The sequence below is a fragment of the Methanobacteriaceae archaeon genome (assembly GCA_029219465.1).
GTDB lineage: Archaea > Methanobacteriota > Methanobacteria > Methanobacteriales > Methanobacteriaceae > Methanocatella.
Map to the genome: position 1 here is coordinate 1 of JAQXTL010000019.1, position 45,709 is coordinate 45,709.

Sequence of the window (45,709 nt, forward strand, 5' to 3'; positions counted from 1 at the left end):
GAATATTCAATGGAACCAATAGAAGCAGAAGTCTACAACTATCCAATAAAGAAACAAAACTCAAAAACACAATTTACAACATTTACAGAACAACACAAATTCAAGAAAAATAAGGATTTCTACAAAGCCTTTTTTTAAAAAAAATTTATTTAAATCTGTCATCAGACTTTTGAGATTTTGCTTTTTGATGATTAGTCTCAAACCAGCCGATTTTTAACTCATCAATTGTATCTTCATATAATTGAGGAACGTAAGGTTTAATGTCTAATAATGGTGTTTCATCAAGAATATCAACATTTTCAATAAATACAGTATTTCCTTCAACTTTATTTACTTTAACAACACTCATACCAATACGGTTTGGTCTTTTAGGGGATCTTGTTGCAAAAACACCATGAGTTTTAGTATCCATAAACGGTTTTACTTCAAGTTTGTATCTTTCAACTTTATGAAGCAAATAGATTAAATGGATGTGTGAAAAACCATCTAAATCTTTTAATCCATCAACGTATTTGTCTTTAATAACAATTGTTCCTTTAACGCCTTTTGCTCCTGTAGGTTGAATGGGCATTCCTTCAATTTCTTTAAATTCTGTATGGATTGTTCCAATGGATTCTAACTCGATATTCATAGATATGCATTTCTAGTTTATATCTTAAATATTTTGTTTTAATGATGGATGGTGGTTTAAAAAATAAGTAGTGGATTTAAAATCCGATGAATTTTAATAATAGTAGAATTATAAAAACAGTCACTCCTATTTTTAAAAGTGTTTTTAGACTTTTTAAAAGAGCATAGATAATTATAAACAATACTAATAATCTTAAAATAAAAAATAGGGTGGACAAAATTATCCTCCTGCAAGAATAATTTTAGTTCCTTCTTCTGAAATTTCTTCTTTTTTGAATTCAACGTCAAATTTAACACTTTCAATTACTTCTTTAAGTGCATCATAACTTTCATCTCTATGATAACCTAAAACTGCAACTAAAAACAATAAATCTCCTGTGTTGAATTCTCCAATGTAGTGTACAACTGAAATTTCAGGAACATTGTATTTAATTTTAGCGTTTTCAACAATTTTTTCGATTTCAGCTTTTGTTTTTTCTTTATCAGGAGTGCTTAATACTAACTTTTTCAAGTTCATATTTTCTTCTTTTCCACGGACAAATCCTTCAAAAGTAAACATAGCTCCACAGTAATCGACTTTTGAATTTTGTTTTAATTCTTCAATTAAATCTGCAGTTGTTACTATTTTTTCACCAGATTCAATAACTCTTACAACCATTTTTTCATCTCCATTTAAATTTCACTAATTTCTTTAATTGAGAGATTTTTTAATCTTTTATCTCCATTAATTTCATTAATAAGTTTTACTGTTGCATCAGGAACTAATTCCTGCCAATTTTTATCTTCAATAATTCTATTTCTTACTTCAGTTCCAGATAAATTTAATCTGTCATAAAGTGGAGGCTGTTTAACCTCATAACCTTCTTCGGCAAATAACTGTTTAACCAATGGGTTTCCAGAATAGACAACTGAAAACGGAGGGGTTAACATTTTTACATGAGAAACCCAAAGTGCATTAAAATTAATGTCCTGCATTGGTATAATGTAATATCTGGATGAATCAACACCAATATCTGCTAGTGCCTGATTCATCATAACAACACGTTCTCCTGCTGTAAATGGATCTTTTAGACTATGGCTTAGCTGTGCACTACCTATACCAATTATAATTTCATCTACTTCATCTAGAATGCTTTCAATAACCTGAATATGTCCATTATGGACAGGTTGCATTCTTCCAATTAATATTCCACGTAATTTTTTCATTATAATCACTTAAGGTTCTAAACTATCTAAACATCTAATTAAATTCTCAGCAGTTTGTTGTTTTTCAGGTAGGGAACTTGTAGTTGCAATCTCTATGAGTAATGTATTAATTCCCATATCAGCAATTGGTTTTGTAACTTTTTCGGGACTTGTTCCCATATCAAAGTCATAATCAACTAAATTAACTGCATTTGTAATATTTTTAATATATGAGTTAATTTTAGGGGTTCTATCAGATAAACTGAATACAAAATTTGAATATTCATAATCAGGGTTTATTTCATGAACATCAACTACTAAAAACGGTTTGTCTTTAGCAATATTTGGAACAATAAGCTGATTAGCTAATTGTTCTCCAGCAGGTCGTGTATCATCCCTGGAAGTTAAATTATCTTTTGTTTTAACATAATAAACCACATATTTCTTTGTAAGATTGTGATCTCCATTTCCAGCTGTTATATTATAGATAGTTTCATTAATAGCCTCGTGGATTTGATGCTCTCTTGGATGAACTCCTATAATAATACCAATTGTTTTATCAGATGATAAATTTCCAGCTTCAATTTTATAAACAGTACCGTTATCATTATGACCAACGGTTGTAACATTATATGTGTTATCTGCAGATATCATGGAACTAAAAATAATTGCTAAATTAAATATTACTATTGCTACCAAAACAATAAGTAATAATTGATATTGCATTTTTTTATTCATAATATATACCTAATTTTGTTTAATAGTATATAGATATCTAACTAAACTTATATTAAAGACTTTTTACTTATATTCAATTAATCCGAATTTAAGGAGTTTTATTATGGAAGATAAAAACAAAATAATTATTCTTGCAGCAATTGTTGCAGTTATTGCAATTATTGGTGTTTTATTATTCACAGGATCTTTAGGATCTAATGGAAATAAGAATATGGAAACTACTCCATTTGAAATGGATTTCATGACTGGTAAATTTACCGGTAATGTTAAACTCGTAAATGATAAGGAAAAATTCATGCATTCCTATGAAGATAAACAAAATAGCATTACATATAATATATCTACTGTAGATAATTCTACAGCATTAATGGAAATCTATGAACTTCAAGGAATTACAAATCCTGATGTAAGAACATTTAACGGAAATGACTGGAATATCTATTTCACACAGGCAGTTCCAACAAACAATACAACAAATACAGATAAACCAATGAATATTATTGTTTGTGAGTCTCAAGGTCAAAAACAAGGTTATTTAATCTACATGATTATTGACGGTAATTCTAAACTCAATGCTACTGGTAAAATGTACAGTGAAGCTTATAAAGACTATGTTGAACCTTTACTTAACAGTATTACATTAAAAGAAAGTAAAAACGTACCTCATGTTTATGAGGAATTTGGACTTTCCCAAGATGAATTCAATCAACAAATGGATCTTGTTCGTCAATATAAAGCTGGAAATACATCTGTTCTTGAAGGAGCTCAATAATTATGAGAATTACAGTTTTTCATGCAGATGAATGTGACAGGAAGAAATGTACTTCCATCAAAATGGATAAAATGGGTAAGTGCAGGTTAGTTTATGATATAAATAAAATTCCTGGTGGGGCTATTGTTTTAAATCCATATGCTGAGAAAGCTGTATCATATGAAGATTATAGGTATGTTCAAAGAAGAGGGATTGTAGGTTTGGATTGTTCCTGGAATGAGGTATCCAAATCTAAAAAATTTTTTGATTTATCCAAATATCATAGATCCCTTCCTTTCTTAATTGCAACCAATCCTGTAAATTATGGAAAACCGTGCATTTTATCAACTGTTGAAGCTATTGCAGCTACACTATATATTACTCGTTTTAAGGACGAAGCACGTGAAATGATGGATGGTTTTAAATGGGGACACACATTTTTAGAACTCAATCATGATTTGCTTGAAGCATATAGTGAAGTTGACACAAGTGCTGAAGTTGTCCGTGTTCAAAATGAATTTTTAGACAATTCTCAAAATGAGGAAGATGATTTGGATTAGGGATTTTTTATTTAATCTCTTTTCTAAATAATTTTAATAAATGGCATATTTTCCTTATTTTAGGTTAAAATAACTAAACATTTAAATACTATTAAGTTTAAACAATTAATTAATAGTTATGATTAACCATAACGGTTTATTATTATTAATTTTCACGATTATAAGGAGGAGTTTTTAATGGCAAGATTTGAAGAAGCAGAAAATAGAATGTTCAATATCAAAATCTGCTTAAAATGTAACGCTCGTAACCCTGCTGGTGCTACTACTTGTAGAAAATGTGGTTACAAAGGTTTAAGATACAAAGCTAAAGAACCAAGAGGATAGACATATTCTCTTATCTTTTATTATTTTTTAAAAAAACTTATTTTTAACTAATTTTTATTTCTAAACAATTAATTTAATATATCATTTTTAATAAATCTTATTTTAGGTATTCATATGAAAGATGTTGAAAATTATATTAGAGATATATTAAAAAGTAGAAAAATACATTTTACTTTAATTGACCCTGATGAACAAACACCTGAAGAAGCATTAGAAATAGCTACTCAGGCTATTGAAGGTGGAACTGATGGTATTATGATTGGTGGATCAACTGTTAATGGTGATGATGTAGATAATACCTGTAAAATATTATCTGAAAACATTGCAGTTCCAATTATTATTTTCCCAGGAAATACTAGTAGTGTAAGTAAATATGCAGATGCTATTTTTTATATGAGTTATGTTAACGCAAGAAACCCATATTGGATCAATGGTGCTCAGGCATTAGCTGCACCTGCTGTTAAATCATCTGGAATGGAAATTTTATCAATGCATTATATGGTTGTAGCTCCAGGTGGAACCGTTGGTTGGGTTGGAGATGCAAATTTAGTACCAAGAAGCAAACCTAAAATACCTGCAGTTTATGCAATGTCTGCAGAATTATTCGGAATTAAATTCTTCTATCTTGAAGCAGGTTCTGGTGCAGAAGAACCAGTACCACCAGAAATGGTTGGATATTCTAAAAAAGCTGCTCCAAATAACATCCTTGTTGTTGGTGGAGGAATCCGTGATGCTAAAGCAGCTTACATGGCTGCAAAAGCAGGTGGAGACATCATCGTAACTGGTACTGTTGTAGAAGAAGTTGATGATGTAAAATCCAAAATTCAAGAATTAACAGGAGCTATTAAAAAAGCTTCAATGGAGTAGTTTTCAACTGCTCTTACTATACTTTTTTTATTTATTATTAGCATAATTATTTTATAGTGATATTATGTTAAATTCATTATATGAGAAAGCCATCGCTAAAAGAGGATTTATTCATGATATTGATTCAAAAACCGATGTTGAATCCCAATTAGAATACAAATGGTTTGATAGAGAGATTCTAGAGAGTAATTGTGATTATTCAATTGCTGCAGGGGATGGAAGTTTTAATAAAAAGAAATTTTTAACTACTAATTTTTGTGCAGTTGGAGCAGAATCTATAATTTATGATGGTAAAATTAAAAAAATAGATGATTCAGATATATTCGATATTTCACATATTTCTTTTTTAGATGAATTATTAAGCAATTATATGTCTATTTATGAATTAAAATGTGCACTTAGAGCTATTAAAGATTATGATGTTGATTATTACATGATAGATGGATCTATTCTAGGGGATTTGCAAAATGCATTTCCAAGAGGTGCTAAATTACCTGCAAAACTTAAAAATAACTTAGATGATATATTGCTCAGTGAATTTGAAAGAAGACTATCAATAAGAAAATATGGATTGGTATTTCCTGAAATCAGGGATACATTAAATCTTGTTGAATTTCCAAAACACGAAAATTCAAATAAATTCGAGGAATATAATCTCCATCTTGCAAATGTTGAGAAATTAATTCTCTTAAAGGAAATTTTACAATACAGAAAAAGAATAATTGCAATTTCAAAAACATCATCTGATAATGAGTTATTCGGTTGGAATATTCCAGATATTGCTTTTTTAGACAAATTTACAAAAAAACAGGGTATGTCTTTAATAAAACACAGGCAAGTTCATGAAAATGCTGCATTTCCGTATTTCAATGACTTTTTTAAAAGCATTACATTTACAGTATTTTACATACGTCTACAGGACAATAAAAATGTTTTGAAGGTTGAACTTCCGTATAAAGCATCAAAAGAAGAAGTATTTGAATTAATTAAAAAGATTAACGACTTATCAGTTCAGGGTTATCCTTATTTGCTTAATAAGGCACATAATGATGTTGTAATTACAGATAAGAATATTAAGGAATTATTAAAAATAGCTAAGATTTATGAAACAACAAACAGGGAAGTGATGTCATGGTAATAGGAATTTGTATTGGTGAAACTTCACTTACACATGTAACATTCATATCAGATAAAATGCCTAATGTCGGTGAATATGTTACAATGGAATATAATGGGAAAAAAGTTTTAGGAATGATTGAAAACTTAATAATGGGAAATGACTCATTAAACGTTGATATTAACGATTTTAAAGCAATTCAAAAGATTTCAAGAATTGGTGCTGAAGAAAATTACATCAAAGGAAAAGTTAAGATTCTTGGAGATGTAAATGACAATTTAAAATTACCTAGAACACCTGTGCTTCCCGGAACTGAAATCAAATTGGCAGACAATGAAGTATTGGATGAAATATTCAAAGTAAAAAACCCTATTAAATTAGGTTGTCTTGTAAATCAAAGTGATGTCGAGGTTAATGTTGAAGCAAATCCAATTTTATCAAGACATTTAGCTATTCTTGCTATGACTGGTGCAGGTAAATCAAATACTGTTTCTGTATTGATTGATCAGTTTTTAAGATATAATCTTCCAATATTTGTTTTTGATATGCATGGAGAATATAAGGATGCGGTTTTCCCTAATGGTGAAGTTAATGTAATCAGGCCTAAAATTAATCCTCACTACATGAGTTTTCATGAAATTAAAAAATTAGTAAATATCGGAGCAAACAGCTATATCCAAGAAAGACACTTTAGAAGAGCATTCCATGAAGCTAAAGAATCTCTTAAAAATGGTGTTGCACAAACAAACAACTTTTTACAAGTAATGTATGATATTTTAGAAAATAAATCTCTAGAAGAAGGCTCTGATAAACAAATCGTAGATGTTATGAATAAAATTGACGATGCAATGATTAAATATTCTAACATATTTGATAAAAACATTGGAAATATTTTATCTAGTATTAAAAAAGGTCATGCAAACGTTTTAGATTTAAGCCAAGTTGATGAATCTGTAGCTAGTGTTTTAGTAAGTCACATTCTTAGAAATGCACTTCAAAGAAGTAAAGATGCAGCAAGTAAAGGTGAAAACTTAATTGAAAACTCTGTATTTTTCATTTTGGAAGAAGCACATATTCTCGCTCCTAAAAAACGTGAAACTGACTCTAAAAAATGGATTCAAAGAGTTGCAAGAGAAGGTCGTAAATTTGGTTTAGGATTATGTTTAGTAAGCCAGTCTCCTAAAACTGTTGATCATGATGCATTATCTCAAATGAACAACATGATAATTTTAAGACTTGTTGAACCGGAAGACCAAAGACATGTCCAATCAGCAAGTGAAAGTCTATCAAAAGATTTAGTTGACCAATTACCATCCCTAAATGTTGGTGAGGCTATTGTTCTCGGATTAATGAGTAAAGTACCAACTCTTGTTAAAATTGATAGATTTAAAGGTCGCCGTCATGGTGATGATATGGACATAATATCTCACTTTAAAAATTCTATCCAAAAAGAAAAAGAAGAGATAGAAAATGCACAACAAGAAACTTTAGATATGGGATATGACTACTAATTTAATATCTCATAATTAATTTTTCGAGTTTATTTTAATTTTAATTTCTTTTTAATACGTAGTTTAAAAACTATTAAATATTGAAAATCATAAATGTAATATTTACTTAAATACTTTATAAAGTGTTTAAATTGATTATATACAAAATTTTTAAAAGGTAATATAATGAAATTTGCACATTTAGCAGACACTCATTTAGGTTATCGCCAATTTGGATTAATTGAGCGTGAAAAGGACTTCTATGAAGTGTTTGAAAAGGTTATAGATAAAATAATTGAAGAAAAAGTAGATTTTGTAATACATAGTGGAGATCTATTTGAAACCGCAAAACCATCTCCCAATGCACTTTTAGCCTTCCAAAAAGGTTTACTCAAATTAAAAGGTGCAGGAATTACTATGTATGCAATTGCAGGAAATCATGATTCAGTAATGCGTAAAGGAGCAATTCCTCCTCAAGTAATATTTAAAAAATTAGGTCTAAAAGTTATTAGTCCTATTAATCCGTTTTATGTTCACGGAGATTTATTTATTGCAGGATTGCCTTTTTATCCAGCATCACAAAGTAAATTATTGAAATCAAAATTAGCAGAATTATCTAAAAAAGCAGCTAATTACGAAAAATCAGTCTTAGTATTGCATCAAGGTATTGATAAGTACTTTGGATATCAATATGAATTGGAACTTGGTGATGTGCCAGATAATTTCAGCTATTATGCACTAGGTCACGTTCACAAATATGTCAATGATAGTTTTGGTAATGGAAGATTAGTTTATCCTGGTTCTACTGAAATTTGGAAGACTGATGAGCTTGAAGATTATAAAAATAATGGTAAAGGCTGTGTGATTGTTGATTTTGATGGTCCAAAACCAGTTATTAAAAGACTCAGTATTGATGCAGGTCGTGAATTTATTATAAGGACAATTGATTATAATAAATTAGAAAGCAATGTTGCGGGTATTAAAGAAATCATCAAAGACTTCGATAAAAAACCTATCTTGGATTTAACAATTAAAAATGTTGATGGAAATACCAAAGACATTTATGAAATTATCAATAATGAATTAGGTGATTTAGCTTTAATGATTAGACCTAAATTTGAAATTATTGATGAAAATAGAACTGGTGATCCACCTTTCCCTGGTTCTGTTGGTCCTAAAGAATTAATTGTTGAACAATTAGAAAAATACAACGATAAAAATGTTGAGCAATTTGCTTTAGAATTATATGACTTTTTATCCAAGGATAAAAATGGTGAGTCTAAGGAATTAGTTCATCAGTTTTTCAACGACCATTATTCTAAAAATCCTAAATATTGTAATGTTGAAGAAGTAGAAGAAATTGAAGTTCCTAAAAAAGAATCTGGGGATATTCAAGTAACATTTAACGAGGTTTTAAAATGATTTTCACAAAATTAAGATTAAGAAATTTTAAATCTCATGAAGACACTATCATTCGCTTTAAGAAGGGAATTAGTGTAATTGTTGGTGAAAACGGTGCAGGAAAATCAACAATTTTAGAAGGAATTAGCTTTGCTTTATTTAAACAACACACTGCTAAAAAGATTGATGATTTAGTTAGAAACAATGCACAGACTATGACTATTGAATTAGAATTTATTTCTAATGGAAAACAATACAAAATAATTCGTGAGAAAAAATCAAATTTAAAATCTTCAATTTATAAAAGAACTTCAACTGATGGGGACTTTGTCCATATCTGTACAGGAGATAAAGAAGTAGCAAGTGAAATCCAACAAATCTTGGATATTGATTCTGATTTGTTCTTAAATGCAATTTACATCAGACAAGGAGAAATTGCAGAGCTTGTTGATAAAACTCCTGCTGAGAAAAAACAGTTAATTGCTAAGTTACTTGGAATTGATTCATTAGAAAAGTCATGGAAAAACTTATTGCCATTTATTAATGATTATGAAAATCAGTTAGCTGAACTTAAAGGTAAACTTTACAATTCAGATAAATTAGCTGAAGAATTAGATCAAAAACGTGCTGAATTATCTTCATTAAGAAAAAGAGGTCTTGAACTTGAGAATCATATTAGTGAAGTAAAAGAATTACTCCAAGACATATCTGCTGGTAAAAGAGATATGGAAAGAGAAAAAGAAATATATGAAACTCAAATCAATAACCTCAAAAATGAAGAAAAAACATTATCTAAACTTGAAAATGATAAACATACAATTCATGAAAACTTAGATAAAATCAGAGAAGCTGAAGAACAAATTGTTCGTTTAGAGAAATTTGTTTCTAAATTGGATGTTTATTTGGACTTTGAAAAATCAGTACTCAGTATCCAAAACTTAAAAGAAAACGAAGCTGAAATATATGATAAATTAGATTCAATATCTGAACAAAAACAACTTATTGCCGATAATAAGGAAAATTACAGTAAGTTTTTAGCATTTGAAGAGGAAATTGAGAAATATAACAATCAAAAACTCAGTTTCGAAAAAGAACTAGCTACAATGACTAAGCTTGATAAGGATAAAAAAGACTTATTTAGTGAAATTGAATCTGAACGTAATGATATCAACAAGTTCTTTGTTAGAGCTAAAGAGAAATTAGAATACAATGGATTAGACCAGGATGTATTGGCTAAAGTTGATGATTTCAATGTTATTGAAGAAGCTACTAATGACTTTTTAGATGAAATTAATAGCAAAATTAAAACTTTATCTGAAGATATTGCGTCTAAAAAAGAAGAGATTGTAGTATTTAAACAAAATATTAAATCTAGTGAAAAATCATTAAATGAGTTAAATGATGCTTCAGATAATAAATGTCCTGTTTGTCAATCTGATATTGATGATGCTAAAAAAGCAGATTTAGTAAAACAATATCAGGATATTATTGATGAGAATTCTCATTCAATATCTGATTATGAAGAAGCTGTTGAATTACTTAGCAAAAATAAATCAAGTTTTGAAGTAAAACATGAAAGAATTACTGAGTTATCAAAAAATATTGATTTGTATAAACACAGATTTGACCATTTAAACAATCATATGGCTGATAAATTAAAGAAACTTGATTCAGAACTCGAATCCAAAGATTTCATCAGCGGTAAACTTGGTGAATTATTACTTGTTATTTCTAATAAGAAAATTGAAAGAGAATCTTATCAGGAATCTTATGATACATATATCCAAGCAAAAGGTGCATTAGAAGTTTTAGGTAATGAAACTGATATTCAATTCAAATTAAAACAGGTTCAAAATGAAATTGATAATCATGTTACCAATATTAAGAATGCAATTAAATTAGATCCTCATTTAACTGGTGATATTACTGCTTCAGAACTTCAAAGCCGTATTGCTGATTTAAAACAGAAAAATGAAGAATACAATCAACTTAAAGGATTTATTAAAAACAAACAGTCATATTTAACTCAGCTTGATTCTGTAAAAGAAGATATTGGGTTGTCAATTAATCAAATTGATATTATTAAAAACAAAATCCAAGCATGTTCTTATGATGTAGATAAATATGAACACATTATTTATCGCTCTGAGGTATATGAAAGAAAATACAACACATTCAATGATGAACTTAATACAATCAAAGGTCAAGCACGTGAAACAATTGCTTATGTAAATGATTTAAGTTCAAGAGTTGAATCAATTAATAAATTCCAGCAAGAATATGATAATGTTTCTGATTATATTAACTTATTAAGCCATATTAGAAACATATACAGTAAAAATGGTATCCAAAGAGATTTAAGAAATATTTCAAGACCATTAATCCAAAAATACACAAAAGAATTCTTCAATGAATTCAATTTCAACTATTCTGACTTAACTCTTGATGATGAATATGATGTAACTGTTTATGGTCCTGAAGGTGAATCATCAATGACTATGGTTAGTGGTGGTGAAAAAATAGCTATTGCTCTAGCTTTAAGACTTGGAATCACTCAAGCTATGTCTAATGGTGAATTAGATACTATTTTACTCGATGAACCTACTATTCATTTAGATTCTTCAAGAAGACATGAGTTAATTAATTTATTAAAAGAAATATCTTCATTACCACAAATGATTATTGTAACTCATGAGCCTCAGCTTGAAAATGCAGCTGATAATTTAATAAAAGTAGAAAAAGTGAATGGTATATCAAAAGTAATAATTTAAATTACATTATTTCTTTTTTATTTTTTTTACATGGTTTCTGGTGCATCTTTAATTGAATCAATTATACAATTTGCATTCCATCCGACAATGGTTGCAGCTTTTTCTTCTAATTCTAATGGTACTGCTTCACTGCCTAATGGTCTAACTAAGACAATTGGTATTTCATATTGTTCACTAGCAGCTAATAATTCTTCAAAAAGCTCTTTATTATCATTATAAAGTCCTGCTAATAAGATAATTCTATCAACTTTTTTATAAAACTCTTCTCCAGCAGTAGCATAAGATCCAGACATTGATTCTTTCCATAAGAAATTTGCTTTTGAATATAATTTTTCAGTAAACATACCATATTCTTTGTTTTTGTCAAATCCGCTTGTAATAATTAAATTGTAAATCTTATCGTCTCTTTCATCTTCAAACATTTTCTCACCTTGCTTTTATTTTAAAATATTATAATATAAAAATATTTATTAATTTCAAAAAAGAAATATTAGTTAGTAACGATTATTTTAAGGAATTATTTTATATGAAAGCAGCAGTAATAGGTTTAGGCGTAGAAGGAAAAAAGGCAGTTAATTCTCTTTTAAAACATGATTGGGAAGTTTATGCTACTGATTTGAATATTAATGTAGATTTAGATGGATTAGATTTACCAAATTTATCATTAAATGTTATTGATGATAATCAAACAGTTTCAATTGTTGGAGATAGAATAAATATGGATTTGGGTTTTACAAATCCTAATGCGATTGAACAGTGTGATGCAGTAGCAATTAGTCCTAGTATGTTTGGAGGAGAATTTGCAACTAAATTGTTAAAAAATTCAAAATTATTAAGCGATATTGTAGATAAACATAAAGACATTTTCACAATTGGTATTACTGGAACAAACGGTAAAACAACCACTGTTCATATGATAAAAGAGATTTTAGAAAATGCCGGTAAAAAAGTTTTAGTCGGTGGTAATGGTGGTGGAGGCTTTTCAGGATATTATGATTTGATTCTTGAAGCTAATGAGGATGAATATGATGTTTTACTTGTAGAAGTATGTGATATGACTCTTGATTTTTGTAAGTATTGCTTTGATTTTGACATGATTGGTCTTACTAACATTGGTAATGACCATATGAATGTTCATAAAACCATTGCTAATTATAAAGATTCTCTAGTTAGATTTTTTGAAGCAAAAACCGTATTTACTGCATTTGATCAGGATTTCAATGCTGATTTCAAACAATCCAGTGATAAACACATAAACTATTTCGAATATCAGGATGAATTGAAACTATTTGGTAAGTTTAATTTGCTTAATGCAGGTCTTGCAACAGCAATTGCAAAAGAACTTAAAATTCCTAAAGATGTTATTAAATCAACACTTTCACAGTTTAGTGCAGTTGAAGGAAGATTAGATGTTTATAAAATCAACAGTGCTTCTGTATATGTTGGAAAAACTGATAATTCTGATGCATTAGAGTCCATTTTATCTGAAAGAGATTTTTATGCTGTATTTATAGGAACTCCTCGCCACAATGAAACTCACAGATTAGATATTTTAGATGTTGCTGTTAAATATGATCCTGAAGTCATTGTTTTATTCCCAGGATTAGATGATACATTGGATATGGCGATTTATAGGCTTAATTCTCTTGGATATATGGGAAATATCATTACAGTAAATTCTCTTGATGAAATTATAGCATTGGTTGCAGAGTATTCACATGAAGATGCAATTTTAATTGGTGGTAATGGTCAAGAAAATATTATAAATATTCAAGAGAGAATTAAATTGATTTCTGAAAAATTATAGGTGTTTAATAAGTTTTTTATATTATATTAAACATAATGAATATATGTTATTTTAATTATTATTGGTGTTATATAGATTAAGGTGTATTAAATGAGTAGAAGTTGGAGAAAAATTTCACTTACAATAATTTTATCATTGGCAATTTTAAGTATAGTATTTGCTGCATTGGGAGCAGCATCTAATGTTTCTTATAATGCTCATGGTATTGCTGAAGAATATAAACTTCCTATTGGTCAATCAATGTTTGAAAATCAATCTATTTTAGGTCAAAGAGAACCAATTACTGTTCCATTTATATCTAATGTTGGATTTTTAGCTCATCAAATTCAAGCATTAGATATTCAAGGGATAATATTAACATTAAATACTGGTATGGTTCCATTTGATTTTTCAACTATCTCTGGTGAGGGTATTGATTCATACGGTAATGTAGTTAATGTTAAAGGACCTGGATTTTTAACCTATGAAGGTGACAAGTTAGTTGTAAAATCACCTGATCATTATGTATGGGGTTACAGTGCTCCTTATAAATGGTTGGTTAAAACAGAAACTGGAGTAGATGTTGTAGAAAATGGTACTGTAATAAAATCTGTACCTGCAGAAGAAATTAAAAACTTAGAATATAAAAATGACTATTATAATGCAAGTACTATTGCATCATGGTATAATCATGATTCAGCTGTAGATGCTACATTTACTTTAGAAAAAGGAATGAGTGGATTTTCTGATGGAAGAAACAATATCAGTGCTTCTGATGTACCAAAAATATTTGGTCAGGATGTTGTAGATTATGCTTCTGAATATCCAACTGGTTCTCCAATTTTATTATACTCTGGAAATTATACTGAAGAAGCTGGTGAAGCATATTCAACTTACCTTGGTTCTCACCCAGAATATGGTGATGGAATTAGAGAAATAAACGCAAGACAATTTGTTTTTGCATGGAACGGAACTGTAATCCCACCTAACTCAACTTCAAGCGGTAAAGACTATGTTTACTTTGAATCTGCTAGTGATTCAAATGCACCTGGTGGAAGTGCATCCCATGGTGTATGTCCTCCTGCTAGAACATTAAGAGCAGCTGTTACTGCTGAAGGTTTCGATTTACCTGTTGGTATGTGCTGGGATGAAGATGCAGTTTTATTCGGATATAACCCTGCACAAGGAATCTATGTAACAAATAACCATGATTATCCAGTAAAAATCAACATGTGGACTGAAGGTGAAGGTACTGGAATGGCAATTTACTGTCAAATTGTAAGATATGTTCCAACTTAAGGAGCTTATCTTTATTTTTTCTTTTTTTATGTCAATTTCAACTATTATTACTGCAGCTGGAAAGAATTCCAGAATGAGAAAAGATTTAATTTCTCGTAACTTAGAATTAAAAAATAAACTTGTTTTACCATTTGAAGATAAAACTGTTATAGAGACAACTATTGATAATGCATTATCTGCAAATGTAGATGAATGTATTGTTGTACTTGGTCACTATGCATCCGAAATAAAAGAAGCTATTTTTGATAATTATGATGGTTTAGTTAAATTTATCACTAATGATCCAGTTGATGTAGGTTTATCAGTATCACTTTACAATGGTTTATCAAATATCGATTCTGATTTTGCATTATGTATAACTGCAGACCAACCTACTGTGTCAAGTGAAACATTCAATAAATTAATTGAAGTAAGTCAGGATGCACAAGATCCATTTCACACAATTTCTATTTTAAGAAGAAGAAAAACAGGCTTATTGGATACAGCTGAAGGATTAGGTATGCCTTTTATTGCTCCACGCTTAAATTTAATGAAATACTTAGAAAACGAAAATGATAACCTAAATCCTATCTTAAGAAAAATATTTGCTGATGGTTATACATTTTATGGAATAAAAGAAAAAAATGAAAAAGAGTTACTAAATATCAATCATTACGATGATTATTTAGCATTATTAGATTGATTCTAAACCAGAAATGACTTCTTCGATTTTAGCTTTACTAATACCAACGGTCATTTCATTATCTTTAATGTTTGCTGCTTTTCTAGAACCGTCACAGCCTAAAGTGAAATTAACATCTTCATTAATGTATGGATTTGAAAATGCATCTCCGCATAATGACTGAATTCCTGCAAATGAAGGTTTAATTTTCTCACCAGTTTTATAAACAATACTTTGAGCAAGTTTCATTCCACCAACAGGTTCACAGATAACTTGAATTACATCTGCTTCAAAATCAGCTTCATCTAAAGGAGCATAAACGATTGCCCAGTGAATATCTTTGATAATTGAAAGATCTGCAGTTAATTTTTTTGCAGTTTCTAAATCTTGGAATCTTCCTAAAGAGAAATATTTCTCACCGTTAGCTAATTTTTCAGGCATATCTCTTAGTCCAATAGCTCCTGCTCCACCTAAACATAACTGTTGTTCAAGTGTAGAGTAAAAAGAGTCTCCAAGTGATGCTTTTCTAACCATTTCGCAGTGTCTAATTTTTTCATCAATTAATTCAATGCCTTCAGGTAAATCCTCTTCACTTTTAATTAACTTAATTGCAACAGGTTTTGCATCAAGGTCAATTTTACTTTCAATTACTTCACAATATTTTTTGTTTGTATCTAAATTAGTCATAATAATCCCTTATATTATCGTTTGTATTATGGAATTTTAAAGTTTTTTGTATTAACAGTGTTATTTTTACAGAATGTTTTAAAATCACAAGCAGAACAGGTTCTTTCGTCTGAATCACCTTTCCAAGCGTCCTGAATTTTAGATCCTTTCATTTCTTTAATCATTGATTCTTCAATATCTGCAACAACACTATCAAATTTTAATAAAGCTTCATTTCTTGCATCTTCATTAACATTTATAATTCTAATAGATCTGTTCTGTTTAAAGCCATTGCTTAATTCTGGTGCTTTTTCATCTTCCTGCCAGTTATTAATTAAATCAATGTCTTTATCATATTCATATCCAACGTCTGTCAAACCAGTATTCAATTCTTCTTTAATTAAAACTAAATCCTCTTTTGACGGAACTAATTCATTTAAATAAAATATAATTCCAGCAATTATTGGCTTTGAAGATTCCTGTTGTGATCTAAGCCATGAATAAGTTAAAATCTGCTGTTTATGTGTTTCCCAGCTATTTTCAACTTTAGAATTATTAACTTCAACTGGGGGTCTTTTCATTCCTTTATAATCAATAATTATTTCATATTCATCTTCATCATCAAATTCAGCAAGTTTTTTTTGAAATTCTTTGTCTTTTTTAAGATATTGGAGAATTTTATTATCAAAATTGTCCAGATTGCTTTGTTCAACTGTTTTATTGATTTTAAGAGAAGTTAATACATCAACTACACCATTAATACCATAATAGTTTGAACGGCTATGATTTTCATCATAATTAGGCATTTTTCTTATACCTTTAATCAAATGTTCTGATGAATCAATTAACGGAAATAAATCCTTTCCCCAAATGTTAATAGCTTTTTCTGCTCTTGCACTTGCTAATTTCTTATGGTCATGTTCATTTAAATCATCAATAGTCCATTCTTCATCTGGCTGATTGTGAATACTGAAAAATAAATCTTCATCGTGGGAATATAATCCTCTAACCTGCAGTCTTAAATCAATTAAGTCTTCAATTGGTCTTATGTCCTTTTTCCAGTCCCAAGGGAATTGTGTGTTATTTTCATTCCATTGAATATATGCTTCTTCAATTACACCGTGAATAAATTCACCAAACCATCTTTGAACTGGCTTTGAAGGAGGTAGTGTTCCTTTATTTTGATATCTGTATTGTAAATTACATGTTAAATAAGATAATAAATCTCCAGTTACACTATATTCTGGAATCATGTATGATTTTGATCTTGATGGTAGTTTCATGCTAATACCTCCTAAATTAAGTAAATCTCTTTAAATCCAATATAGTTTTCATCTCTGCTCCATCCAAGAGCAACATTTGGAATTTTAAAGTAGTCATTTTTTTGTACATATCCCTCAATAGCTGAATTTAAACCAATTAAAATCAATACTTTCTCTGCTCTTGAAAATGCAACAAAATAACGTCTTGTTAAATCATCAAAGGATTTATCTTTTTCACTACGTTTGCTTTGACCTAATTCACTATATTTTCTAATTCTCTCTTCAAGGGTAAGTTCATTTTTAACTAATTTCGGGAATCTCAAATTCTGGGTTTTAATATTATTTTTATTAAATTTAGATCCCACATCTACAATTACCAATGGAAACTCCAATCCTTTTGACTGGTGAATGGATAATACGTTGATTCTATTATCTGGTAGTGTTTCAAGTAGTGTTTCATCAATTTTAACTCCTCCTGAAGAAATTGGTATGAAAATATTCCAAATAGCTTCAAGAATTGATTCATTTTCCTGTTTTTTATTTTTAAATGAAATATTTGAGTGATATTCATTAAAAAATCCAGTTTGAGTAATTGACTGAGTAATAGCTTCTAAATATACAATACCTTCAACATCTTCTTGTAATTCTTCAATCCATGTTGTTATTTTATATGCAAGTTCCATTAAACTGGCACTTTTAGGCCACATGTCTTGTCCTTTTGGTTGTCTAAGCTGCCAATGCATTACAAAATCAGATAATGTAATTGGTTCGTGAGGTTCAGGATTTAATTTAATGAAATCTCTGGCTTTCACTCTCCACCTATTCATATTAACATTTGCCATTTTTGGTATTGTTTTATCTGAGTTTTGCACTTCTCCAGCAGGATCAATACACTCAAGCATTAAACCGCAAAAAATACTTACAACATGTATATCTTGAAGTTCAATTCCTCTTGGATTAAATACTTCAATAGGATTTCTTAATTTCTTGAGATTTTTTCTTAAAAAACTTAAAAATGTTGGTTGACCATGTGTTGTTTCTTTTGGGGAAAATGATAAAATTGCAATATCTGATGCTGAACCGTATTCTCCATCAAGTTTAAGTCTTATCTCATCAACCTCTTTTCCTGCTTTAATATTTTCTTCATTTATTTGCTGAAACTTTGCAATATCCAAAGGTTCATTCACCTTTTTGAAAAATTCTTCATTTAAAATCTTAAGAACTTTTAATTTTGCTTCTCCTTTATTTACAAGCTGGTCAATTAATTTAGCTACATCTTTTGCAAGCATTTTAGGATTATTTCTAAACATTCCTAAAATAGGCATTTTATCGTTCTCAAAATCAGGTGCAATAATTTTAGGCTTGTTTTCAACTCTTGCATTTTGATATTCCTTGTCAAGTTCTGCAAACTGATTACAATGGTCAATAATATTTTCTGTTGAACGGTAATTTGTTCTTAAATTGATTTCTTCAACATCTATACCTAGTTTTTCATGAATACGCTTTTGATAATTAGTAAATAAGTCAACTGTTGCTCCTCTAAATCTGTAAAGGGACTGATCATCATCACCTACAACAGTTATGTTACCATTATTTTCCAATGCAGATTTTGCAATTGTAAAGTAGATTTCTTCCTGGAGAAGGTTAGTGTCTTGATATTCATCAATTAATACAATTTTTATTTCGTCTAAAAAAGTTTCTAAGTCTTTATTTTTTAATTTGGCGAGAAACTCAGATTCTAGCATTGTAAAATCAATAGTATTTCTTGTTTGTAGGGTGTTTTCATATTCTTTAATACAATCAAGTGCAATGCGAGCCCCACTTCCATCTTCTGTTTTATTATATAATTCATTGAAGTCTACTTTATCATAATAAATTCTATTTTTAATTTCAAGCAGTACTTCACTTATTTTAGATGGTTCTGTGAGTTTTTCACTGCCACTTACTTCTTTTAAGTATTCAACAAGCTTTTTGTTTCGATACTTTTCGTCTTCAATGAGGATTTTAATCATTGCAGATGTTGCTACAAAACCTTCAATAACAACGGACTGATTTTCACCAGGTTTTTTATACTCTCTGAGTAATTCTTCTGCAATACTGTCAGTTGTACCAATTTTAATCTGATTAAAATCAATTTTTATAATTTTTGTGATGGTATTAAAATCATCTGTTGTATCCAGAATATGATTTTTTATGGTATCTCCCCAACCTAAAATCCTGGAATACAATTCATCAGCCGCTTTTCTTGTAAATGTTGTTGCTAAAATTCTATTTGGTTCAATATCATCTACAAAAATATATTTTAGCAATTTAAGTACCATTACTGTTGTTTTTCCAGACCCTGGTCCTGCAACAATAAATAATGATTTATCACATGGTGCAATAACAGCATTTCTTTGATCAATATTTGAAGAAATATCTCTTTTAAGTATATTGACCACTATATCCTCAAATTCTTCATATGAAATCATATTTTCCCTCAAATTTAATATAATTTAATTTATGTTTTTTGCATATTATAAAATAATGTTAAGAGCATTTGAAAAGTAAATAGTGAATACTCGAATTATTTAAATATTATTTTGATTAAAATATAATTATTAATTTTAATTTTAGCTGGTATTATGTCTGAGATAAACAATATAGATATGTTCAAAAATGATGTGAGATTTAGAGAAAACATCGCACATATTGAAACAATACCTGCTAAAAAGGCTAGTTTTAAAAAAGTTGATGATTTAAACGAAAAGATTGTTGAATATCTTGATTCAAAGGACATAAAATTATATGAACATCAATCTGAGACATATGAAGCAATTAAAAATGGTGAAAATGTAATTATTACAACACCTACTGCATCAGGAAAAACATTGGCTTTTAATTTACCGATAATGGAGACCATGGTTGAGGATAAGGATGCAACAGCACTTTATATTTATCCTGCTAAAGCTCTATCCAACGATCAGTTACATGTTTTGGAAAATCTTGAAAAAGAACTGGATATTGATATAGATCCAAAGACCTATGACGGTGATACTCCAAGAACACAAAAAAGAGGAATTCGTGAAAACTCAAGAATTGTTCTAACAAATCCATATCAGTTGCATTTAATATTGTCCTGGCACCACCAATGGTCAAGATTTTACAAAAACCTCAGATATATTGTAATTGATGAATCTCATTACTATAAAGGAGTATTTGGTTCAAATGTTGCATTTTTAATTAAAAGATTAAAAAGAATAGCTAACTTTTACGGCTCTTATCCACAATTTATTTTATCTTCTGCAACACTTGCTAATCCATTGGAATTGGCTAACAGATTAACTGGTGAAGAATTTGTATTGGTGGACAATGATACATCTCCTAGTGGTGAGAAAGACTTTATTTTATACAATCCTTTCCAGAATTATGTTAGAAATAAGGCGTACACTCAAAATGCACCTTCCATACATATGGAAACTGAAAATATCTTTATGTACATGATGCTTAAAAACATCCAAACATTATGTTTTACTGTTTCAAGAAAAACCACTGAATTAATTGCAATGTGGGCTAAAAAGGACATGACTCAGGTTAAAGGAAAACTGGCTCATAGGATTGCAGCATACAGAGCAGGTTATCATCCAGAAGAGAGACGTGAAATTGAAGAAGGTCTTAAAAGTGGAAAATACCTTGGAGTTACATGTACAAATGCATTGGAGCTTGGAATAGATATCGGATCACTTGATGCTGTTATTATTTCAGGATATCCCGGAACTATGATTTCAACATGGCAGCAATCTGGAAGAGCAGGTAGAAGCAGCCAAAAATCAATAGCTGTATTAATTGCTTTTGAAAATCAGCTAGATCAGTATTTCATGAACAATCCTAAGTTTTTCTTTGATAAACCTCATGAAAACGCAATTATTGACTTGTCAAATCCTATTTTACAGGAAGCTCATTTATTATGTGCTGCAAAAGAATTGCCTCTTAAAAGAGGAGAGTCAGAAAAATACTTTGGAGTTTCTCAGGATGTTATAGATGAACTTGTATCTAAAAAGGATTTATATGAAAATCACCGTGGAGATTTCATGTATCCATATGATGACAATCCTGCAATGGACCATTCATTAGATCAGGTTTCATCAGAAGAATTCAAAGTAATGGTTAATGGAAGATTACTTGAAACAATGGAACGTTCTCAGGTTTATCGTGAAGCTCATGAAGGAGCTATATTAATCAATAAAGGGGATACATATGTTGTAGACAGTGTTAATCTTAAAAAAGGTTATGTAAATGTATCCAAAGAAACAATTGATTATCATACTATGGTTTTAAACAAAACTGAAACCAATATCAAAAAGAAATTATCAAAAACAAAATATGGTGATTTATTAATTCACTTTGGAGAACTTACTGTTAGTGAAGATTATTACAAATACAAGAAAATGCATTTCTCAAAACCAATGGGAACATTTCCACTTGATTTACCACCATTAACATTCAATACTAAAGGATTATGGTTTACAATACCAAAAGAAGTTAAAGATACTCTAAAAGACATGTTTCCTAATGATGAAGAAGTATTTGAAGGTGGACTTCACGGTGTTGAACATGCTTTAATTGGACTTTTCCCACTTCATACAATGTGTGACAGATTTGATATTGGTGGTCTTTCAACAAATTATCACGAAGACACACAGGAAGCTACAATTTTCATTTATGACGGATATGAAGGTGGTATTGGAATTACAGAAAAAGCAGTTGATGTTTTTGTTGATTTATTAAACTCAACCATTGATTTATTAAACAACTGTAAATGTAAAAAAGGATGTCCTTCATGTATTTATTCTCCTAAATGTGGAAATGATAATAAACCTCTTCACAAAGGAGCAACCAAATATATCCTGGAATACATGAAAAAACTAATTTCTAATGATTTTGCAGGTAAAAAAGAAGAAATAATTGAAGTTGAAGCAGAAATTGTTGAAACTGGTGAATTTGGTGAAGCATATAATTTATATAAATCCGGAGATTATTCATCTTCAAAAGATATTTTAAATAATATTTTATCAAATGATAAAAAACATGTAAAAGCACTAGCTTTAATGGCTCAGATATTGTATAATCAAGATCAAAAAGACATCGCACTTCTTTTTACTAAAAAAGCATTAGCTATTGATAAATCAAATGAAATGGCAAATGAACTTGAAGTACTTTTAACAAAAAAGAGCGAAGTTGAAAGTGAAACACAATTGTCAAGTCTTGATGATGTGGAAGTATTATTTGAGGAAGCATATGATTTATTTAATCAGGGTGATTTGGACTCAGCACTACCTATTTTAGAAAAATTACTTGATTTTGACTCAAGGCATTCTGAAGCTTTAGCATTAATGGGATTGATTCATTATCATTCCGGTTTTTTCCCAAAAGCAGTTGAATATTATAGAATGGCTATAAAAATAAATAAACATGGTGAAATGGTTAATGAATTGAAAATGAGAGTTTCCTAATTATTTGTATGGGGAAAATCCATTTTCAAAGTGTTCAATAGCTTCTTCCAATACACTTGGAATATCGATTTGCTGAGTACAATAGTCTATACATGAACCGCAGAAGGTACATTCACTAGCAGCAACCTTCTCATCAGCTATTTTTTCAAAGTACAATTTATAAATATTGGATTCAGGCTGGTTTTTACTTGTATTGTACAAACTCAAGTATTCTGGAATTGGTATCATTTCAGGACAGGAATCTACACAGTATCCGCATTCACTGCATGCAACAGCAAGTTTACTTGCAAGTTTTTGAGCCATTTTTTCTAAAAATTCTTCTTCTGTTTTATCTATTGGTTTAAAATTCTCATAGGTATCACAGTTATCAATTAAATCTTCCATTTTATTCATACCACTTAATACTATTTTTACATTATCAAGTGATGCGCAAAATCTTATTGCAAGACTTGCTATTGATTTATCCGGATTAAACTCTTTAAAATCATTTTTAATATCTTCTGGAGGATTTACAATAACTCCACCTTTTAACGGTTCCATTACATAAACATCTAAACCATATTCAACACATAAGTCATAGCATTTATGTGCTTCAATTGATGAATCTTCCCAGTCAAGATAGTTAAGTTCCAATAAAACAACATCAAACATGTCACCGTATTCTTCAAGAAATTCTTTTAATAAATCTGCCTTTTCATGAAAACTAAATCCAATTTTACGTGCAATGCCATCTTCCTTCATTTTTTTAACATATTCAAAGGTATTTGCATTAATTGCATTTTTAAGCCATGGTGTGTTAATATTATGAACTAAAAATACATCAAAATATGTTATTCCAAGTCTTTCAAGCATTTCATTAACAAATTTATCATTGTCCTTTTCATTTGTTAATAACCATGTTGGCATTTTATCGCAAATTTCAAATGATTCACGTGGATATCTCTCAACTAATGCTTTTCTAATGGCTGTTTCACTTGTACCGTCATGATATGCATAGGATGTATCAAAAAAATTAAATCCTTTTTCCATGTATAAATCAACCATTTGTGTAAATAATTCCTGATTTACTGATGTTGGGTCATTATCGTCAGTTGTTGGAAGTCTCATACATCCAAAACCGAATTTAGATTTGTAGGTCATAATTTTATCTCCATATGATTTAGGTAAAACTTAATATATATTATTAAAATCAATATTTAAATAAATTACATAGTTTTATTAATTAACAAAACTATACTTATAATATTAATGTTTAAGGAGTAGTAAAATGCATGAATTATCTATGGCTCAAGGCATAATTAATGCAGTATTAGATACTGCAAATGAAAATAATGCTACTGAAGTTAATGAAGTTACAATTGAAGTTGGAAGATTAGCTATGATTAATCCAGAACAACTACAATTTATTTTAGGTGTTTTAATTGAAAATACTATAATGGAAGATGCTAAAATCAATTTTAATGAAATTCCAGTAGAAATGGAATGTTATGATTGTAATTTCAAGGGTGAAGCTATACTAGATGATAGTGATCATTATGCACCTCTTGTTAAATGCCCTGAATGTGATAGTCTTAAAGTAGAAGTATTAAATGGAAAAGACATCATTGTTAAAAATATTGTTATAGAAAAGCCTGATGATGCTTAAGATTAAGGAGGAAGAAATATGCACCAAGTCGCTGATGTAGAAGTTGCAAAAAATATTATGGATGCTAATAAAAGATTAGCAGATAAAAACTTAAAAAATTTAGATGATAAAAACATTTTCTGTGTTGATTTTGTAGGAGCAATCGGTTCTGGTAAAACAACACTTGTAGAAGAAATTATTGATAATACTGATTACAAAATAGGTGTTCTTGCAGGAGATGTAATCTCAAAATTCGATGCAGGACGTATAGAAAAACATGAAGTTCCTGTTGTTGGTTTAAACACTGGAAAAGAATGTCATTTAGATGCACACCTTGTAGGTCACGGACTTGCAGATTTACCATTAGATGACTTAGATATGGTAATTATTGAAAATGTAGGAAACTTAATCTGTCCTGTTGACTTTGAACTTGGTTCCCATTTAAGAATCGTCGTTGTAAGTGTTACTGAAGGTGACGACACTGTAGAAAAACACCCAATCATTTTCCAAACCTCAGATGTTGTTGTAATCAACAAAGTTGATTTGGCAGATGCTGTTGGTGCAGATGCAGACAAAATGGTTGCTGATGCTAAAAAATTAAATCCTAATATTAAAATTATTAAATCCAGCCTTAAACAAGGTATTGGATTAGATGAAATTATTGGAGCTATTGAAGAAGCTATGAACTAAATTTATTTGGTGGTTTTATGAAAGTATGGATAGATATCTCAAATGCACCTCATGTAAGATTTTTTAAAGACGTTATTAAATATTTAGAAGCTGAAGGTGAGGATGTAATTGTTACAGCAAGGCAATTTGGTGATATCCATAAGTTAATGGAAATGTATGATATTGATTTCATTTCTGTTGGTAAACATGGTGTAAGCCTTTATGATAAATTAAAAGAGAGTACTTCAAGAGTATATAATCTTGTTGATGTTATACATGATGAAAAAGTAGATGTTGCACTTAGTAAACACTCTATTGAACTTCCTAGAATCAGTTTTGGTTTAGGAATTCCAAGTTTATATGTTCTTGACAATGAGCATGCATTAGCTGCTAATAAATTGACTCTCCCGTTATGTGACAGGATTATTACACCACAGATTATTGACATGTGGAAACTAATGAAATTCGGTGCAGATCCAAACTCCATTATCTCATATAATGGAACTTCAGAATTAATGCACTTTAAAGATTTCCAATATAATGACAATATCTTTGATGATTTAAACCTTAACTTAACTCATCCTAAAACCATCTTAATGAGACCTGAACCTTCTTTAGCATCTTACTTGGATGCTGACTGCAGCAAATCAGTTCTCTCTCCAATTGTTGATGAATTAAAAGATTTTGCTAATATTTTAATTCTTCCAAGATTTAAAGAACAGGCTAGGATTTTTGAAGGTATTGAAGGTGTTTCAATCTTAAAACCACCAGTAGATACTTCAAATATTATCAAAAAATGTGATTTGGTCATTGGTGCTGGAGGTACAATGAACAGAGAAGCTGCAATCTTGCAAACTCCTGTTATTTCATGTTATCCTGGAGAAACATTATCTGTTGATCAATATTACATTGATAAAGGCTTAATGTATCGTTCTCAGGATACTGATGAAGTTATTCATAAGGCATTAGAATTTATAGTCAATCCTCACAAGCAAATTGACCTTAAAACTGATGACTTATTCCAAATTATAATAGATAATTTATATGATTTAGCTAAAAATGGTAAATAGTTATATAATACTAATTTTAAATATTTAATATGAATTATTTATTCATTTATTTATTGGGCTGGTAGCTCAGATGGTAGATCGTCGCCTTGGCATGGCGGAGGCCCCGGGTTCAAATCCCGGTCAGTCCACTTAATTTTTTAAAATAAAAGAAAATTGTGATTATAATATGTTGTTAATTGCTCAAAACCATTTACAATTAATTGTTGAAGTAGGAGTAATGTTATTTGTATCATTAGTCTTCTGTCTCAACTTAATTCCGTTGTCACTTAGTATTGTAACCTTCTTATCCTTGTTTTTAATGGGAGGTTTAACACTCTTATTTGGTGCGGATATTGCGCTTCTTGTCTTGTTTTCAAGTCAAGCAGAATTTACACACCCATTTGGACCAATTGCATTACTTGGTACTGTAACAGCACTTGCTTCACTGAAGGTAATGTCGGAATCAGGTGTAGATATTAGGCCACTTAGAAGATTTGTTATCTTATTCTTAGGTGGAATCACTGTATTTGGTGGATTAATGCACAGATCATTTTTACTTTTATGGTTATTAGGATTATTCTTAGGATACTTAATGATTTCCAAATCCTTCAGAGAAAAATCTGTATTTACTTTAAAAAGAGTTATGATGTTCGTTGGTGCAGCAGGTGTAGGTTTTGTATTCCTTGAAGTTCTTGCTCGTGTAACTGGTATGACAATTTTCTCACCACTTTTAAGGATTGGTAGGATTGAACAATACTCCTTATCCAGTATTAAAATGGTATTAAACAACATTCAATTAATAGGACATAATGCACAGGCTTCATACTGGGGAGCAGATGGAACTGCATTTGCAGAAGGTTATATCTCTTTACCTATGCAATTAATCTTATTATTCGGATTACCATTCCCAGTGTTCTTTGGTGTTCTTGTAAACCAAAAAGATACAATCGATTACATGCTTCCAGGTATATTCGGTTGGGGATTCGACTTTGGAATATTAGGTCTTATAGGATTAATGGTATTCGTACTTGGAACTATCCTCATTGGATTTAAAGTATTAAAAATGTACAGACAAAAAAGAGAGAAAAACAATAAAAAATACTTAGGAAGAGAAGTATTATTAACAGGTGCATTAGCAGCATTCTGTTCACAAGCATTAATCGGATTATTCATCTTTAACAGATCCATCAACGGTATGGCATTGTTAACATTTATATTCTTAGGCACATTGATTTTAGCTAATGTTGTCTCATTAAAAACAAGATCATAAAGAGGTATTTGAATGAAAGCTTTAATTTTACTCGGATGTCCTGAAATTCCAGCACAAACTCCAATGGCAGTTTATGCTTCTAATAAATTAACAAAAATGGGTTATGATACAACAATTGCAGCTAATCCTGCAGCATCAAAATTAGTAAGAATATCTGACCCTGAAGAATTATATAACCTTAATTTAGTTGATTTGGAAAGAACTTTAGGCGAAATCAACGAAGGAGATTATGATTTACTTGTTGGTTTTGTACATAAAGATGCAGCAGCTTCATTTTTCGTAACATTTGACCAAATTCTCAATACAAAATCCCTTGCATTAGTATTCTCAAGAGATATGGATGAAATTGAAGAATTCGTCTCTATGATTGAAGAAAGTGGAAGCAATGCTTTAATTGCAGCTGTAAGAGCATTCCATAATCCTTCACCAATTAAAGTTAAATTTGATAAAGCTATCAAGGAGTTTGAATAAATGTCATTTTGTTTAGATACTTATCTTCAACAATCAGATGATTATGAAATCCACGCTTCAAAAGCAGGATTTAAAGATTGTGCAATGATTATTAGATTCAAAGCAGATGAATTAGTTTACATTAAACCTGGTGATGAAGTTTTAGGTGTTAGAGTTATTGGCATTCCACCAATCCCAATTGGATTTGATAAAACAAAAGGAACTGTATTTTTACCATACACCAAACCTTGTCATGGAACATCTGTTGTTGAGCTTCCAATCAATGAAGAAGAAGTTGAAAAGATTAAAAAACTTGATACTGGTAATAAAAAATGAAATCTACAGTTGTAGGTAGCTTTCCGGCCAAGGAAAGTTCACCATCTAATTTTAAAGATAAATTATTAAATACATTAGGAATGTATGACCCATTTAAAGAAGCTATTAAAAATAGTGTAATAGCTCAACTTGATGCTGGTGTTGATATAATTTCAGACGGCCAAGTTAGAGGAGACATGGTTTCTATTTTTACTAAATATATTCCTGGAATGAAAATTGAAGACGGAAATACTGTAATTGTATCTAAAATAAGAAATCCAACTCAGGAAATCTCAATTAAGGATATGAAATATGCAAAAAAAGTAATGAGTGATTATTATGGTGGTAAAATTCCTGAGGGTAATGGAATAAAAGGAATTATTACAGGACCAAATACTATTATTCATTCTTCCAGAATTGAATCTTTTTACAAAAACAAAGAAGATGCTATCCTTGATTTGGCACACAGTTTAAAATGTGAAGTTGATGCAATAGTTAACAAAGTAGATCCAGTTTACATTCAAATTGATGAACCGTTCCTTTCAACTGGAATGGTAGATATGAAAACTGCAAAAGAATCTATTGATATCATTCAGGATGGATTAGAAGTACCATTAGGTATGCATGTATGTGGTATTTTATCTGATGCATTCAAAGATTTAGCTAAATTCAATATTGATATTTTAGATATGGAATTTGCAGGAAATAATGTCAACCTTGATGTTCTTAAAGAAAATGCATCTTTACTTGGCAATAAAAAAGTAGGATTTGGATGTGTTGATTCATCAGTTAATACTGTAGATGACATTAAAGATATTGATGAATTGGTAAGTTGTGCTATTGAAATTGTCGGAAAAGACAATATCATTTTAGATCCTGACTGCGGTCTTAGAAGAGCTTCAAACGATGTTGCTTTTGACAAATTAAGATTAATGAACGAAATTAAAGATAAATACAGTTAATTAATCTGTATTTTTACTCTATTTTTTTAAATGGCTTGGCAATTAAATGAATTATCTAATTATTAACGGTTCACCAAGAAAGAAAATCACATATAGTGTTATAAAACAGGCAATTAGTAATTTTGATGGGAATTTTGAAGAAATCCACTTGGCTAAAGAAAAAATTCCAATGTGTAATGGCTGTTATAAATGTATTATGGAGGGTGAAGAGTATTGTCCTCACTATGATATAATTAATCCAATTATGGATAAAATACGCAAATGTGATGGAATTATTATTGGTTCTCCTGTTTATTCAATGAATGTAACAGCTCTTTTAAAAAATTTCTTTGATCATACTGCTTATTTATATCACAGGCCTCAGTTTTTTACTAAAAAAGCTCTTGTAGTTGTTACAACTGCTGGTGCAGGTCAAAAAAAGGTTGCTGATTATATTGATGAGAATTTAAAATATTGGGGAGTAAATAATATCTATAAACTTCATTTTGCATGTGGTGGAAAAGATTCACTTGAGAAAGATAAAATCAATAAAACAGCAAAAAAATTTGCTCGTGATGTTGAATCAAAGAAAATGCATTCTCCTAAATTTTCTAATATCATATCTTATAATGTATGGAGGGCAATGGCATGTTGTGATGATCCAATTCCTGCAGATAAAAAATATTGGTTTGATTCACAATTGGTTAGTCAGGAATTTGCCCCTGAAGTTAAATTAAACATCTTTAAAAAGTTGTTTTCTAAGTTTGTATTTTTCTTTTTTAGAAAAGTTTTCAAATAAATTTTCTTTTTTTATCAATTAAATATTAATAGGATGCTTTATTAAATATATGATTAGTAAAGTATATTTAATAATTTATTAATATTATTTTACTTATTTTATTAAATTTACTTTACAATTATTAAAATAGTAAAGAATGAGGATTTTATATGAAGAAAATTTTTGTATTTTTAATACTTTTATTATTAAGTATAAGCGTAGTTTCTGCCGTATCTGATAATGCAACTATGTGTAGTGCTTCAAATAGTGATTGTATTGATTTAAAATCCGATTCTTCTTATGTTTATGATTCTCAATTGCTTGGCGCTGAATCAAAAGCAACAGATAATATTATTATCAACCAAAGAAATTATAAAATGTATTTTGATGATAATAATGTTTTAAAAAAGGATTATAATGGCAAAGTTTTAACTTTCCAGGGTTCTTTTGTAGATAAAGGCGTTTTTACAATTGATGGTGAAAATACCAAAATAACTGGGAAAAATACATTATTTAACAATACAGTCTTTAATATTAAAGCAAATGGTGTAATGTTAACTAATTTAAACTTTGTTTTGAATAAAGAGTTCTCTAACAATGAATTTGCAGGTATATTAATTAATGCAGATAACGTTACTGTTTATAATGTTGCACTTAATTATACTGTACCTAAAAACTGCACAGGATTTGGAATTTATTCAAACGGATTAGATAAAGATTTATCTGATGTTAAATTGGTTAATAATACAGTTTATATGTATGGTAATGCATTACATGAAGGATATAATTATGGGGTTGTTTTAATTAATACACGTGATGCTATTGTATCTGGCAATAAAATTAACTGTTCTTTGCCTTTAAGACCTGTTGATTGGATGGCTGAGATATATGGTGGTATATCAATGGAAGCTGTTACAGGTTTTGCAGCAGACTCCTGTTTTAATTTAAGACTCTTCAATAATGATATCTACTGTGAAGTTAATGGTGTTGCTCTTGGAGAACCTACTTTGGATGCTGTAATTATCTATGCATGTCATAATTCAACAATAGAGCACAATACAATCACTCAAAGAGATTACATCACTAAAAAAGGTGAAGTTAATTACTTATATGGTTTAGATGTGTTTTTATGTAATAATGTTATAATTTATGGCAATACTATTGATATTTACACTACTGGGGGTAAAGAAGCTCATGGTACTGCTTATCCAATTCAAGTAACTGGGCAGGCTGAAAATATCACTATTGCATTTAATAGACTTACTAGTTTTAGTAACGGTCCAAACATTGGTATTTACTCACAAAATTACTATGGAATTACTCAACTTGAGATTATTAGTAATTTTATCAATGTTACTGGATTTGCTAGTAAACATCAATGGGCGTTAGTTGCAGGTATTGAATTACAAGACTCAAACGATGTTGTATTTAACAACACAATCATTGTCAGTACTGTAAATAAATTTGAAAAAGGTTTCAATGTTTATGGTGTGAGTTATTCTCAAACTACAAATGGAGACCATAAATACAATATTCAGTACAATAATGTAACTGTCAACGGTGATTATGCTGTTGCTCTTAAAGGAGGCAGTGGATCAACAGTTACAGATTCAATTGTTGCAAATAATATCCTAAATGCAAATAATTATGGTGGAAATCGAGTTGTAACTATTTCAGGTGGAAGCAATAATGTTATTGTAAATAACACTGATGGTTCTAAACCTGTAGCTGTAATGGATGTTGATAAATATTCTGATTCATTGAAATCTTATTTAAATAGTCCATTTAAGGGTACTGGATTGTCATTAGGTTGGTTAAATTCAGATTCTGCTTCTAATGGTATTTCTTCCAATAATACTAATGCTAATGATGTAATTGGGAATAATCCTAATAACAGTAGTTCTCAATCAACCAAGGGACAATTAAACTCAACTCATTATGCATATGGTTCATCTGGTATTTCTATTGCTAGTGCTTCTTCAGCTTCTGCTGGTGGAAATGGTATTCTTGCTGGTAATGATCAACAAAAATCCTATGAAGTTAGTAAAAAAATAGATAATAGCAAAGATGAATTCAATTTAAGGTTTATTATTTGTGTCCTGTTTATTATAGCATTATTAGTTGTAGGATATAAAGCAAAAAGAACAAAAGAAGAATATTAAATAGTTTTGTTAAAACAAGTGTGAATACTTGTTTTTTTTTATTTTTTTTTAAAAAAGAGATAATGAATATAAAAATTATCTATATTCATGTTTAAAGTTTTTGTCATATAGCTTAGATGGATTAAAATCACCAGGGTCTAACACATCTCCCACTATAATCATTGCAGTCTTTGTTATATTAGCATCTTTTACTTTTTGTGCAATATTATCGAGGGTTCCTCTAATTATTTCTTGGTCTGGCCAAGTAGCTTTTTTAACAACAGCTACTGGAGTAGTTTTTTCATAACCTACAAGTAACTCATCAACTACTTTATCAATCATACCCACACCTAAGAAAACACACATAGTAGCATGATGTTTTGAAAAACTAGCTAAACTTTCACCGTCAGGCATTGGAGTTCTACCTTCAGGACGTGTAATAATAACACTTTGAGAAATTTCAGGTAATGTTAATTCAGTTTCAAGAACACTGGCACTACCAAATAAAGAACTTACACCAGGGATAATTTCGTATTCAATGTCATGTTTTTTAAGTTCACGGATTTGTTCTGCAATTGCACCATAAATGGAAGGATCACCTGTATGTACACGAGCAACTAATTTTCCTTCATTAACAGCTTCAGTAATTATTGCATCAGTTTCATCTAAATTCAAATAAGCACTGTTGTGAATTTCACAATCATCACGAGCAGGAGATAAAACATCTGGGTTAACAAGAGAACCTGCATAAATTATTACATCAGCTTTTTCAATAACGCTTCTTCCTTTAACAGTTATTAAGTCAGGATCTCCAGGACCTGCACCAATGAATATAACTTTTCCTTTCATATCCTTGATTTTTATTTAAGGTATTATTTAATAATTATGTATCATAATTGACTTTTATTATAAGTTAACTTTATTAACAGTTAAATTAATTAAAAAATATGGATGAACAGGGTTTTATTTCTGCTGAATACATTTTTGCATTATTTATGATATTTATTATTGCCTGTAGTTTGTTATTTTATTCATCATCAATTATAGATGCAACTGTTAATATTGAAAACTCAATTACTCATAGACTTATTTTAGATGAAGTTTCTAATGTTATAAGTCAGGTAAACTCAAACGGTGAGGGATATTCAAAGTATCTTAAATTACCATCTGATAAAGGTTATTTTGAAATAACTGTTGAAAAATCAAGACTAATAATTGAATATGACAATAAAAAAGGAGAATCTATGATTCCTTTACTAAATATAGATTCAAAATATAAGCTAATTAGTGGAAAGAAGTATTTAATTTCAAAAAATGAGGGAAAGATTGTGATACAATGAAAGATAGTAGAGCTCAAATTTCTGCAGAATTATTGTTTTTATTTGGTGTATTAGTCCTTGTTTTCATGATTTCTGTTATATTTATTGCAAATCAGAATGAATTAAATACCGCAATGGCTGCAGCTCGAAGTGGTGCTATAGAAGGAATTGCACTAACATCAAGTGGAATATATCATATAGATACATACCGTGAGTATTCTAATTCAGATATGAATATTTTAAATCCCTATTGTGTTGAACTGGTTAATGTTTCTTATTTGGAAATGGGAATGGACAATAACTATAATAAAAAAAGAATCCAGTTTAAGGTATATGCAAAAAGCTCAAAAGAGTTTAATAGTGATGAGTTGGTTTCAATTGGGGATAGAATTAATTATAATTTAAGAAAATCAGTTGCAATTAGTTTTAATTCAACAGATGCAACCAATAAACTTTATAATCCTGTTTTCTCACAGCATTATGTATTTACAACAGCAAATGTAAAATGGGTTTAGATATTAAAAATACGGCGTGCATTATTGGTAGTGATTTCATCAACACTACTGATATCAATATTTTTAATTTCAGCTATTTTTTCAACTGCTTTTACTACATTTACAGGTTCATTTCTCTCATCTTTGGTCATTGCCAAATAAGGACTGTCGGTTTCAGTTAAAACATAATCCAAATCGATTTTTTCAATTAAATCCTGATGTTTTTTAGAATAACAAACCATTGTGGAAAAACTCATATAAGCATTATCCATATTCATTATTCTTTTTGCAGTTTTTAGGCTTCCACCATAGCAGTGGAAAACAAAATAAGGAATTTCTTCATAGTTTTCAATAATATTAACAGCCTTTTTTTCACAATCCCTTACATGCATTACAATAGGAACATTATATTCATTAGCAAGCTCTAAAAAACTGGTAAATATTTCCTGTTGCTTTTCACGTAATGTTTTGTCAGTTACATAAAAGTAATCCATTCCAACTTCACCAATAGCTACAATTTCATCAATATGTTTGATAATGTTTTCATGAGCAAGTTTTAATTCTTCTTCGGTTGAATTTTGTGAACTTACTGGATGAAAACCAAATGTTGGATAAATAAAACCAGGATTGTCTTTTGAAAGCTGTAATACATCAAGGTTACTGTCATTACTGTAACCTGAAACAATTACATTGTCCAATTTATCTTTAGCTCTTTTAATAACTTCATCTCTGTCGTTATCAAAATCTTCAAAGTCTATATGACAATGTGTATCCATCATATTAAGCACCAAATCTCCTGTCTCTTGCCTGATATGATCTAAGAGCTCTTAAAAAGTCAACTTTTCTAAGTTCAGGCCATAAAGTTTCACAGAAGTACAATTCAGAGTATGATGATTGCCAGAGTAAAAATCCGCTTAAACGTACTTCTCCACTGGTTCTGATAATTAAGTTAGGATCATCAAGTCCACCGGTGTAGAGGTTTTTACTTACAAGATCTTCATCTACATCATCAATAGATATTTTTCCGTCTTGTACGTCTTTAATAATCTTTTTAAATGAATCAATAATTTCTAAACGTCCATCGTATCCAATAGCTAAGTTGAGGAATCTTTTATTGTAATGAGCAGTAGCATCTTCTGCTTCTTTAATTGCTTCTTTTACATTGTCTGGGAGTAATTCAGTTCTACCCACTACTTTTACTTTCACTTCATTGTTGTGTATTTTTGGATTGCTGACTAATTTTTTAAAGTTAATAACAAATAAGTTCATTAATCCTTCTACTTCATGTTCGGGTCTGTTGAAATTCTCTGTTGAGAAAGCATAAGCGGTAATAATTTCAATTCCAAGTTCAATACTCCAATCCAATACTTTTTCTAGAATGTCCACACCTATTTCATGTCCTTTAACAACATCAATGTTTCCCTGTAGTTTTGAGAATCTCCTGTTACCATCCATAATAAAAGCAACGTGTTTTGGCATTTTTTCGGGAACTAAACCTCTTGAGATGTACCATTCATATAACCTGTAAAGTATATTTTCTGCCATTTTATCTCATCCTTATTTAAAAATTGTCTAATTCATAGGCTAATGTTAGACTGCGAACATATCCTTCAATACTTTGATCTCTACTGGTATCAATGTATATTTTATCCATTCCAAAGGTTATTGCACCATAACTTGGCCATGAATTAAGTAAAACTAATGTTCTGAAAATAATATTTCCTACTCTTCCGTTTGGAGCAACGATAACGTTACATCCATCTTTAATTGCTTTTTCAACTAATATATAGTAATTTTCAACTTCTTCATCAGTATTTTCTTTAATGAGTTCTGTTAGTTTTTCACTATCAGTAATTGATTGTGATACTTCAGGTCCTCTTCCAAAATCATCTTTTCTTCCTTCTGCAAGAACAGCGATTTTTGGTGTTTTTCCAAGTCTTTTTAAAAAGTCAATACAGTTTTTAACAATATTCAATCTATCTTCAACTGTTTCACCTTCATCAATTCCAACAGGAGTTAATAAAAATTCATATTCATCTCCATTAACATATGTTGCTCTTGTGATGTTTGGATAGACTGCTTTTAATTCTTTCATGATATTTGAAGCGGGAAGTGATCCGCGAACTACACCATGAATTTTATCATCTAAAACTGCTTGTACCATATCTTTATCACGATATATTAGTTTTAAATTTGTTTTTGGGTGTTTTTCTTTAAAAATATGGCATGCCTGTATTATATTTTCATTTTCTCCAACACCAATAGCTATTGTTTTCATTGGTTTATACTTTTATTATTTCTTATATAAATTAATTTTTCTTAACTGAATATTATATCATAGTTTTGACGTTTTACTAAACTAAAAAAATTAATAATGTATAGTATTAATATTATAATTATGAACGTATCTGAAATCGTGATTGAACAGACACATCTAAGGCTTAAAACTGATATTGATAATCATAATCTTAAAAATCATATTTTTTTTCTAAGAAGAGACTTAAAAAATTATATTTTTAAAAATCCGGATTTTCAAGTATCTCTAGAACCCATTAAATGTGAAGATAATGCTCCATTAATAGTAAGAAAGATGGTTGAAGCATCTACTATTGCAGATGTTGGTCCTATGGCCTGTGTTGCAGGTACAATATCACAATTGTCTCTAGATTATTTGATTGAAAATGATTCTAAATATTCCATTGTTGAAAATGGTGGAGATATAGCTATTATTAATGATGAAACTGTTTTATGCGGCATATATTCAAATAATCCGATTTTGGGAAATAATATTGCATTTAAGTTAAAACCAAGAAAAAAACCACTTGGAATATGCACTTCGTCTGGTAAAATAGGCCATTCTATTAGTTTTGGAAAATCTGACAGTGTTAGTGTTATTTCAAAACACCCTGCTATTGCAGATGGTCTTGCAACAAGAATAGCAAATGAGATTAATGGTGATAATAGCGAACAGAAAGTTTCTAATGGTTTAGAATGTGCTGAATATTATTCGGAATTTTTTGATGGTGTATTAATAATATCACAGGAAAATGTTGGAACTGTTGGAAAATTACCAAAAATAATTGAAACTACTGAATTTGATGTTAATGTAATTTAAGTAAAAATATTGCATTTTATTCAAGTTTTTTAGTGTTTTTATATTGAATAATACTTAACTGAATATAAAGTAACGTTTTTTGGAATGCAAGATATAAATATTAGTAGTAGTAAATATTAACTCATAAATAGTTTATTGGTGATGTTTTAACTAATTTGATTTTAGTTAAAATGGGGAGATTATATGTATAAAGATGAAATGATTCAACTACATCAATTTTTAGTATATGTTTTGAAATATTTAGCAGAAGATGACCAAATTACAAATGATTGCAGTGAGTACATATCCCTAAAAATAAGTCCTCATCATATTCATAAAACAAAAGCAGAACATAAACACGCTATTTTCGTGCTTTGTAAAATTATTGCACAGGTTGTTGCTGATAAAGAAAACAACTCTATTCCAGATAATGTTCGTAATTCCCTTGGAGATTTAGTAACAAGATCTCAGGTTGAACTTAGTGCAAAATAATCTTCTTTTTTTATTTCATATTATTTTTTTATTTTTTCTAAAAAGGCAAAGTTTAATTAATTATAATTTCATATTTAATAATATTACAATTACATAGAATAAATAACGATTGTTATATAATTAACTTAGAGATGAAATTATGAAATCTTTTGAATTTTTATCAATACAACGTGAGAACAAACCTAGAAATAAAGGATTAACAATGGTTTTAGACAAAGGATTAGGTCTTGAAACCGCAGCTAGCTTAATGGATATATCTGGGGAATATGTTGATTATTTAAAATTTGGATGGGGAACATCCATTGTACACGAACAGGAAATAATCAAATCAAAAGTAGAAATGTACAAATCTCACAATATCACTCCATATACTGGAGGAACACTTTTTGAACTTGCTTATACTAAAGATAAACTTAACGAATTCTTTGAAGAAGCACATAATTTAGGTTTTGAGGCAATTGAAATCTCTGATGGATCAACAACCATCCCTCATGAAACTAAATTGGAATGTATTCAAAATGCAGTAGATAATGGTTTTGAAGTATTATCTGAAGTAGGTAAAAAAAATCCAGTTTTAGATAAAGAATTAACAATTGATGAGAGAATTTCCTACATGCAAGCTGAACTTGATGCAGGTTCCTCCCTTGTTATTGTTGAAGCACGTGAAGGTGGAAAAAACATTGGAATTTTCGATAAACAGGGAAATGCTAAAGAAGATGAAATTGATATCATTTTAGACAATGTAGACTCACAAAAGATTCTTTGGGAAGCACCAAACAAAGATCAACAAGTATTTTTCATTTTAAAACTTGGAAATGCAGTTAATTTAGGTAATATTTCTAGTGAAGATATTACATCTCTTGAAACCTTAAGAAGAGGATTAAGAGGAGATACTTTCGGAAAATTATAAAAGGGATGCATATAATTGACTAATAACAGAACAATTGATGAAATCAATAATAAAATAGCTAATGGTGAAGCTAATATCTACACCGCAGAGGAATTTAAAAAACTCATCAAAAAGGACGAAACACCTAGTTTTGATGAAGTTGATGTAGTTACCTGTGGTACATGTGGAGTAATGAGTGGAACTGCAGCTATACTAAACTTTGTTGTATCTGGACCTGGAGAATTCATAAGAGCAAATGAAGTTTACTTAAACGGAGTTCCAGCAAATGCAGGGCCTTGTCCTAATGAATGGTTAGGATCCGTTGATGCAATACTTCACGGAACCACCCACTCTATCCATGATAAAAATTATGGTGGGGGATTCTTATTAAAAGATATTCTTGAAGGAAAAGAGATTGATGTAAGAGTTGAAAGTGCAGACGGTAAAACAATCAAAAACACAATAACAAAAGAAGATATAATAAGAGCACAAATAATCGGTACTCGTATGGCATTTAAAAACTACACTGCATTTACCAACCCTAATAAAGAAGCAATATCCTCAATCTTTGCTGCAACTCCTCTTGAAGGAGACTTAAAAGGATTAACATTTTCAGGATGTGGTGACTTAAATCCACTTCAAAATGATGTTTCTCAAAATGTAATAAAAGAAGGAACTAAAATTCTTTTAAACGGAGCACAGGGTTATGTACTTGGTAACGGAACAAGATCAAGTGCTGAAAAACCAAACCTTATGTTAACAGCAGATTTAACACAAATGGATCCATATTATATTGGTGGTTTTAAAACTGGACAAGGTGGAGAAGTCTATGATACAGTAGCTATCCCAATACCTGTATTAAATGAAGAAATTTACAATAATCTTTTAATCACTGATGATAAGGTTAATATCCCTGTTTCTGATATTAAAGGACGTCATTTACCACTTACTCAAACTAACTATGCTGAATTGTGGGGAGAATATAGCTTAAGACCACAATATGACAGAACTGAATGTTCTAAATGTGATTCATGTATTGTAGAAGAAATCTGTCCTACAAATGCATTTGAAAATGAAAGATTGGATTTAGCTCACTGTTTCGGTTGTGGAATGTGTGCTAACTACTGTCGCCACGATGCATTTGATATGCAAACAGGTAGTGTTGATTTAACAATAAATGATAATGATGTAAATATTCCAATTATATGTAGACAATCCGATAGATTAAGAGGAAATAAATTAGCATTAAAATTAAAGAAAATGATTCAAAATCAAGAGTTTAAATTGTAGGTGTTTATTATGCAAAAAATTACAGACTCTCCCATTGATTTTGCAGAAAAAATCATTGAAGATGTAAAAAACTCAAAAGAGGATGGAGTTTTAAAATGTGTTCAATGTGGTATGTGTACATCAACATGCCCAGCAGCAATGCATTCTGACTATAATCCTCGTGACATAATCGAGAGAGTATTAGAAGGAGATTTAACAATACTTGAAGATGATTGCATCTGGAATTGTTTTTATTGCTACACCTGCCATAGTGTATGTCCTGTAGGAAATAGTGTATGTGAAGTTAATCAAATTTTAAAACAATTCGCAATTAAAAATGAAATAGGATATGACAAACTCTATGAATACATGGGATTTGCAGATTCCTACTTCACAGCAGCTATTGGGGCAATTCCTGAAATATTCTTCGAAGACATCGACCGCGATGTTCCTGGATGGTGGGATTTCAGAATGAATCTTGATGAAATCAGAGAAGAATTAAAACTTGATCCTCCTTTAATGCCATCTGAAGAAGTAATTGATGAAGTAAGTAAAATCTTAACAATTACTGGTTTTAAGGACAAAATAGAAAAAATTAGAGCAACACAGGAGCAAAAACAATGAAATCCATTCCTGATAAAAATATTCTTCTATTTAGAAGTTGTCTTGTTAGTGTTGAATACCCTGGTGTTGAAGCATCAACTAAATTTGTATTTGATAAATTAGGTGTTGATTATGCAATATCAGAAAAACAAACCTGCTGTACAGGACTTGGACATTATTCAGATGTATTTGACCAGGTAGACACAACAGCTATAGGTGCACGTAATTTTAAAGTAGCTAGTGATTTAAATCGTAAAAATCTAGTTATGATGTGTGCAACATGTTATGCAATCAACAAAAAATCAGTAAAATTACTCAACACTAAAGATGATTTAAGAAATCATATCAATACATTATTTGATGAAAATGGTTTATCTCATTTAAAATACGAAAAAGATGATTTAAAACCAACTGAAAACATTTTCCATGTAGTAGATATTTTATATGGTAAAAAAGATGAAATTAAAAAGAATATCAAATATGATTTAAGTGACTATACTATTGCAACTCACCATGGATGTCACTACTGTAAAGTACACTATGAAGACACAATTGGTGGTGTAAGAGATCCTAATATTCTTGATGAATTAATTGAAGAATGTGGTTGTAAAACAATAGGATGGTATGATTATAAACGTACAACATGCGGAACAGGATTTAGACAAAGATACTCCAATCCTGATTTATCATTTAATGTAACTGCAGACAAAATGAACTCAATAGCAGATGAAGATGTAGATATATTAGTTCATTTATGTCCTAACTGTCACATTCAATTTGACAGATACCAACACTTAATTGGAGAACGTGAAGGTAGAAAATTCAAAGCTATTCACCTTAATATCACCCAATTCCTTGCACTAGCAATGGGTGGAGATTTAGATAAGGTAATAGGTGCTAAAACTCATACTGTACCAATAGATTCAGTAATTAATGAATTGAAGGAGGTCAACAAATGAGGGATGATTTAAAAATTGGCGTGTTTTTATGTGAGTGTGGAGGAAACATTTCTGACACTATTGATTTAGATGAAGTAAAAGCAGCACTTGATGTAGAATTCATTGGACAATTTGAAAATTTATGTTCACTTAACGGACGTAAAATTATTCGTGATGCAATATTTGACCATGATTTAGACCGTGTTGTAGTTGCAGCATGCTCACCAATAAGCCACGAAAAAATATTCCAGGATTATATTAAACCATTAAATCCATATTTGATGGATATGGCAAATATAAGAGAACAATGTTCCTGGGTACACTCAGACAAACAAAAAGCAACTCATAAAGCTATTACTCTTATTAATGCATCTATCGAAAAGGTTAAACAATCAGATGCAGTAGACCCAATTTATTGTCAAACTCCTGATGAAGTAGCAGTTATTGGTGGAGGAATAGCTGGAATGAACGCAGCTTTATCTCTTGCCAAACAGGGAACAAAAGTTACCTTAATTGAACAGTCCCCATCCATTGGTGGACATATGGCTAAAATTGGTAAAGTATTTTCACCTGTAAAAATTGCAGAAGAATGTGGAATGTGTCTTTTAAATCCAATTTTAAATGAGCTTGTCTGGAACGAAAATATTGAAGTATTAACAAATACTAAAGTTATTGAAGCAGAAAGACGTGCTGGAACTTACAATTTAATATTGGAGAAATCTCCAAGATATGTTGATGTTGACAAATGTATTACATGTGGTAAATGTGCTGAAGTATGTGAAGTTGAAGTTCCAAACGACTGGAATGACAATTTATCTTTAAGAAAAGCAATTTACAGACCATTTGGTCAATCTTATCCTGAAGCATATGTTATTGATATGGATAACTGTTCCAAATGTGGTGATTGTTTTAGACAATGTAATATGAAAGCTATTAGGCTTAAAGGAAAACCTGAAAGAATTCCTCTCCAAGTAGGTTCCGTTGTTGTAGCAACAGGCCATAAACTCTTTGACATGGAAAAAAGACCTGAATATGGATACACACGTTATGATGATGTAATAACACAATCTGAATTAGGTCGTATTACTGGAGTTAATGGACCTACAAAAGGTAAACTCTTAAAATCAAATGGAGAAGTTCCAAAACGTGTTGTAATGATTCAATGTGTTGGTTCAAGAGATGAAAAACCAGATGGACACAGGTATTGTTCTAAAGTCTGCTGTACAGTAGCTTTAAAGAATGCTAATATTATTAAACACAAATATCCTGATACAGATGTTCTAATCTGTTATACTGATGTTAGAACTCCAGGAATGTTTGAAAAGTACTATAAGCACACTCAGGAAAATGAAGTACGTTTCATTAGAGGACGTCCTGGTGAAGTAGTTAAAAAAGGTGAAAACTTCATTGTAAGAACAGAAGATACAATCAAAGGAGAATTTGTTGAAATTGAAGCAGATATGGTTGTTTTATCAACTGCAATGGAACCATCAGAAGGAACCGAAGAGATTGCAGAAATCTTAAATGTAGGTACTACTGAAGATGGATTTATTAAAGAATCTCACCCTAAGATCAAACCAGTTACAACAGATGTACAGGGTATATTTGTATGTGGAACCGCACAAGATCCAAAAGACATTACAGATTCAATTATGCAGGCAACTGCAGCTGCATCAAAAGTTAATGAATATAACTACGGTGGTGTAGAAATCGAACCATTTATTGCGGAAATTGATACAGAAAAATGTATTGTCTGTGGAGATTGTATATCAAGATGTAAATATAAATCCATGAGCATACAAAATGATGAGGTTTATATTGATCCAATGAGCTGTACTGGATGTGGTAAATGTCTTATCGGATGTAATCAAAGAGCTATTACAGTTAACGGTAACATTGATGAGAAAATCATATCTACAATCAAAGGAGTTTTATCTAAAAAACAAGAAGGCCAACGTATGATTTTGGTATTCTTGGATAATATCGGTTATACTGCTGCTGATAATATTGGTGTAAACAGATTATCCTATCCTGAATCTATTCATATTATAAAAGTAATTTCAGTAAATCGTGTAAGACCAAGACATATTCAATATGCACTTGAAAATGGTGCTGACGGTGTATTTATTGGTGAATTCCCTGGAGATTTAATGTATGATGAAGTAGAACGTAAAATCCACGGAGTAAAAGATAGAATTGCTGAAATGGGTGAAAATCCAGAAAGAGTAGCATTTTCAAAAGTATACATCCCGTATTTCTCAGGACTTGCTCGTAAATTCATTGATTTTGATAAAAAAATCGAAGAATTAAATAAAACAGATTAATGAGGTTTTATCCTCATTTCTTTTTTTTATAAATCGTTTCTAAAATTAATTTTAACTCCAAAACCTTCAGGTAAATCTAAAATTTCTAATTCACCATCAATTTGTTTTGTTAAATTTCTAATGATGGTAAATCCTAAACTTCTTGATTTTTCCACATCAAAGTCTTTAGGAAGTCCTCTACCATCATCCCAAATGGTTAATTTGCATAAATTGTTTTCTTCTCTATATTTAACATAGAAATTACCTTTTTCATCATCATCAAATGCATATTTTATTGAGTTTAAACCTAATTCATTTATTATTAAACCAAGAGGAATTGCTTTATCCATATGTAATTCATGAGATATGATATCAAGATGCAATTTGATGTTAGAGGAATATAAGTTAAATAAGTTTTCCAAGGTCAATTTAAGATATTCATCAGAGTTAACGTGAGTAATATCTGAAGAATTATAAACCTGCTCGTGAATTGAAGCCATTGAAAGAATTCTGTTTCTAGTTTTCTTTAAGATGTTTTCATAGTCCTCATGGTTGAATTTTAATTCAAGATTAATTAAACTTAAAATGATTTGCAAGTTATTTTTAACTCTGTGGTGAACCTCTTTAAGTAAAATTATCTGATTAACAATAGAATCTTCTAAATCTTGTTTAATTTCAATATCTTTAGTAATATCCTGTAAAAATCCATTAATTTTTCTGTTTTCGAAATCAGTTTCAATATAATTACTGGAATAGAATCTGATATATTTGGTGTTTCCTTTTCCAGTTACGATTTCTACAATTGTATCAAGATTTATTGTATCTCCAGGTTTACAATTTGCAGATACTTTTTTATATTTATTCATGATTTTCTTTTGATCTTTTGGTGTAACAAAACTTCTAATAACGTCGTATCCATTCAAGTTACCTGATAACTGTGTTTCTAGAATATAATTAAGCTCTTCTGTCCATTTAATGTTATTAACATCCCCGTTTACAATTACAATTTTTGATATTGATTCAATTTTTTTAAGAGTTTCTTGAAGTTCAATTGATTCTTCACGTAAAATTTTACGTTCCAAATCTTGTTTAACCCATTTTCTAGAATAATAAACAAAAATTACTATTACAATAACTAACGAAGATGTTGTTGTTACAAGGGAAATATTTCCTATATAACGAACGATTTCAGGTCTTAAAAGTTTAATAAGAGAGTAAATAAGAGCAATTGCGATAATTGCATGTTTCATTACATTATATGCCTGACGACTTGCAGTTGATTTTTGGGTAAAACTTTTGAATATTCCATTTTTGGTTGGGAGCATAACAAACATCAATGAAATCAAAATATGATAACATAAGTAATGTATTATTCTCGCATACATATCATCTCCAGATCCTAAATAGTAAAGAAATCCTCCAAATCCTGTAATTGCGGAAGTTAGAGCAATAATTTGCATAGGATTTTCATATTTTCTTAAAAACATACATAATATACATGAAAATAACACAACGGAATTCTATAATCCGAAGAATTCTGTTTTACATTTAAAATTAATTACATTATGTAAACCAAACATATGAAAATATTATAAAAACATTAATAATAATATAAAACATGTGATTAGAAAAGATATATTAGAAAGTTTTTTCATTTTAGGATTAGAAGATGTCACTAGGAAAAATGACAATAATACAAAGAAATAATATGCATAAGCTTTTGCACTCTCACCTATGATTACAAACAATGGGTTTAATGGAATAATATTTGAATTTATAATCCAAACAAGCCCAGTATAATAGGAGTACAGCACATAATAAACGAGATTCTTTCAAACTAATTTTATCAATTTCGGAATCATTAAATTTAGTAAATAACTCTTTAGTATTCATGTTTCACCCATATTTGTTAATATATTTATAAATATATTATTTTTAATATATATTGGACTCTTTCAAAAACTTTGTTGATTTGAAATTTTTTGATGAAAATTGGTTTGGAATTTTTTATTTTGTCTAAAAATAGTTAAATTTAATAAATAAGTGGAGTAAAAGTTTTTATCATGCTAAA

At 29.8% G+C, this 45,709-nt stretch carries 44 protein-coding genes and 1 tRNA gene; 31 read left to right on the top strand and 14 right to left on the bottom strand.

Going from position 1 to position 45,709, the window contains the following annotated elements; genetic code table 11:
* Positions 1–145: 145 nt before the first annotated feature.
* The 4 genes from tsaA to PUD86_08195 form a co-directional block, all read right to left on the bottom strand.
* Complete coding sequence (tsaA, locus tag PUD86_08180) at positions 146–631, bottom strand: tRNA (N6-threonylcarbamoyladenosine(37)-N6)-methyltransferase TrmO (GenBank protein MDD6777256.1); 486 nt, start codon at positions 629–631, stop codon at positions 146–148.
* A 219-nt stretch (positions 632–850) separates the two neighbouring features.
* Positions 851–1,288 (bottom strand): molybdenum cofactor biosynthesis protein MoaE, encoded by a 438-nt coding sequence (locus PUD86_08185; GenBank protein ID MDD6777257.1) that lies wholly within the window; start codon positions 1,286–1,288, stop codon positions 851–853.
* 14 nt (positions 1,289–1,302) lie between these two features.
* Positions 1,303–1,836, bottom strand: coding sequence for a nicotinamide-nucleotide adenylyltransferase (locus PUD86_08190; protein ID MDD6777258.1), 534 nt, complete (start codon positions 1,834–1,836; stop codon positions 1,303–1,305).
* Positions 1,837–1,845: 9 nt separating this feature from the next.
* Positions 1,846–2,553, bottom strand: a complete 708-nt coding sequence (locus tag PUD86_08195; protein MDD6777259.1) for a hypothetical protein — start codon at positions 2,551–2,553, stop codon at positions 1,846–1,848.
* A 103-nt stretch (positions 2,554–2,656) separates the two neighbouring features.
* Between PUD86_08195 and PUD86_08200 the strand changes: the two genes are divergently transcribed.
* The 8 genes from PUD86_08200 (at position 2,657) to PUD86_08235 (ending at position 11,834) form a co-directional block, all read left to right on the top strand.
* Positions 2,657–3,325 (top strand): hypothetical protein, encoded by a 669-nt coding sequence (locus tag PUD86_08200; protein ID MDD6777260.1) that lies wholly within the window; start codon positions 2,657–2,659, stop codon positions 3,323–3,325.
* A gap of 2 nt (positions 3,326–3,327) precedes the next feature.
* Entirely contained in the window at positions 3,328–3,864 is a 537-nt protein-coding gene (locus PUD86_08205) for a DUF367 family protein (protein ID MDD6777261.1), read from the top strand.
* Positions 3,865–4,041: 177 nt separating this feature from the next.
* Complete coding sequence (locus PUD86_08210; protein MDD6777262.1) at positions 4,042–4,188, top strand: 50S ribosomal protein L40e; 147 nt, start codon at positions 4,042–4,044, stop codon at positions 4,186–4,188.
* 114 nt (positions 4,189–4,302) lie between these two features.
* Complete coding sequence (locus tag PUD86_08215; protein ID MDD6777263.1) at positions 4,303–5,055, top strand: geranylgeranylglyceryl/heptaprenylglyceryl phosphate synthase; 753 nt, start codon at positions 4,303–4,305, stop codon at positions 5,053–5,055.
* 64 nt (positions 5,056–5,119) lie between these two features.
* Positions 5,120–6,193, top strand: a complete 1,074-nt coding sequence (locus tag PUD86_08220) for a DNA double-strand break repair nuclease NurA (GenBank protein ID MDD6777264.1) — start codon at positions 5,120–5,122, stop codon at positions 6,191–6,193.
* Positions 6,187–7,683, top strand: coding sequence for an ATP-binding protein (locus tag PUD86_08225; protein MDD6777265.1), 1,497 nt, complete (start codon positions 6,187–6,189; stop codon positions 7,681–7,683). The genes PUD86_08220 and PUD86_08225 overlap by 7 nt, the downstream gene beginning before the upstream one ends.
* 165 nt (positions 7,684–7,848) lie before the next feature.
* Complete coding sequence (locus PUD86_08230; GenBank protein MDD6777266.1) at positions 7,849–9,084, top strand: exonuclease SbcCD subunit D; 1,236 nt, start codon at positions 7,849–7,851, stop codon at positions 9,082–9,084.
* On the top strand, positions 9,081–11,834 hold the full coding sequence (locus PUD86_08235) for an SMC family ATPase (protein ID MDD6777267.1): 2,754 nt from the start codon (positions 9,081–9,083) through the stop codon (positions 11,832–11,834). Before PUD86_08230 ends, PUD86_08235 begins: the two co-directional genes overlap by 4 nt.
* Positions 11,835–11,860: 26 nt before the next feature.
* On the opposite strand, the gene PUD86_08240 is transcribed toward PUD86_08235, so the two are convergent.
* The gene (locus tag PUD86_08240) at positions 11,861–12,256 is read right to left on the bottom strand and encodes a nuclease (GenBank protein ID MDD6777268.1); all 396 of its coding nucleotides are present in this window, start codon (positions 12,254–12,256) and stop codon (positions 11,861–11,863) included.
* A gap of 104 nt (positions 12,257–12,360) precedes the next feature.
* Here PUD86_08240 and PUD86_08245 point away from each other — a divergent pair, with 104 nt between their 5' ends.
* The 3 genes from PUD86_08245 to PUD86_08255 all read left to right on the top strand — a co-directional run bounded on the left by PUD86_08245 (position 12,361) and on the right by PUD86_08255 (position 15,601).
* The gene (locus tag PUD86_08245; protein MDD6777269.1) at positions 12,361–13,641 is read left to right on the top strand and encodes a Mur ligase family protein; all 1,281 of its coding nucleotides are present in this window, start codon (positions 12,361–12,363) and stop codon (positions 13,639–13,641) included.
* A 90-nt stretch (positions 13,642–13,731) separates the two neighbouring features.
* Entirely contained in the window at positions 13,732–14,919 is a 1,188-nt protein-coding gene (locus PUD86_08250) for a hypothetical protein (protein ID MDD6777270.1), read from the top strand.
* A 28-nt stretch (positions 14,920–14,947) separates the two neighbouring features.
* On the top strand, positions 14,948–15,601 hold the full coding sequence (locus tag PUD86_08255) for an NTP transferase domain-containing protein (protein ID MDD6777271.1): 654 nt from the start codon (positions 14,948–14,950) through the stop codon (positions 15,599–15,601).
* On the opposite strand, the gene PUD86_08260 is transcribed toward PUD86_08255, so the two are convergent.
* From PUD86_08260 to PUD86_08270, 3 genes are read right to left on the bottom strand one after another with little or no spacing between them, the layout of a single operon-like run.
* On the bottom strand, positions 15,593–16,267 hold the full coding sequence (locus PUD86_08260) for a DUF169 domain-containing protein (GenBank protein ID MDD6777272.1): 675 nt from the start codon (positions 16,265–16,267) through the stop codon (positions 15,593–15,595). The two genes, PUD86_08255 and PUD86_08260, sit on opposite strands and share 9 nt — an antisense overlap.
* 26 nt (positions 16,268–16,293) lie before the next feature.
* Positions 16,294–17,529, bottom strand: coding sequence for a PD-(D/E)XK nuclease family protein (locus tag PUD86_08265; GenBank protein ID MDD6777273.1), 1,236 nt, complete (start codon positions 17,527–17,529; stop codon positions 16,294–16,296).
* A gap of 11 nt (positions 17,530–17,540) precedes the next feature.
* On the bottom strand, positions 17,541–19,979 hold the full coding sequence (locus PUD86_08270) for a DEAD/DEAH box helicase (GenBank protein MDD6777274.1): 2,439 nt from the start codon (positions 19,977–19,979) through the stop codon (positions 17,541–17,543).
* 153 nt (positions 19,980–20,132) lie between these two features.
* On the opposite strand from PUD86_08270, the gene PUD86_08275 reads away from it, so the two are divergent.
* Positions 20,133–23,000 carry a DEAD/DEAH box helicase gene (locus PUD86_08275; GenBank protein MDD6777275.1) on the top strand — a complete coding sequence of 956 codons (2,868 nt, stop codon included), beginning with the start codon at positions 20,133–20,135 and terminating at the stop codon, positions 22,998–23,000.
* On the opposite strand, the gene PUD86_08280 is transcribed toward PUD86_08275, so the two are convergent.
* Positions 23,001–24,140, bottom strand: coding sequence for an aldo/keto reductase (locus tag PUD86_08280; protein MDD6777276.1), 1,140 nt, complete (start codon positions 24,138–24,140; stop codon positions 23,001–23,003).
* A gap of 127 nt (positions 24,141–24,267) precedes the next feature.
* On the opposite strand from PUD86_08280, the gene hypA reads away from it, so the two are divergent.
* From hypA to PUD86_08330, 10 genes are all read left to right on the top strand, one after another.
* Complete coding sequence (gene hypA, locus PUD86_08285; protein ID MDD6777277.1) at positions 24,268–24,645, top strand: hydrogenase maturation nickel metallochaperone HypA; 378 nt, start codon at positions 24,268–24,270, stop codon at positions 24,643–24,645.
* Positions 24,646–24,663: 18 nt separating this feature from the next.
* Positions 24,664–25,314, top strand: coding sequence for a hydrogenase nickel incorporation protein HypB (gene hypB, locus PUD86_08290; GenBank protein MDD6777278.1), 651 nt, complete (start codon positions 24,664–24,666; stop codon positions 25,312–25,314).
* Between the two features lie 17 nt (positions 25,315–25,331).
* Positions 25,332–26,363 carry a DUF354 domain-containing protein gene (locus PUD86_08295; protein MDD6777279.1) on the top strand — a complete coding sequence of 344 codons (1,032 nt, stop codon included), beginning with the start codon at positions 25,332–25,334 and terminating at the stop codon, positions 26,361–26,363.
* Positions 26,364–26,418: 55 nt separating this feature from the next.
* Positions 26,419–26,491, top strand: a tRNA-Ala gene (locus tag PUD86_08300).
* 38 nt (positions 26,492–26,529) lie between these two features.
* On the top strand, positions 26,530–27,612 hold the full coding sequence (locus PUD86_08305; protein ID MDD6777280.1) for a hypothetical protein: 1,083 nt from the start codon (positions 26,530–26,532) through the stop codon (positions 27,610–27,612).
* Positions 27,613–27,624: 12 nt separating this feature from the next.
* Complete coding sequence (locus tag PUD86_08310; protein MDD6777281.1) at positions 27,625–28,083, top strand: DUF1890 domain-containing protein; 459 nt, start codon at positions 27,625–27,627, stop codon at positions 28,081–28,083.
* Complete coding sequence (locus PUD86_08315; protein MDD6777282.1) at positions 28,084–28,398, top strand: DUF1894 domain-containing protein; 315 nt, start codon at positions 28,084–28,086, stop codon at positions 28,396–28,398.
* Complete coding sequence (locus PUD86_08320; protein MDD6777283.1) at positions 28,395–29,339, top strand: methionine synthase; 945 nt, start codon at positions 28,395–28,397, stop codon at positions 29,337–29,339. Before PUD86_08315 ends, PUD86_08320 begins: the two co-directional genes overlap by 4 nt.
* A gap of 46 nt (positions 29,340–29,385) precedes the next feature.
* Complete coding sequence (locus PUD86_08325) at positions 29,386–30,117, top strand: NAD(P)H-dependent oxidoreductase (protein MDD6777284.1); 732 nt, start codon at positions 29,386–29,388, stop codon at positions 30,115–30,117.
* 149 nt (positions 30,118–30,266) lie between these two features.
* On the top strand, positions 30,267–32,258 hold the full coding sequence (locus PUD86_08330; protein ID MDD6777285.1) for a hypothetical protein: 1,992 nt from the start codon (positions 30,267–30,269) through the stop codon (positions 32,256–32,258).
* A gap of 75 nt (positions 32,259–32,333) precedes the next feature.
* Here PUD86_08330 and cobM read toward each other — a convergent pair whose 3' ends face one another.
* Positions 32,334–33,086 (bottom strand): precorrin-4 C(11)-methyltransferase, encoded by a 753-nt coding sequence (gene cobM / locus PUD86_08335; GenBank protein ID MDD6777286.1) that lies wholly within the window; start codon positions 33,084–33,086, stop codon positions 32,334–32,336.
* A gap of 98 nt (positions 33,087–33,184) precedes the next feature.
* Between cobM and PUD86_08340 the strand changes: the two genes are divergently transcribed.
* Together PUD86_08340 and PUD86_08345 are read left to right on the top strand one after the other, a co-directional pair.
* Entirely contained in the window at positions 33,185–33,577 is a 393-nt protein-coding gene (locus PUD86_08340; protein ID MDD6777287.1) for a hypothetical protein, read from the top strand.
* A complete protein-coding gene (locus PUD86_08345; protein MDD6777288.1) occupies positions 33,574–34,071 on the top strand; it encodes a hypothetical protein in 498 nt (165 codons plus the stop codon). The genes PUD86_08340 and PUD86_08345 overlap by 4 nt, the downstream gene beginning before the upstream one ends.
* Here the strand turns inward: PUD86_08345 and PUD86_08350 are convergent.
* Genes PUD86_08350 through mtxX form a run of 3 tightly spaced genes read right to left on the bottom strand, consistent with a single transcriptional unit; the run spans position 34,068 to position 36,328 of the window.
* Positions 34,068–34,829: a TatD family hydrolase gene (locus tag PUD86_08350; protein ID MDD6777289.1), complete on the bottom strand. Its 762-nt coding sequence runs from the start codon at positions 34,827–34,829 to the stop codon at positions 34,068–34,070. The genes PUD86_08345 and PUD86_08350 overlap by 4 nt on opposite strands.
* Before the next feature lies 1 nt (position 34,830).
* A complete protein-coding gene (uppS, locus tag PUD86_08355; GenBank protein ID MDD6777290.1) occupies positions 34,831–35,595 on the bottom strand; it encodes a polyprenyl diphosphate synthase in 765 nt (254 codons plus the stop codon).
* A gap of 16 nt (positions 35,596–35,611) precedes the next feature.
* On the bottom strand, positions 35,612–36,328 hold the full coding sequence (mtxX, locus tag PUD86_08360; protein ID MDD6777291.1) for a methanogenesis marker protein Mmp4/MtxX: 717 nt from the start codon (positions 36,326–36,328) through the stop codon (positions 35,612–35,614).
* A 120-nt stretch (positions 36,329–36,448) separates the two neighbouring features.
* Here mtxX and PUD86_08365 point away from each other — a divergent pair, with 120 nt between their 5' ends.
* The 7 genes from PUD86_08365 to PUD86_08395 all read left to right on the top strand — a co-directional run bounded on the left by PUD86_08365 (position 36,449) and on the right by PUD86_08395 (position 43,659).
* Entirely contained in the window at positions 36,449–37,165 is a 717-nt protein-coding gene (locus tag PUD86_08365) for a UPF0280 family protein (GenBank protein ID MDD6777292.1), read from the top strand.
* A gap of 183 nt (positions 37,166–37,348) precedes the next feature.
* Positions 37,349–37,636, top strand: coding sequence for a UPF0058 family protein (locus tag PUD86_08370; GenBank protein ID MDD6777293.1), 288 nt, complete (start codon positions 37,349–37,351; stop codon positions 37,634–37,636).
* 139 nt (positions 37,637–37,775) lie between these two features.
* Positions 37,776–38,546, top strand: coding sequence for a phosphosulfolactate synthase (comA, locus tag PUD86_08375; GenBank protein ID MDD6777294.1), 771 nt, complete (start codon positions 37,776–37,778; stop codon positions 38,544–38,546).
* A gap of 15 nt (positions 38,547–38,561) precedes the next feature.
* Complete coding sequence (locus PUD86_08380; protein ID MDD6777295.1) at positions 38,562–39,815, top strand: methanogenesis marker 16 metalloprotein; 1,254 nt, start codon at positions 38,562–38,564, stop codon at positions 39,813–39,815.
* Between the two features lie 9 nt (positions 39,816–39,824).
* A complete protein-coding gene (locus PUD86_08385; GenBank protein MDD6777296.1) occupies positions 39,825–40,418 on the top strand; it encodes a 4Fe-4S dicluster domain-containing protein in 594 nt (197 codons plus the stop codon).
* Positions 40,415–41,356 (top strand): CoB--CoM heterodisulfide reductase iron-sulfur subunit B family protein, encoded by a 942-nt coding sequence (locus tag PUD86_08390; protein ID MDD6777297.1) that lies wholly within the window; start codon positions 40,415–40,417, stop codon positions 41,354–41,356. Before PUD86_08385 ends, PUD86_08390 begins: the two co-directional genes overlap by 4 nt.
* Positions 41,353–43,659 carry an FAD-dependent oxidoreductase gene (locus tag PUD86_08395; protein ID MDD6777298.1) on the top strand — a complete coding sequence of 769 codons (2,307 nt, stop codon included), beginning with the start codon at positions 41,353–41,355 and terminating at the stop codon, positions 43,657–43,659. Before PUD86_08390 ends, PUD86_08395 begins: the two co-directional genes overlap by 4 nt.
* Before the next feature lie 26 nt (positions 43,660–43,685).
* Here PUD86_08395 and PUD86_08400 read toward each other — a convergent pair whose 3' ends face one another.
* Positions 43,686–45,125, bottom strand: coding sequence for a sensor histidine kinase (locus PUD86_08400; GenBank protein MDD6777299.1), 1,440 nt, complete (start codon positions 45,123–45,125; stop codon positions 43,686–43,688).
* Positions 45,126–45,709: the final 584 nt, after the last annotated feature.

What these genes read in the sequence shown, in the direction of transcription:
- PUD86_08240 (MDD6777268.1), bottom strand. Translation starts at nt 12,256, where the DNA reads ATGTTTGAAGATGAAAGAGACGATAAGATTTACAATTTAATTATTACA.
- PUD86_08265 (MDD6777273.1), bottom strand. Translation starts at nt 17,529, where the DNA reads ATGAAACTACCATCAAGATCAAAATCATACATGATTCCAGAATATAGT.
- PUD86_08255 (MDD6777271.1), top strand. Translation starts at nt 14,948, where the DNA reads ATGTCAATTTCAACTATTATTACTGCAGCTGGAAAGAATTCCAGAATG.
- PUD86_08315 (MDD6777282.1), top strand. Translation starts at nt 28,084, where the DNA reads ATGTCATTTTGTTTAGATACTTATCTTCAACAATCAGATGATTATGAA.
- cobM (MDD6777286.1), bottom strand. Translation starts at nt 33,086, where the DNA reads ATGAAAGGAAAAGTTATATTCATTGGTGCAGGTCCTGGAGATCCTGAC.
- PUD86_08215 (MDD6777263.1), top strand. Translation starts at nt 4,303, where the DNA reads ATGAAAGATGTTGAAAATTATATTAGAGATATATTAAAAAGTAGAAAA.
- hypA (MDD6777277.1), top strand. Translation starts at nt 24,268, where the DNA reads ATGCATGAATTATCTATGGCTCAAGGCATAATTAATGCAGTATTAGAT.
- PUD86_08200 (MDD6777260.1), top strand. Translation starts at nt 2,657, where the DNA reads ATGGAAGATAAAAACAAAATAATTATTCTTGCAGCAATTGTTGCAGTT.
- PUD86_08320 (MDD6777283.1), top strand. Translation starts at nt 28,395, where the DNA reads ATGAAATCTACAGTTGTAGGTAGCTTTCCGGCCAAGGAAAGTTCACCA.
- PUD86_08395 (MDD6777298.1), top strand. Translation starts at nt 41,353, where the DNA reads ATGAGGGATGATTTAAAAATTGGCGTGTTTTTATGTGAGTGTGGAGGA.
- PUD86_08230 (MDD6777266.1), top strand. Translation starts at nt 7,849, where the DNA reads ATGAAATTTGCACATTTAGCAGACACTCATTTAGGTTATCGCCAATTT.
- PUD86_08275 (MDD6777275.1), top strand. Translation starts at nt 20,133, where the DNA reads ATGTCTGAGATAAACAATATAGATATGTTCAAAAATGATGTGAGATTT.
- PUD86_08370 (MDD6777293.1), top strand. Translation starts at nt 37,349, where the DNA reads ATGTATAAAGATGAAATGATTCAACTACATCAATTTTTAGTATATGTT.
- PUD86_08310 (MDD6777281.1), top strand. Translation starts at nt 27,625, where the DNA reads ATGAAAGCTTTAATTTTACTCGGATGTCCTGAAATTCCAGCACAAACT.
- hypB (MDD6777278.1), top strand. Translation starts at nt 24,664, where the DNA reads ATGCACCAAGTCGCTGATGTAGAAGTTGCAAAAAATATTATGGATGCT.
- PUD86_08385 (MDD6777296.1), top strand. Translation starts at nt 39,825, where the DNA reads ATGCAAAAAATTACAGACTCTCCCATTGATTTTGCAGAAAAAATCATT.
- PUD86_08205 (MDD6777261.1), top strand. Translation starts at nt 3,328, where the DNA reads ATGAGAATTACAGTTTTTCATGCAGATGAATGTGACAGGAAGAAATGT.
- PUD86_08250 (MDD6777270.1), top strand. Translation starts at nt 13,732, where the DNA reads ATGAGTAGAAGTTGGAGAAAAATTTCACTTACAATAATTTTATCATTG.
- PUD86_08325 (MDD6777284.1), top strand. Translation starts at nt 29,386, where the DNA reads ATGAATTATCTAATTATTAACGGTTCACCAAGAAAGAAAATCACATAT.
- PUD86_08350 (MDD6777289.1), bottom strand. Translation starts at nt 34,829, where the DNA reads ATGATGGATACACATTGTCATATAGACTTTGAAGATTTTGATAACGAC.
- PUD86_08280 (MDD6777276.1), bottom strand. Translation starts at nt 24,140, where the DNA reads ATGACCTACAAATCTAAATTCGGTTTTGGATGTATGAGACTTCCAACA.
- PUD86_08390 (MDD6777297.1), top strand. Translation starts at nt 40,415, where the DNA reads ATGAAATCCATTCCTGATAAAAATATTCTTCTATTTAGAAGTTGTCTT.
- PUD86_08195 (MDD6777259.1), bottom strand. Translation starts at nt 2,553, where the DNA reads ATGAATAAAAAAATGCAATATCAATTATTACTTATTGTTTTGGTAGCA.
- PUD86_08235 (MDD6777267.1), top strand. Translation starts at nt 9,081, where the DNA reads ATGATTTTCACAAAATTAAGATTAAGAAATTTTAAATCTCATGAAGAC.
- PUD86_08270 (MDD6777274.1), bottom strand. Translation starts at nt 19,979, where the DNA reads ATGATTTCATATGAAGAATTTGAGGATATAGTGGTCAATATACTTAAA.
- PUD86_08305 (MDD6777280.1), top strand. Translation starts at nt 26,530, where the DNA reads ATGTTGTTAATTGCTCAAAACCATTTACAATTAATTGTTGAAGTAGGA.
- PUD86_08225 (MDD6777265.1), top strand. Translation starts at nt 6,187, where the DNA reads ATGGTAATAGGAATTTGTATTGGTGAAACTTCACTTACACATGTAACA.
- PUD86_08330 (MDD6777285.1), top strand. Translation starts at nt 30,267, where the DNA reads ATGAAGAAAATTTTTGTATTTTTAATACTTTTATTATTAAGTATAAGC.
- PUD86_08190 (MDD6777258.1), bottom strand. Translation starts at nt 1,836, where the DNA reads ATGAAAAAATTACGTGGAATATTAATTGGAAGAATGCAACCTGTCCAT.
- PUD86_08340 (MDD6777287.1), top strand. Translation starts at nt 33,185, where the DNA reads ATGGATGAACAGGGTTTTATTTCTGCTGAATACATTTTTGCATTATTT.
- tsaA (MDD6777256.1), bottom strand. Translation starts at nt 631, where the DNA reads ATGAATATCGAGTTAGAATCCATTGGAACAATCCATACAGAATTTAAA.
- PUD86_08400 (MDD6777299.1), bottom strand. Translation starts at nt 45,125, where the DNA reads ATGTTTTTAAGAAAATATGAAAATCCTATGCAAATTATTGCTCTAACT.
- PUD86_08210 (MDD6777262.1), top strand. Translation starts at nt 4,042, where the DNA reads ATGGCAAGATTTGAAGAAGCAGAAAATAGAATGTTCAATATCAAAATC.
- PUD86_08185 (MDD6777257.1), bottom strand. Translation starts at nt 1,288, where the DNA reads ATGGTTGTAAGAGTTATTGAATCTGGTGAAAAAATAGTAACAACTGCA.
- PUD86_08220 (MDD6777264.1), top strand. Translation starts at nt 5,120, where the DNA reads ATGTTAAATTCATTATATGAGAAAGCCATCGCTAAAAGAGGATTTATT.
- PUD86_08260 (MDD6777272.1), bottom strand. Translation starts at nt 16,267, where the DNA reads ATGACTAATTTAGATACAAACAAAAAATATTGTGAAGTAATTGAAAGT.
- PUD86_08365 (MDD6777292.1), top strand. Translation starts at nt 36,449, where the DNA reads ATGAACGTATCTGAAATCGTGATTGAACAGACACATCTAAGGCTTAAA.
- uppS (MDD6777290.1), bottom strand. Translation starts at nt 35,595, where the DNA reads ATGGCAGAAAATATACTTTACAGGTTATATGAATGGTACATCTCAAGA.
- PUD86_08295 (MDD6777279.1), top strand. Translation starts at nt 25,332, where the DNA reads ATGAAAGTATGGATAGATATCTCAAATGCACCTCATGTAAGATTTTTT.
- mtxX (MDD6777291.1), bottom strand. Translation starts at nt 36,328, where the DNA reads ATGAAAACAATAGCTATTGGTGTTGGAGAAAATGAAAATATAATACAG.
- comA (MDD6777294.1), top strand. Translation starts at nt 37,776, where the DNA reads ATGAAATCTTTTGAATTTTTATCAATACAACGTGAGAACAAACCTAGA.
- PUD86_08345 (MDD6777288.1), top strand. Translation starts at nt 33,574, where the DNA reads ATGAAAGATAGTAGAGCTCAAATTTCTGCAGAATTATTGTTTTTATTT.
- PUD86_08245 (MDD6777269.1), top strand. Translation starts at nt 12,361, where the DNA reads ATGAAAGCAGCAGTAATAGGTTTAGGCGTAGAAGGAAAAAAGGCAGTT.